The organism is Deltaproteobacteria bacterium, assembly GCA_016178705.1.
GTDB lineage: Bacteria > Desulfobacterota > Binatia > HRBIN30 > JACQVA1 > JACOST01.
Genome location: JACOST010000011.1, coordinates 115344 through 172274, shown reverse-complemented (window position 1 = coordinate 172274; position 56931 = coordinate 115344). Strand labels below are relative to the sequence as shown.

The window sequence follows — 56931 nt, the reverse complement described above, 5'->3', positions numbered from 1 at the left end:
TGTTCAGTGCGGTGTCGAGATAGCCGGCGAAACATTCCGGCCCGCGCCCCTGCACCTCGCCTTCACTGCCGGCAGCCACACTCGCGCCGGACTCGTCGGCGATGCGAATTTCTGCCGGCCAGATCGCACGACCTTCGCTATCGATCCCGCGCGCGAGCGCGTCGTCCGCACCGGTAGTCGTGAGCGTGGGAAATTCAGTCGAACCGTAGACCCGTTTGGTCACACAGTGCGGCAGCCGCTCGCGCGCGCGCCGCATCAGTTCGGGCGAGACGCCGGCGCCGCCGCACGAGAACAGGCGCAGCGAGCTGAGATCGTGTTGCGGCGCGGAATCCGCGTGCGCGAGGAGGTCTTGCAGAAACGTCGGCGCGCCCACCATGTAGGTGACGCGCTCGCGTGCGATCAGCTCGATGGCCCGCGTCGGTTCCCAACGGTCCATCAAGACCGCGCTGGTGCCGAGCAGTGCCGGGGTGAGGATGGCGTGGATGACGCCGGAGATGTGGGTCAGCGGTGATGGCATGAGCGTGCGGTCGGCCGGCGTGAGTTGATGGACCCGTTCGAGCGAGCGCACTTCGGCGATCAGCGATTGGTGCGTGTGCAGCACGCCTTTGGGTTCGGCGGTCGTGCCTGATGTGTACATCAACATGAGAATCGCGCCGGGGTCGGTCGCTCCCGGCGGGGGCATCTCTGGGCGCAGCGCGCGTTCCCACGGAGTGTCGAGAAACTCGCTCAGTGAACGCAAATCGGGTGCGGCGGCGTCACGCGCGACGAACAGGAACTCGAGTTGCGGCAGATTCGAGCGTAGCGCCGTCCACAGTGCTGGGTAATCAACGCCACGGTAGGTGCCGGGAATGATCGCGGCACGGGCGCCTGACTGTCGCAGTGAGAACTCCAACTCGCGTGCGCCGAAGATCGGCAGCAACGGATTGACCGTCGCGCCGAGGCGGGTGGCGGCGAGGAACATCACCACGGCTTCCCACCAATTCGGCAACTGGTACGCGATCACGTCGCCCGCGCCGAGCCCGAGCTGGCGCAGCCCGCGCGCGGCGCGCTGGCTGAGGCGATCCAGTTCGAGGAACGTCAGCTGGCGAGTGCCGTCAATCACTGCGACATCGTTCGCGTGCGCGGCAACGGTTCGATCAACGTGCTGGTGCAGCGGCAACTCGCCCCAGAACGGGCGGTAGTCGGGCGCGTCGGCGGGCGGGCGATGGGTCGGCTGCAGACTCACGGAACCGGCTTAGTCGAAGTCGATGGACGGGGTCAACGCGAACGCGACCCCTCAGCGCGTCCTGCTGACATCAAAACAAGAGCGGACGCACTTCAATCGAGCCATTCCTCGCTGTCGGAATCTTTGCCGCCAGTTCCAGCGCGTGATCGAGATCCGTGCAGTCGAGAATGTAGAAGCCACCGAGTTGTTCCTTGGTCTCAGCAAACGGCCCGTCAGTGCGGAGCGTCTTGCCATGGCGAACCCGGACGGTGGTGGCTGCGGTTGTCGGTTGCAGCTTGCCGCTGTCGCGCAAGATGCCGAGCTTCTCTACCATCTCGGTGAAAGCCGCATACTCGGCCATGAGTTCTTCGAACTCGGGATCGCCGGGCTTCAGTTGCTGGGTTTCCACATCGCAGATCATCATCAGGTATCGCATGGTGGGTCCTCCTTGCTGTGTGATCGGGCGCAGTCCCGGCGCCTCTACTGTGCTGTCGAAGTCGACCGCAGGAAATCGACATCAGGTAAACATCTTTCCGTTCAGTTCTCTTCCCGTGTGTTGTGCCGTCGTATAGCCTCTCGCCCGTCAGAGATCATTAGAGGAGATCGCACAACGCCAGCCCTGGCGCTTCTTCGCCGCCGCGATTTCCGTCGCCTGTACGTCGCCATCGCAATCAGCGAACTCGGCGACGCGTTTCACTACATCGCGCTGATGTGGCTGGCGCTGATCGAAGGTGGGCCACTCGGCGTCATCGCGGTGCGCCTCGCCGATAGTGTTCCCGCGTTGGTGTTCGGCCTTCACGGTGGAATCGCAGCCGACAGGTGGGATCGCAAGCGGACGATGATCAGCGCTGACTTGGCGCGCGGGGCGATCCTCGTTCCGGTCGCGATTGCGGGGCTGGCGCATCGATTGCCGCTGTGGGGATTGGTTGTGGCGGCATTTCTGCTCGAAACGGCGACCTCATACTTCGCCCCCGCTTACAACGCGCTGGTGCCCGCACTTGTTGACCGCGACAACGTGCAGGAGGCGAACGCGCTGGTCGGCGCGACGACCAACGCGCTGTCGATCGGCGGATGGGCCGCGGCCGCCGGACTGCTGGCCATCGCGCCGCTCAGCACGTTCTTCGCGTTGAATGCAGTTTCCTTTTTCCTGTCCGCCGCATGCATCTGGCGCATCGCTCGCTCCGACGGTCGCGGCACCAACGTGAATGCCGAACCGCCGCGGATTCGCGAAGCGCTTACGACGCTGCGCCCACTGCCCACTCTGGCGGCTGGTGTCATCGTGCTCGGTCTGGGCGTAACGATCTCGGCGGGAACGTGGATCACCGGCGTGCCCGCATTGGTGCGCGACGTACTGCATCGGGAAGCCGGCGGCTTCTCGATCGTGATGGTCGGATACGCGATCGGCTCGGTGGCCGTCGGCGCGGTGCTCGCCCGCTACCCGATGAAGAACAAAGCGCGCGCCAGCTTGCTCGCGTGGACCTTGTATCTTCCAGCCTACGGCCTGTTTGCGATCAGCGGTTCGCTCCCGAGCGCCGTTGCCGGCGCAGTGGTCGCGGGAGTTGGGCACAGCGCCGCGCTGATCCTGCTGACTTCGGCGGCGCAGGAGCAGATTGCCGACGACGTGCTGGGTCGCGTGATGGGCGTGATCTCACTGGTCCATCGCGGTGCGCATGCGACCGGCCTGTTGCTGATTTCGCCGCTGTTCGCGATTGTCGCTCCGCGTGCGATCTTTGCCGGTGCGGCGATCGTCATCCCGATGGTCGGAATCGCCGGAGCCCTCCTTGCCTACTCGATCGACAGGCGCAGCCAGGTTGCCTGACCTTCCGAGGAGATTCCTCGACTCGCTTCGACGTATCCTTTTCGTTTTCCCATTCGTCTATAGGATGAAAGCCGACGTAAGGAAGGGAAGGGCACGTGCATGGCGGACATCGAACTCAACGATCAACTGCGACGGGGACTCGTGAGTGCTTGGCATGAATTCCTCGAGGCGCTCGATCCCATTCGGCCGGACCTCTACCGATATTGCCGCCGGCTCACGGGCGACATCTGGGACACCGAGGACCTTGTGCAAGAGACGTTGCTGCGCGCCTTCGGCCATTTGAGTCAGGTCCTCTACAGCATCAAGCATCCGCGCGCTTACATTCTACGGATGGCATCGAATCTGTGGATCGACACCGTGCGGCGTCGCGTCGCCGAAGGTGACGCCCTGGCGCTGCACGCCGCCGATCCGTCCAACGCGACGGCGCCCGCTTCTTCCGTTGCGGAGTCAATCGAGCTGCGCGAGGCCGGCACCCGACTCATGCTGTCGCTGGCACCTCAGGAGCGTGCCGTCGTGGTGCTGAGGGACGTTTTCGACATGAGCATCGAAGAGACCGCGAGCATTCTCGACACCACACCGGGCGCGGTCAAAGCGGCGCTACACCGCGGGCGCAGTCGTCTGCGCAACGCCAACGAAAGAGGGCCGCGGCGCCCGCCGCCGTCGGCGGAGCTACTGGATCGATTTGTCGAACGCTATCGCGCGCGCGATCTTCCCGGGCTGCTGGCGTTGATGAGCGATACGGCGACGATCGAGATGCACGGCTTGGAAACCGAAATCGGTCGCGCGGGCTTCGAGCGCCAGCGCGGTTGGTTCCATCACAACTTCTACAACCCGTTCGATGGATCGCCGTCGACGTTGCGATGGCAGGCGGTGGCCTTTCAGGAGGAACCCATCGTGCTGGTCTTCGATGGGCTGGACGATGCATTGGTCTCGGTCATGCGCATCGAAGAGCAGGACGGTGCCGTGCAGCGGATTCGGGTCTACGCGTTGTGTCCGGACACCGTCGCCGAGGTCGGTGCAGCCTTCGGGTATCCGGTGCGGACGTTGGGCTATCGGTTTCCGTTCAACGTGAGCGCGCAATCGTAAGGTATGCGCCACGCGCCTCCGCGCTCGTGTCTCGCCAGTCTATGTCGCGTTCCGTGTAGGGGCGACGCATGCGTCGCCCGCGAATTGACGAGATCCACTGCGGAGAAGACGGAGGGCGATGCATGCATCGCCCCTACGCTTCAGAGAAGATAGCAAGTCGCGGGCAGGTTCGAGACGCGACTAGACCCAGAGATCACGTCTACTCGCCTGCCAGCAGACCATTCATCCGTTCCATGGCATCGAGGCAGCCCTCCACCATTTCGCGCACGACGTCGCGTGTCGACATGGCCACGTTCATCTGACCGACGACCTGGCCGACGAAATAGGTTACGAGCGGGCGCGCGCTCGAGTCGGCTTTGTGGGCGACACGCTGGATGCGGCGCTGCGCATCGGCCACGAGCATGCTTTGTAGCGGCATCGCCAACGGCGCGGGCGCACCCGGCTCGTCCCAGGCGTCGGTCCACGCGCTGCGCAACATGCGCGCCGGCTTGCCGGTGAGCGAGCGGGAACGGCGCGTGTCGGCGGATGTCGCGGCGAGAAATTTCTCCCTGATCGCTGGCGTCGTCTCCGCCTCGTGTGTGGTGAGCCACACCGATCCGCACCACACGCCCTCGGCGCCGAGCGCCATCGCCGCCGCCATCTGCCGCCCCGACGCGATGCCGCCGGCGGCGAGCACCGGGAGGGGAGCGACCGCATCGACGACCTGCGGGATGAGGACCATCGTCGCAATCTCACCCGTGTGTCCGCCACCTTCGGTCCCCTGGGCGATGACGAAGTCCACGCCGCCTTCCTTGTGCGCGAGCGCATGATCGATCCGCCCGGCCAGTGCAGCTACTGGGATGCCCCGAGCGTGGGCTTTATCAACCAACCATCGCGGCGGGGTTCCCAGCGCTGACGCGATGAGAGCGACCTTGTGATCGAATGCAACCTCAATCAGCGGACCCATGCTCTTCGGATCGATGCGCAAGCCGGCCATGCCGCGTTGGTCGCGCTCGTTCTCCGTCGACGGCGGAAGCGGGGGAACGCTGTAGCGTTCGAGCACCGCCTCGATCCATTCGCGATGCGCGTCGGGCACCATCGATCTCAGACTGGCGGGATCGAATCCGCCGGCCTCGGCGCCGACATACTTGCTGGGGATGAGCAGATCGACGCCGAACGGCCGCCCTTTGGTCTGCTCCGCGATCCATTTGAGGTCGATGTCGAGCTGCCCGGGAGTGTGGGCCACCGCGCCGAGCACGCCCAACCCGCCCGCGTTGGTCACCGCCGCCGCCACGTCGCGACAATGGGTGAAAGCGAGGATCGGGAAATCGATCCCCAACATCTTGGTGACTCTGGTGTGCATGGAATCTCTCTAACAGCCGTGACCTCAGCGCGCTACTAATGAAGCCGGCGAGCCTCTATCTTGCACGCGGCGAATGTGCGAATCCAGCCCGCAGCGATGACTCTGCCGAACTTTCTTGTCCTCGGCGCCGCGAAGGCGGGAACCAGCGCGCTGCACCAATACCTGCTCCAACACCCGGCGATTTTCTTGCACCCGACCTGGAAGGAACCGCGGTTCTTCGCCTACGAGGGTCAGCCACCGACCTATTGCGGGCCGGGTGATGAAACATTCAATCGGCGAACGATCACCACTCTGGATGCCTACGCGGCGTACTTCGAAAACGTCCGGCATGAAACGGCGATCGGAGAAGTGTCGCCGGTCTACCTCTACAGCGAGCGCGCGCCGGCATGCATTCAACACTACATTCCGCAGGCGAAGTTCATTGTCGTGCTGCGCCATCCGGTGGATCGAGCGTATTCGCACTTTCTGCAGCTCGTGCGCGATCAGCGAGAACCCCTGCGCGATTTCGCCCAGGCTCTGGCTGCAGAGGATGCGCGCGTGCGCGCCAACTGGGAATGGTCCCGGTACTTCCGCCGCGTCGGGCGCTACCACGAGCAACTGACGCGCTACTTCGATCATTTCGATCGGCGCCAGTTTCAAATCCATCTGTATGAAGACTTCGAGGCTGACCCGGTTGGAATGTGCCGAGACATCTTTCGCTTCCTGGGGGTTGATGACGCATTCACTCCCGATACCTCGCGGCGGCACAATCAATCCACGCTTCCCACCAGTGTGGCGTTCCAGCGAGCGCTGCATGCGGTCGCACGAATGCTACTCCCAGCAAAGTCGCTGCTGCCGACAACATGGTGGCGACGTGGCGGAATGATATGGCGACGGTTGTACGAGTCGAATCAATTTAGGCCCGCGCTCGATCCTGAACTCCGCCGGCAGTTGACGGCGAGTTTTCGCGACGAGATTCGACGGCTGGAAGCATTGATCGAGCGCGATCTGTCGCGTTGGTTGGAGTAGCGGCACAGTCAGCACCACGACTCGCCTCGTTGGAAAGCCCGACGCGTCTGAGCAGATTGACGAGACGACGTGCACCGTGCGAAGCAGTAAGTACCGCAATGCCAACAGCCACACCCACTCCACTCCGTGTCTTCCTGAGCTACAGTTGGGATTCGCCCGAGCACAAACAGCGCGTCCTTGAACTGGCGCAACGCCTTCGCGCCGACGGCGTAGACGCGCGGATGGACCGCTTCACTACCTTCCCCGAGGAAGGCTGGCCCCGTTGGATGGAGAACGAGATCGAGCATGCAGCGTTTGTCGTTGTGGTTGCAACGCCGAAATACGCGGAGCGCTTCGCCGGCCACGCGCCTGCGGGTATGGGGCTCGGCGCGACCTGGGAAGGTGCCATCGTCACGCAGGACCTCTACGAGAGCGGGGTGCGCAACAGGAAGTTCTTGCCGGTCATCTTCTCGGATGCGGACGGCGCAAACATTCCCAAGCCACTTCGCTCCTTCATGCGCTATCGCGTTGACAGCGAGGAAGGTTACCTGGCGCTGTACCGGCAGATCACTGGACAGCCTGAGATCGTTCCCGTCGCGCTCGGCGCAATGCGCGATCTGCCGAGCGGTACTGGTGTCGGTGCTCTGCCACCGCTGGCTCCTGTCCAGATTCACGACCACGCTGCCGCACGCTCGAATCTGCCTCGCTTGCCGTATGGTTTCTTCGGGCGTGAGGAAGAGTTGCAGACGATTGCCAGCGCACTCGAGCCGCAAGCCCGCACCTGGGGCGCGCTCATTGACGGCCCGGGCGGCATGGGCAAGACGGCTCTTGCCATTCGCGCCGCGGAGCAAACTCCACCAGGCCAGTTCCAGCGCATCATCTTCCTCTCCGCCAAATCCAGCGAGCTGACTCCGGACGGCCAGCGGGCTTTGTCGAACTTTGTGACGCCGGCGTATCGAGAGATGCTGACCGAGCTTGCCCGCGAGATCGATGTGTGGGACGAGGCCAAGACGAAGGACGAGAAGGAGCGCCCCGCGCTACTACAGCGGGCTCTGCAGAACGAGCGCGCTCTGCTGATCTTCGACAACCTGGAGAGCCTGCCGGCGGACGACCGCGACCGGCTGTTCGATTTTCTGAGCCGACTGCCACGCGCTTGCAAAGCCATCGTAACCAGCCGGCGGCGCTCGGATGTGGATGCGCGCGTCCTGCGGTTGGACAAGCTCGGCCGAGGTGCCGCGCTTCAGTTCATCGCCGAGTTGGCGCGCGACCGCAAACCGCTGCGCCTCGCCACGGAAGGCGAACGCGCTGCCCTTTATGAAAACACCGGCGGCAACCCACTTCTCATCCGCTGGATCGCCGGGCAACTCGGTCGCGGCCAATGCCGCACGGTGGCGACAGCGCTCGACTTGCTCCGCAACGCTCCGGCCGACAACGATCCGCTGGAGTTCATCTTCGGCGATCTCGCCGATACCTTCACCGAAAGCGAGACTCAAGTGCTCGCGGCGCTCTGCCACTTCACGTTACCGGTTGAAGTGAGGTTCATCGCCGAGCTCAGTGGCCTGCAGGCGGTGGCGGCGCAGACGGCGTCGGAGAATTTGACCGACCGCGCTCTGGTCATCAGTGATTCCGAAGCCCGCCGCTTCGTCCTGATGCCGCTAGTGGCAGCCTTTCTTCGCCGTGCTCGTCCAGAGGCGGTGCGGGCTGCGGGGGACCGCCTCACGGGTCGCGCCTACGCGCTGGCAGTGGAAGACGGCTATGCTAAGCACGACCACTTTCCCGTGTTGGAGGCCGCCTGGCCCACCGTCGCCGCCGCACTACCGCTTTTCCTGCAAGGGTCGAATGACCCCCTTCAGACGGTCTGCTACGCGCTTGGGACGTTCCTCGATTTCTCCGGCCACTGGGACGAGCGTCTCTCCTTGAGCCTTCAGGCGGAAGGAAGGGCCGTGGCCGCAAAGGACTTCGACAATGCCGGCTGGCGGGCCTATGACGCCGGCTGGATACACTACCTGCGCGGTCAGTCCGAGGAAGTACTCGCCTGCGCTGAGCGCGCCTCCGCCTACTGGCGGGAGGCCAAGGCGGGCGCGCGGGAGCGGGCATATGCCCTCCGTCTGCGCGGTACTGGGTACCAACTCGCGAAGGACTATCCCGCCGCGATCACTGCCTACGATGAGGCCGTCGAACTCTGGCGCAGCCTGTCGCGGGAAAGCGAAGATGTTGCGATGGGCCTGAACGATCGAGCCGATGTTGAGTATCTGGCGGGGGATTTGGCCGGCGCTGAGCGCGACCACCGTGAGGCTCTGCGTATCGCGAAGGCGCTCGGAGACTCGGAAGGAGTCGCAGCTTTCACCGGCAACCTGGCGCAATTGGCGCTGAACCGCAAAGACTGGGCCGCTGCCGAGGCGCTGGCGAGCGAGGCTTTGGCCTTGGCTGAAAAGCTCGGTCGCAAGGATCTGGTCGCAGAGGAGTGTGCCAACTTGGCACAAGCACTGGCTCACCAGAACCGGAAGCCGGAAGCATTGCCCTACGCCCAGCGCTCCGTGGACCTCTACACACAACTCCGCTCGCGGAGTTCGGACGGGGCTCGCAGAATCCTCGATGAGTGTCAGTCGTAGTTTGCCCTCGACAAACTGTAGAGACTGTCGACACGGCCGCGTCATCTCGTGTCGCGGTCTTTGTGCATGGTGCAGATGACATTGCCCTCGGTGCCGTGAAACTGGATGAGCCAGCCGACGCCAGGGATGACGAACTTCAGTATCACCACCTCGGCCGATGAAGTCTCGATCGTGGCTGAGGTGTCGTCAACGAGGTCGTCCATCGAGAAGCGGATGGCCGTGCTGTTGTACCTGAGACTTGTCACCTGGAATCTGCACGGGCCCCCGTTCGCGCCGCGGCGACGCGCTCGAATGGGCGCCGCCGCGATGGAGATTGCGCGGCGGGCGCCGGATCTCGCCTTGCTCCAGGAAGTCTGGTTTCCCGGCGACGCTGCCTACTTGGTCGATCAGCTTCGCAGTGACTACGACTCGATCGATGTTCCGGCCGGCGCGCTGCTTGGCCGCAAGGGGGGGTTGCTCGCGTTTCTGCGGAGGTCGAGTCCGTGGTCAACGGAACGGCGCGTCGCTCGCTTCGAGGAATTCGGCGCGGCGGCGAGTCGACTCATCTTCTGGCAAGGCGACGGCCTTGGCGCCAAAGGTATTCAGATCATCGAACTGCGCCATCGTGATTCCAGCCAACGGCTGTTCGTCCTCCACACGCACCTGCAAGCGCAGTACGGTGAGTACCGCTATGAGGAGATCCGACACGCGCAGATTGCCCAGTTGTCAGAGGTGGCAGCGGGATTGGACTCGGCGGTGCCGGTGCTCGCGGCCGGCGATCTCAACACGATGCCGGAAGAGACGGTGCTGTACGCGCAGATCACTGGTCCATGGGGAGACCTCACGCAGAAGCTGCGTCAGCGGTGCGGCCGCGGCACCGTCCTTCACAACGAAGCTGTGAAGGAGAACGAATGGCTCGACTACGTTCTGGCGCACCACAGTCCGGCTTGGCGTTTCACCGCTGAAGTCGAAGCGATCCGCAACACCGGCGTCGACGATCCCTTCTCCGACCACGATGGCTTGGATGCCGCGATCGCCATCCGCACTGCAGTGAGCCCAGCCCTTGACTAACGGTCGTTAGTTAGGCACCGAGTGCGGGCGAATGACAATCCCTGAGGCCATGAACGGCCGCGCGGTCTCGCCGCGACGCGAACGGCGGCACGGTGAGAGTGAAATGCTGTTGACACAAACGAATTGCGCGACCTATAACCCGGCGGCCTTCGCGCGAGTGACGTTGAGTTCCGGGTGTTGAATCGATTCCATATCCATCTCGGTGTGCAGTCTCGACGCGTCCTGCGCGTGCTGCTGGCGGTAGGTCTGGCCGCGCTGGCGCCCCGGCTGGCCGCGGCGGCGCCACCGCCGAGCGAACGGATCACCGACAATCTCTACGGTACGAGATTCCTGAACGATGACGACGCGTGGGTGGTCGGCGCGTTCGGCACCATCTATCGGACGCACGATCGCGGCAAGACGTGGCAGTCGCAAGCGTCGCACACGCAAGAACCGCTGTTCGCCGTGGATTTCACCGATACCAATGAAGGCTGGGCGGTCGGCCGCTCCGGTGTGATCGTGCACACCAACAACGGCGGCGATTCGTGGAGCGCGCAACCCAGCCAGACCGATCATCACCTCTTCGATGTCGACTTCGTCGATGATGAGGTCGGGTGCGTCGTCGGAGACTGGGGTACGATTCTGATCACGAAAAATGGCGGCGAGACATGGGAGCCTCACTCGTTCTCACGCGACGTCATCTTGAATAGTGTCTCGATGGTCGATCGTAAGCACGCCTGGATCGCCGGCGAAGCCGGCACCGTGCTGGTAACCGAAGACGGCGGGCTGACGTGGAGCGAGCAGCACACCGGGGCCGACAAGACGCTCTTCGCCATTCACTTCGCCGATCGCCAGCGCGGTTGGGCCGTCGGCATGGACGCCTTGATTCTGCACACACAAGACGGTGGCGCCACCTGGGAGTTGCAAAACGGCTCGGGGCAAACCGGCGGCTTGGAGCAAGTCGGTGCCGGGCAAACGTTCGACAACCCCACCCTGTACGCCGTAACCGTGGTTGGGCCGAACGGCTACGCAGTGGGCGAGATCGGCGCAATTTTCACCAGCAGCGACAGCGGCAGAACCTGGACCCGGGAGCCGGTGCCGCAATCGTGGGGGGTTAGCTGGCTGCGGGACGTGGCGATCGTTCCCGGTGCCAACGGAATGATGGTCGGCGCCGGCGGACGGCGCGTAGCGATAGCGGACGGTCGGGTCGATCTCCCTCGCGAGAGTACACATGCTGCCGAAACGCCTCATTGAGAAGTATCTTCACTTTCTGCTCCGATACCGCGTGCCGGTGTCGATCGCGATCGGCATCAGCACGCTCTTCTTGCTGTGGTTCTGCATCTTCCGCTTGACGATCTACACCAATTTCATCGACCTCTACCCGCCCGGCCATCCGTACATTCAGACCTACTTCAAGTACCGCAGCATGTTCGGCACCTCGAACGTGCTGGTCATGACGCTCGAAGTCCAGAAGGGTGACCTCTTCAGCGACCCGGAGATCATCCACAAGGTCGATCGCATCACCCTCGACCTCCTGCACAACGTGCCGGGCGTGAACGGCGAGCAAGTGATTTCGATCACCCACCCGAAGTTGAAGACAACCCTCACGTCGGGCTCGGGCATCAAAGTGGTGCCGCTGGTCTATCCGAAGCTGCCCGATGATCAGGAGGAACTCGATTTCTTGCGGCAGAAGATTTACACCACCGAAGGCGTGCGCGGCCTGTTCGTCTCGAAGGACGACAAGGCGACGTTGATCACCGCCGGCTTCTGGGAAGAGTACATCGACCTCGCCACCATGTGGCAGAAGGTGCAAGAGATCGTGAAGCGCGAGGAAGCCGATGGCAAGGTGAAGATCTACGTCGCTGGCCCGCCGATTCTGTTCGCGTACTTCCAACAGGCCCTGGGCAGCATGGGCTACGTGCTGGCCGCCACCGGCATCGCGATGATCCTCCTGCTGTGGTTCTACTTCCGCACCGTGCAGGGGGTGGTGATCCCGACCTTCTCGGGTCTGATGAGTGCGGTCTGGGGTCTGGGCTTCGCGGGCTTGGCCGGACTGACACTCGACCCGCTGGTGCTGGTGGTCTTCGTCCTGATCACGGCACGCGCGCTCAGTCACTCCGTGCAGTCGATGGAGCGCTACCACGAGGAATACTTCCGCTTGAAGGACAAGCGCGCCGCCATCGTCAGCTCGTACGTCAGTCTCTACAGCCCGGCGATGGTGTCGATCGCCTCTGACACCGCGGCGACGTTGACTATCGCGGTGGCCAGCATTCCGCTGATGCAGAAGCTCGCGTTCGTCGCCGCGTTCTGGATTCTGTCGATCTTCCTTAGCGTGGTGACACTGCACCCGATCATCCTGTCGTTCGTGCGGCCGCCGAAGCACGAGCCCAAGGCCGGGCAGCTCTCCGATCGCTTTTACAACGCCATCACCCGCTGGCTGATCGCGCTGGGCAGCGGCACCTGGCGCTGGGCCGTGGTCGCGACGTTCGCGCTGATGATGGTGATCGGCGTTTACTTCGGCCATCATCTCAAGACCGGCGACACCGAGCCGGGCCATGCGCTGCTCTATAAGGATCATCCGTACAACGTCGCTTTCAGCAAGGTGAACGAGAAATTCGCCGGTGCCAGCCAACTCGTCATCATCGCCGAGGGCAAGCGGCCCGAGGCGATCAAGGACGCGCACACACTCAATCAGCTCGACCTCTTTCAGCGCTACATGGAACAAGGCGAAGGGGCGGACGGCTCGCTGACCGCCACCACACTGCTGAAGAAAATCTTCCGTACCTTCCACGAAGGCGATCCGAAGTGGGAAATGCTGCCGACGCGCAACGACCACGTTGGGCAGCTGTTCTTCCTCCTCACCTCCGGTACCAGCCGCGGTGAGATGGACCGCTTCTTCAGTCCTGACTACAACAATGCCACGGTCACGATCTTCTACAAGAACTACACCAACGAAGTCATTCACGGCGCCCTCGATCGCGCCAAGGCCTACATTGCCCAGAACTCGCAGCCCAATGACAGCGTACGCTACTTACTCGCGGGCGGACTGCTCGGCCTTCTCGCCGCCACCAACGAAGAGGTCGACTGGTCGTATCGAGTGAACGTGCCGCTGATCTTCTTCGTCGTGTTTCTGTTGAGCTTCGCGACCTACCGCTCGGTGGTCGGCGCGCTGATCGTGATGATTCCCTCGTTGGTGGCGCAACCTCTGTCCGAAGCAGTGATGTATTTTGTCGGCATCGACTTCAACATCAACTCGCTACCGGTAGCCGCCATCGGCATCGGTATCGGCATCGATTACGGCTACTACGTGCTCAGCCGCATCGTCGAAGAGTACGAAGTGGTGCAGGACTTCGACGAAGCCAATCGCCGCGCGATCGCCACCACCGGCAAGGCGATCATTTTCACCGGCACGACGCTGGTGGTCAGCGTCATGTTTTGGCTATTCCATCCGCTGAAGTTTGAAGCCGAGATGGCGTTCTTGCTGATGATGTTGATGATCTTCCACGCGATCGGCGCTCTGGTGTTCATCCCGGCGCTAGTGTCGTTGCTGAAGCCGCGCTTTGCCATCGAGCGGGCGGCGCAGCGCGTTGAGCTCGCGGCACGAACCGGCACAGTCGGCTGACGCCGCGGCCAGAAGGGGGCAGACGATGCGCAAGTCGTTGTGGTTCGTCTTGATACTGGCAGTCGGGTGGTTCGTTGTTCATGGGGCCTCTGCCGCGCCCCAGCCTGACGCCGAGATGGCGGCCAAGCAAGCCAAGGAAGCCGGCGTGAAGCCCGGCGAGGTGCTGGGCAAGGACAACTGGGAGCAGGCCAAAGATCTCCTGCCCCCCGAGATCCTCAGGCACTACAAAGACGGCGAGTACGTCAACACGATCATCGATTGGCCGCTCGGCGTCTATCATTGGGACCCACAGTTCAAAGCCGCCAGCGAGACGAACGCCGGCCGTTACACGGTCACTCCGGTTGGCACCGTGGTCGACAAGACGAGCGGCCAGCAACCGCCGTTCATCTACGGGCTGCCGTTCCCGACCATCGATCCCGCCGATCCCAACGCCGCGATCAAGATCGAATGGAATTTCCAGTACGAGTACTGGAACGAAGGCAACAGCCACAACATGGTGCTGCTCAACTGGGTGAACCCGTCGCACGTCGACCGCGAAGCAGTGCAAGACGTCCACTTCCTCTATTATGACGGCCAAGGCGAGCGCTATCGCATCGCCAATCCGAACAATCTCTCCGGCCAGTTCATTGCCATCGCCACCAGCCCCGCCGACTTGAACGGCACTGCCGCGCTCACCTGGCGCTATCGCGAAGCGACCAAGCGCGACTCGAACTGGGTGTACGTGCCGGCGCTGCGTCGCGTGCGTGCGGTCAGTCCCTCCAATCGCTCCGACGGCTTTCTCGGCTCCGACATGAGCCAAGACGACGGGCCGTTCTTCGACGGCAAGCCGGAAGACTTCACGTGGAAGCTGGTCGGTGAAACCGAAGTGCTGCGCTTGGTCGATGCCGCCAGCTTCGCGGGTCGCCCGACTCAAGTGTGGCTGCCCTCCGGTGGTTGGCGCTCGGTGTGGCCGGCGGGCGTGCCGACCGTCGGCTTCCAGGATCCGAGTTGGAAGGGTGTCGGGTGGGCGCCGGTCCGCGCCGCCCTAGCGCGCCGCCCGAGTTGGATCATCGAGGCCGTGCCCAAGGACAAGTACTACCTGTACGGCAAGATCCAACTCTACGTCGACAAGGAAACCTATCAGGGGGCGTGGAACCGCAAGTATGGCTGGACCGGCGAACTGCTCAACACGCTGCAGGTGCTCGCGTATCAGAAGGAAGAGCTGAAGCGCCCCGACGGCACCAGCGAGTGGCTGTGGGCATCGTCGATGGCCTATCAGTGCGCCGAGAACATCAAGATGAATCGCGCGACGTTGGGCGGACTGCTCCCGCCGGGCAAGGACGTGCCGAACGACCGCCGCGTTCCCTACGACCCCAGCTTCTTCGACTACAACACGTTGCAACGCTTCGGGAAGTGAGTGGTGAATGGTGAGCCGTGACTCGTGAGTCGTGACCGACGGAACAAGTTGAAAATCTCCACCCAATCCCCGACTCACCACTCACGACTAACGACTCACGATTCCCGACTCGCGATCCATGGACTTCCGACCGACCACCGCCGAGGCACGCTTCCGCCACGACGTACGCGAATGGCTGCACACGCATCTGCCCGTCGGTTGGGGTACGCCCGCGTTTCGCCAGCCGACCACCGCGGCGGAGAAGGTCGCCTTCGTCAAGTTGTGGCAGGCCACGCTCTTCGACGGCCGCTGGGCCGGCATCGCGTGGCCGCGGGAGTATGGCGGTCGTGGCGCCAGCATCGTCGAGCAACTCATCTTCAACGAAGAGTACGCTCTGGCGCGCGCGCCCGACATGATCAACCTCGCGGTCGGCATGGGCTTGGTCGGGCCGACGCTGATCGCGTCGGGTGCGGCGTGGCAGAAGGAGCGCTTCCTTCCGAAAATTCTGCGCGGCGACGAGATCTGGTGCCAGGGCTTCTCCGAACCGAACGCCGGTTCTGACCTCGCCGCGCTTAAGACCCGCGCCGAGCTGCGTGGCGACGAGCTGATCGTTACCGGCCAGAAGATCTGGTGCAGCTACGCGCACTATGCCGACTGGTGCATCTTGGTCGTGCGCACCGATCCGTCCGTGCCGAAGCACAAGGGGTTGACGTTCCTCCTCGTCGACATGAAGAGCCCGGGCATCACCATCCGCCCGCTGCGCGAGATCACCGGCGAAGCCTGGTTCAACGAAGTGTTCTTCGACGAGCTGCGCGTCCCACGCGCCAACATCGTGGGCGAGATCAACCGCGGGTGGGACGTGGTGATGACCACGCTGGCGCATGAGCGCGGCGGCGCCGCGCCGCACACGCGGTTGCAGATCGAGCGCCAGCTACTCGGCGAGTTGGCGCGCCGTACCGGGTGCAACGGAACGGCGGCTGCCGATGACCCGATTGTCCGCCAGCGCATCGCGCAGTTTGCGATCGAGGTCGAGATCCTTCGCCTCACCGCCTATCGCAACGTGTCGGTGATCCTGCGCGACGGCAAGCCGGGACCGGAAGGTTCGATTCTGAAGTTGTTCTGGAGCGAGCTCGATCAGCGCATGAAGGACACGGCCATCGAGATACTGGGCCCTTCGGGCTTGCTGCTGGAAGAGTCGGCGCGTGCGGTTGACGACGGCTTCTGGTCGCACGAATTGCTTTGGTCGCGCGCCGCGACGATCTACGCCGGCACCTCGGAGGTGCAACGCAACATCATCGCCCAGCGTGTGCTTGGATTGCCGAGAGGATAGGGTGTTTGGGAAGGACTTGAGGAACGAATCATGAGTGAATCAATCGGTATCATCGACGTGTGGACGCAGTATCTCTCTCCGACGCCGCCGGAGAAGCGCAGCGCGCAGGCGGAGAACGTCTTCAAGCGCTACGGCAAGCTCGATTGGTACCACAACGGCACCAACGTCGCGCAGATGCTCGAGGACATGGACCGGTCCGGGGTCGCCATCGCGTGCATCTCCGGCGAACCGCATCACGTGCGCGAAGCGGTGCGCGCGCATCCGACGCGCTTCATCGGCGAGTATCATGCCGATCCGACCGACATCATGGCAGCGGTGCGTGGTCTGCAAGAGCATGTCGAGAAATACGGCTTCAAAGTCCTGCGCATCGAGCCGTTCCTGTGGCGCAAGCCGCCGACCGATGCCGCGTACTACCCGCTCTACGCGAAGTGCATCGAACTCGACGTCGCGTTTCAGACCCAGGTCGGCAACACCGGCCCGCTGTTTCCGTCGGAGACTGGGCGCCCGACGTACATCGATCAGGTCGCGCTCGACTTCCCCGAGCTGCGCATCATCTGCGGCCACATCGGCTGGCCGTGGACCGAAGAGATGATCGCGATCGCGTGGAAGCACGCCAACGTCGTCATCGACACCTCGGCGCATGCGCCGCGCCATTACCCGCCGGCGTTCGTCAATTTTCTGAAGACCTTCGGCCAAGACAAAGTCTGCTTCGCGACCGACTATCCGCTGCTCGGCTTCGACCGCGTAGCCAAGGAGATCGACGAACACCTCGGGTTGACGCCGGAAGTAAAGCGGAAGTTCCTGCGCGAAAACGCACGGCGGATTTTGAAACTGCAGTGACGCAACAGTTTCCCTCTCCCGGAGAGAGGCAGTCGATTGTCTCTGAGCGTAGGGGCGACGCATGCATCGCCCTCCGGTTTCTCCGCAGCGGACATGTCACTTCCGGGCGACGCATGCGTCGCCCCTACAGGGAGAGGAAAATCTGCTAGGAAACAGCGCGACGGCCGCGCTCATTGACAGTCTCCCTCCGGGCGAGGGAGCGGAAGGAGAAGAACATGCCCGACTTCAAAGCCATTCAGTTCACGCTCGAAAACCAAGTCGCCTGGGTCACCATGAATCGGCCCGACGCACGCAACGCGGTCAACGCCGAGATGCGCGAGGAACTCATCGCGGTACTCAGCGACGCGCGCAGCAACGGCGACATTCGCGCGCTGGTGCTCACCGGGTCCGGCAAAGGATTTTGCACCGGCGCCGATCTCAGCGGCCCGCGCGGCCAAGGGCCGAGCGGCCCCGGCGCCGGGCGCGAGGTGATGAAGCAGAGTTCGCAGCGCCTGATTCGCGCGCTGTGGGAGTTGGAGAAGCCGGTGATCGCCGCGGTCAACGGCGTCGCCGCCGGACTCGGTTCCCACCTCGCCTTCGCCAGCGATCTGGTGATCGCGGCGCAGGACGCGCGCTTCATCGAAATCTTCGTCCGCCGCGGCATCGCCATCGACGCCGCGGGCGCATTTCTGCTGCCGCGGCTGATCGGCCTGTCGAAGGCGAAGGAGCTGGTGTTCTTCGGCGAGGACCTCAGTGCCGACGCCGCGCTGGGTCTCGGCCTTGTCAACAAAGTCGTCCCGGGCGATCAACTCGCGGCGGCCGCGCGCGAGTGGGCGGAGAAGCTCGCCCAAGGCCCGACGTTCGCGATCGGTATGTCGAAGCGCTTGCTCAATCGCTCGCTCGAATCGTCACTCGAAACCGCACTCGAAGAGGAAGCGCTGGTGCAATCGCTAGTCACGCAGTCGGAAGACACCCGCGAAGGCATGACCGCTTTCATGGAACGCCGCACGCCGCAGTTCAAAGGGAAGTGAGCCCGGACATTGAGACCGCCGATGCACGTGCCGGCCGGCACCCCGTGCGGGTTAGCGGCGGTCCGTGCGCTGCCGCCAGTAGTCGGGACGGCGGTGTTGGTGGGCGACCGCAACGAGATACACGTAATCCTGCCAGATCCGATAGATGATGCTGTACGGAAACCCAGGAACGATCCGCTTGCGAAAACCACCGGCAAGCGGCGCGCCCGACTCGGGAGCTGAAGAGATGCGCTCGGTAGTGTGCTCGACCGCCGCGAGGAAGCGAAGACCGAGTCCATCGAGACGGGCCTCATAGAAATCCACCGACTCGTTGGCTTCCGCCCGCGCCTCCGGGTGGAAGACGGCCTCCTTCACGGCCGCAGCTTGGCGCGGAGTTGCGCGAAGACTTCGCCAGCCGGTATCCCCTCGACCACTCCGTCGCGCAGCTCCCGAAAGCGCCGCTCCGCCTCGGCAAGCCAGAGCTTCTCGATCTCCTCTGGCGACTCCACATCCCCTTCCAGGCTGGCCAATAGCTGCACTGCGAGCCGTGCGCGGTCCTCGGGCGGCAATCGGAGCGCGTCGTCCTCGATCTCAGCTAGTGAGTGCGCCATCTTGTTCTCCACTTCGCTGTTGAGCGTAGCACGGTAGCCGCTAATGCCGCCAACGTTTGACTTGAGCGGCCTGCCCAAGGCCCGACCTTCGCCATCGGCATGTCGAAGCGGTTGCTCAATCGCTCGCTCGAATCGTCCCTCGAAACCGCGCTCGAGGAGGAAGCGCTGGTGCAATCGCTGGTCACGTAGTCGGAGGACACCCGCGAAGGCATGACCGCTTTCATGGAACGCCGCACACCGCAGTTCAAAGGGAAGTGATCGCGGACATTGCAACCGCCGATGCACGCCGATCAACGCCGATGGTTGATTCGGTTGGTGACGGGTATTCGTCGGTGTGAGTCACCCAGTTCGAGATCAGTCCGCTTCCCCGAGTAGCGTGCCGAGCGACCCGACGTGGATCAACCATCATAGATCATTCCGTGTTCATGGAGAGTCAAGTTGGGCAGAGCCGACCCGCTAACGCTACCGATAGATGACGGAGCCATCTCGGAGACCTCCGTCGCGGAGTCGGGATACGGTTGCCCAGATGAGGGAATCGATCACTTTTTCGTCTGTGAAATGGACGGGCTTGAACCTAGCCCGAAAGGCGGCCATCGACTTTCTCAGCAGCCCGTTCGCGAGAATCCGTGCGTACTCACGGCTCAGGAACGCATGAAAGTTCACGAGCCGCTCCACTCGCTGCGCAAGGTCGAGGCCGCGGTCAGGTTGGCGGAAGAAGTAAAAGGCCGCGATTTGAGAGTCGTAGATCGGGGAGTGATGATCATGCATATGGACGAGCTTTGTAACGAAGGAAAACTGAAGACTCTGCCGGCCTTTGGACTGGGTAGGCACGTTGAACAGGTCTGTGGCGAGGCTGGCTAACGCCGGCTGGCGTCTACCCGCAGCCGCGAGCCGGCGGAAATACTCTGCGCAGTATGCCGGGCTGAGGCGCGCCGCGTTCATCGCCCAGAAGGCCCGGTACTTCGACTGATACGCGGAGTCTCCAGCCCGACCGATATTCTCGACGAGCCAGTCGTAGTTCGGGACATGAGTAGGAAGGATGGATGCAACCAAGGTCTCGGAGTGGGCCTCAATCAGCTGGAACACTTCGTAACGCTCTCCTGCGCCACTCCCGAGCCGTCACAGCGGTTTGCTGCTGCCCAACTTTGAATTAGGCGTATCAACGACCCAGCGACCCGCGCAAGGCTTCGCGGGTCAATACGGGTGCACGCATGCGCGCCTCATACACCCGGATGCATCACGGATTCAAGGAACTGCGGGGCATCCTCTCATGCGACATCGAACCGTGTTGACCCGCCGCGCCCGGCGGGTCAACACCATGATCATGGTCGCGCGACTTCGCGCTTACGATTGATCGCCGTAGGATCGCACCCATGTGCGGAGTCGCTCACGTGCTTCGGGCGCGAGCGGGATCATTTCGATCCGCGCCAGCAGTGTGGGTGCGTGGACGAGCCGATGCCCGAGCGCTTCGCGGGCGAAGGCGAAGTCCTTCTCTCGTCCGGCGGCCAGTTTCGACACCACCAAGTCGTGTACTTCGAGGCACCAGCCGGTTGCGCCGCGCGTGCTCTCGTTGCGAACGGGGATCAAGCGCTCGCGCCACCCGTCGGGTAGCACGGCGGTCGACTCGGCGACCCCGTGGGCGTAGTAACCGTACGTGGCGTGAAACGGCGAAAGCTCACCGATCGATCCGTCGATCAGGTCCGCGCGTTCCGGATGATTGCGCGGGAAGACGTCGGCTTCACAGGAGACGCGCAAGGCGGCAGGGGCCGCCGGAAACTGACCAAGGAGGGCCTGGCTCCCCAGCACCACGATCTCATCATCGTCGGCGATGTCGGCGGCGGCACGGATGAGGTGTTCGAGCGCTTCACGTGTCATCGGTCTGTTCAATCAGGCTGCGCACCTCACGCCACAACCGCCAGCGTTCCTGAGCGGACAAACAGCCGGCGAACGGCGACGACTGACGCAGCTCGCGACCTCGCTCGCTCGAATCGATCAGCGAGCCCGCGATGGTTCCCATGTCCTGAGCAAGAATTTCGCTCCACGCGCGTGCGTACTCCGGTATGGGGTGACCGCCCTCCAGCCAGCTCTGAACGCGTGCGCGCGCAATCTCAAGCAACGACCCATCAAGAAGCAGGCGCTGGGCGATCACTCGGTGGTAGGCGATGCTGCGCTCCTCAGCAATGCGGTGAAGGTCAAGCCTTCGTGACGACTGTGGCACGCGACGGAGTCTAGTCGCGGCGGTGAACGAACTCAACGGATCGCGGTGTTTCGCGCGTTTCGACGTTTCGGGTGAGCGGTGTTCCGATTGCACCGCGTCGCGGGTTTGATCTATGCACCACCAGACCGTGAGTCCCACTCGTTGACGTGAACACCACACCATGGAACGCGAAGTCATCATCACCGGTATCGGCGGGCAGGGGATTCAGCTCATGGCGAAGATTCTCGCGCAGGCTGCGATGCAGGCTGGCAAGCAGGTCATGCTGTTCGGGGTTTACGGCGGCATGATGCGCGGGGGGCCGAGCGACTCGACGGTGGTGATCGGTGACGACGCGATTCAAGCGCCACCGATCATCCCGCTCACCTGGAGCGTGCTGGCGATGCACGCGACGGGGCTGGCGGAGCAGAGCAAGAAACTGCGCCCGGGCGGCGTGCTGTGCCTCAACTCGACGTTGGTTCCGGCGCCGGCGCGCGATGACGTCACGCTGCTGAGCGTCCCGGCGACGAAGATGGCGGAGGAAGCGAAGAACATCATGGGCGCCGGCATGATCGCCCTCGGCGCGTTCGTTGCCGCGACCGCATTGGTCCCGCACGAAGCGCTCATCGCCGCGATGCGCGAGTCGCTGCCGCCTCATCGCCAACATCTCGCGGAGAAGAACGTCGCGCTGCTCAATCTCGGCGCCGATTTCGTTACGCGAGGGATGTAGGCGACCGCGGTCAATGGATGTTGATCGGAAACAAATCTTCACCACGAAGAACACGAAGGACGCGAGCAGAGAAGCAGAAGGAAGGTTCCGGTGCCGGCCTTCGTGGTCTTCGTGCCTTCGTGGTGAACTCCTTATTTTCGCATCAGGTTCAAGTTGCATCACGTCCGATCCGCAACCCGCGCGGCGTCGCCCAGCGTTCGACTTGTCCGAGTGCGGCGTCGACCACCAGCGCCAGTGCCGCCGCCGGCAGCGCGCCGGAGAGCACCAAGTTGGTGTCGCTCACGGTCAAGCCGGTGACGATCGGGTCGCCGAGGCCGCCGGCACCGATGAAGGCCGCCAGCGTCGCGGTGCCGATGTTGATCACCGACGATGTCCGCACACCGGCGAGGATCACCGGCGCCGCCAGCGGCAGCTCGACTTGCCACAATAGCTGGCGCGGACGCATGCCGAGGCCGAGGCCGACTTCGATCAGCTTCGCATCGACGCTGCGCAATCCCGTCACCGTGTTGCGGATGATCGGCAACAGCCCGTAGAGAAACAGCGCCACGATCGCCGGGCGCGCGCCGATACCAAAGAACGGCAGCATGAAGGCGAGCAGCGCGATCGATGGGATCGTCTGCAGCACGCCGGCAATCCCGAGCACAGTCGATGCAAGGCGTGGCTTTCGACTGGCGGCGATGCCGAGGGGGATGGCGACCATGCACGCGAGCGCTTCCGCAATTCCGGTGAGCAGCAGGTGCCAGCTCGCCAGATTCAACGTGATGAAGCGGCGTTGCCACAACAGCGCGAGCAGCGAGCGTGACCGCACCTCGCCGGTGGCGTGCTCAACGCCGATGCCCACCTCGCGTAGAAACGACGCCGCGACGTCAGCCGGTTCGCGCCGTTCGAACTCGACCCGATGATTGAGCCGCCGCATCGCCGCTTCGTCGAGTCGGCCGGCGAGCAACGCGAGCGCCTCGGCGGCGCGCGGAACGCGCGTCAACAGATCGCGGCGCACCAACGGCGCGGCTTCGTATGGCGGAAAGAAGTTCCGATCGTCACGCAACGCGACGAGATTGCCGGCGACGATTTTCGCGTCGGTGGAGTAGCCGTCGGAGACTTCGATCGCGCCATCGGCGAGCGCTTGATACGCGAGGTCGTGCTCCATGCCGACGAGCGACGCGGTCTGCAAGCCGTAGACGCGGAGCAATCCCGGCATGCCGTCTTCGCGCTGCAAGAACTCGTGCGACATGCCGTAGCGCAGCGGATGCGCGGCCGCGTCGCTCACCGACGCGAGTTGCAACTCGCGCGCGTGCGCGGCGCGCATGATCAGCACGTAGGTGTTGTTGAACCCAAACGGCGCCAGCCAGACCAAATCGTACTGCTCGCTGAAGGCGCGGCTGACGCGCGCGAAGGCGTCGCTGGCGCCGGCCACCGCGCTGGCATCGCCGACGATCTCGCGCAGCCCGGTGCCGGTGTACTCGGCATACGCGTCGATGGCGCCGTGTTGCAACGCGTCGAACGCCACTTTCGTTCCGGCGAGATTGAAGCGCCGCTCCACGCGCACACCGGCGTGTTGCTCCAGCGTTTGCGCCATGATCTCGCCGAGGATGGTGCCTTCGGTGAAGTTCTTGGCGCCGACCACGATGGTCGGCTCGGTGGCGGCCAACGTCGGCACTGCCAACAGCAGCGCGAGTAGCAGCGCTCCCGGTGAGAGTGCCCCTCGATACACCGGGCCAAGAGGACGGGCCGGCACTCGGGGTGAACGGGTCGGGGGAACCGAACAGGATGGACAGAGGTAAATCCGTTCACCCCGAGTAGGCCCCATCTGTCCAGGGGCCGTATCGAGGGGCGGCGCGCATGCCCGCGAGGGGCCGCGTATCGAGGGGCGTTGTCCCAGCAGACTCACTGACTTCACAGATCACCCAACAAACCCAGAAAGCTCGCCACGAACTCCGACGCCGGCGCTCGGCGAATCTCTTCGGGCGTGCCGACCTGCGCGAGCACGCCGTCGGCGAGCACGGCGACGCGATCGGCCAATAGAAACGCTTCCTCCACGTCATGCGTGACCAGCACGACGGTCTTGCGCAGGCGGGCGTTGATTGCCTTGAACTCGAGTTGCAGGCGCCGGCGGGTGAGCGGATCGAGCGCGCCGAACGGTTCGTCCATCAACACGATCGGCGGATCGGCGGCGATGGCGCGCGCGAGCCCGACGCGCTGTCGTTGGCCCCCGCTCAGCTCGGCCGGGTAGCGCGGACCGTGCAGCGCGAGATCGAGCCCGAGCAGCGCGAACAGTTCCTTGGCGCGCTCGCTACGCCGCGCTTCTGGCCAATCGAGTAGATGCGGGACGATCTCGACGTTCTGCTGCGCGGTCAGATGCGGAAACAGCCCGGCCTCCTGCACGACGTAGCCGATGCTGCGCCGCAGTTCGACCGCGTCGCTGCGTTGTATGTCGCTGTCGTTCACCCGCACCTCGCCCGACGTTGGTGAGACGAGGCGATTAATCAGCTTCAGGGTTGTTGTCTTGCCGCACCCCGATGGCCCGAGTAGCGCCACGGTTGCGCCGTGCTCGATGTGTAGCGACACCTCGCGGAGCGCGACGTGGCCGTCCGGGTAGATCTTGGTGACGGCGCGCAGATCGATCATGCGTCCCGAGCGCAGCGGAAGCCGGCGAAGACGGCGCGAGTAGCGGGTGCGTACCAGTTGCGGAAGGTGTTGCGTACGATTGATCCTCGGCTTGCCCACGAGCCGCCGCGCAACACCAAGTGCTGGCCGTCGAAGTAGGGTTGCGAGTAGCCGTCGTACGGATACGCTGCGAAGTCTGGAAACGGTGCGAACGGGGTGGCCGTCCATTCCCACACGTTACCGTTCATGTCGCAGCAGCCGCTCGGGCTGCGCGCGTCGAAGCGTCCGACCGCCGTGGTCGTCCCGAACGCACGCTCGCTATTGCAATGCGACGAGTCGGGCGGTTCCTCGCCCCAGGCGTACGATCGCGCCGCGCCGCTGCGCGGGTTCCACGCCGCGGCCTTCTCCCACTCGGCTTCGGTCGGCAAGCGCTTGCCGGCCCAGCGCGCGTAGGCGTCGGCCTCGTACCAACTGATGCACATCAGCGGATGGTCCGGTCGCAACACCCCATCGCTGAAGAATCCCGCCGTGCACCAGCCGGCGTCGTCGCGTTGCCAGTAGCGCGGCGCGTGGATCGTGTGAGCACAGCGCCAGGTCCAGCCATCAGCGCTCCACCATGTCGGCGAGTCGTAGCCGCCCGCCGCGATGAAACTCAGGAACTGCGCGTTGGTTACCGGCGTGATGTCGATCAGGAAGTCGGCAACATTGACGCGATGCGCAGGGACCTCGTTGTCATACCAATCGTCGAGCTTGTCGCGCCCCATGACGAAGGCGCCGCCAGGTACTCGCACCATCGGTGTGTCACCCGCTTCACCCGGTACGAGCAGCGCCGGTTGCGCAGCCGATTTGCGATCACACATCTGCAACACCAGCGTGATGGTCTCGCTGTGTTGGTACTCGTGCTGTAGGACGGTGCGAAAGACACGGCCGTCACGCAGCAGATGGTGATTCGAGTCGAGAGTAACTGCATCGAGGTACCGCAGCACGCGCTGCCGCACGGCGGCGAGCCACGCCATGATGGTTGGACGTGGCGGCAACTGGCGGCGTTGCGACTTCGGCGTTTCGAGCGGCGAGAAGAGTTGACGGTACTCGGGTGGAAGGCTCGCGTTGCCCTGGCACTGTTCGAGTAACCAGTAGGCTTCGAAGGTTGCGATGTGTCCGACGTGCCAGCCGATGGGGCTGAAGTCGGGATCGGGCTGCGCGGTGAACGCGTCGTCGTCGACGAGTTCGAGCAACCGCAGCGTACCGGCGCGCGCAGCGTCGAACCGCGCGCGCAGCGTCTCGCTCAATCGAGGTCCAGCGAGCTGCATGTGATCCGGAGACTCGTGTCGACGCTCAGCATCGTGCCAGCCTCTACCTCTTCCCACTGTCCGTTGGCGAACAGTGGCTCGGACGCGACGACCACCGCCTTCGGGAAAAACGGGTCGGCGCGAGCGACGTACAGCGAGGGCGCGTAGTCGGTCGTCGAGTAGCGGCAGGTGACGATCGCTTCGCCGTCGGTGATAGCCAAGTTCAAGAGTGCGTCGAGGTGCAGTTCGCGCGTCCAGTCGTGCAGCAGCCCGAGTGTGCGGCTGAGCGCGTCACTCATCGCCGCGGCACCGTGCGTGTCGGGCGGCAATTGTTCAAGCAGCAGCGCGAAGAGGTGTTCCGAATCGCTGCCGCCCTTGATCGCGGTGTAGTACTCGTCGCGCAAGCGCTCGCGCAGCCGCCGCATGATGCGTTCGCGGAAGCCGGTGATGTAGCCGTTGTGCATGAACAGATAGCGCCCGTACGCAAACGGCTGCGTATGCGCTTGGCCGTACGGCATGCCGGGCGTGGCGCTGCGCACCGCCGCGAAGACGCAGCTCGATTGAATCTTGCGGCCGAGCTGCGGCAGGTTGGCGTCGCTCCAGATCGGCATCTCGCTGGTGAACACACCGGGCGTGTCCTCGACCTCGGGTTGATACCAGCCGACGCCGAAGCCGTCGGCGTTGACCACGCCGGAGCGCATCTCGCGCGGCCGATAACTTTGCACGACGAGCGAGTGCTCCGGTTCTTCGATCAGACGACGAAGGGGAATTCTCTGCCCGATGTATTCCACTAGCCTGCACATTGGTCTATCTAATCTTTGCCCACGCTCGAAATTGCTGCAAGCGGGCCGCTAGATTCACTCCAACCGCAGGAGGGGACGACGAACGCGACGAAGCCAGCCACAGCGTATCACCCGACGCGTCCTCACCCGCCGCTGGAGCCGCACGCGCCGCTGCGCGCGGGTGAGCGCGAGCCGGGCTTGCAGATCGAGGTCCACCTCGAACCCACGCAACGGGCGACGCTTGCGGTCGATGTACGCCGTGGTCTCACTGCGGCGCAGAAAAGCGTGCCGCCGAAGTATTTCTACGATGACCACGGTGCGCGGCTGTTCGATGCCATCTGCGATCTGCCCGAGTACTATCTGACCCGTACCGAGCAAGCGTTGCTGGAACGGGTCGCCGCCGAGATCATCGTCCTGGCGCGGCCGACCGATCTGGTCGAGTTCGGCAGTGGCGCGTCGCGCAAGACCCGTGTCTTGCTCGACGCCCTCACTCGCGTCACGCGTGACCCGCGCTACATCCCGATGGACGTGAGCGAGGGCATGCTGCGTCGCAGTGCCCACGCATTGCTCGCGGAGTATCCGTCGCTGGCGATTCACGCCGTCGTTGGTGACTACGAGCGCCATCTCGCGCGCTTGCCGCGCGGCGAGCGCCGGCTGGTCGCGTTCCTCGGCAGCACGATCGGTAACTTCACACCCATCGAGGCGGATGAATTTCTTGGCCGGGTAGCCGCGCAGCTCGTTCCCGGCGAGCACTTCTTGCTCGGTGTCGATCTGGCGAAGGACCACGCGGTGTTGCACGCCGCCTACAACGACGCCGCCGGTGTCACCGCCGAGTTCAATCGCAACATGCTGCGGGTGATCAATCGCACGTTGGGCGCCGACTTCGACCCCGCCGCCTTCGATCACGTCGCGTTCTTCAACCCCGAGGCGTCGCAGGTCGAAATGCACTTGCGGGCGCAACGCGCGCACGCCGTGCGCATCGCCGCGCTCGACCTCGAGGTGTCGTTCCGCAGCGGTGAGACGATTCATACCGAGATCAGTCGCAAATTCTCCCGTGCCGCAACCGAGGCGATGCTGTGTCGCGCCGGCTTCGAACCGCTGCGTTGGTTCGAGCCCACGAACCGCTACTTCGGGCTCGTGCTCGGGCGGCGGTGATTGGACCGATCGGACCGATCCGACGGATCTCCGGAGATACGATGGAGAATGCACTGAAGAACCGCGTCGCCATCGTCGGTGCCGGGTGCACCAAGTTCGGCGAGCTGTACGAGATGAGCGCCGAGCAACTGATCTGCGACGCGGCGTTCGAAGCGCTCGCCGATGCGCGGATCGAACCGCAGCGGATTGAGGCGGCCTGGGTGGGGACCCAGATGTCGCCGTTTGCCGGCGACGGTCTCGGCGATGCGCTGCAACTGCACGACATCCCGATCACGCGCGTGCAGAACTACTGCGCGTCCGGAATGGACGCCTTCCGCAACGCCTGCCTCGCGGTGGCCGCCGGCATGTACGACGTTGTGCTGGCACTGGGTTTCGAGAAGATGCGCGACGGCGGCCATCACCGGCCGGCGCGCGTGCATCCGGTGATCGATCAGGGCGAACGCGCGCCGCACATCTTCGCGCTGGCCGCCAATCGCTACTTCAAACGCTACGGGGCTTCGAAGACGACGCTGGCGAAAGTGGCGCAGAAGAATCATCACCACGGCACGCTCAGCCCCAAGGCCCATCTGCGCATGGAGGTGAGCGAGGAAACCGTGCTCAAGGCGCCGCTGATCTACAGCCCGCTCGGTCTGTTCGACTGTTGCCCCACCACCGATGGCGCGGCTGCGGTCGTTGTCTGTCGTGCCGACATGGCGAAACAATTTCGAGCCGATCCGGTGTACGTCAAGGGCGTCGGTCTGGCGGTAGTATCGGGCCAGCCGTACTACAAGCCGAGCTTCGACTACTTGAGCTTTCCCGCCACCCGGCGCGCCGCAGCGAGCGCCTACGAACAAGCCGGCGTGACGCCGGCGGACATCGACTTCGCGGAAGTCCACGATTGCTTCACCATCACCGAGATCATCAACTACGAAGACCTTGGTTTCTGCGGACGCGGCGAAGGTGGGCGCTTTGTCGAAGAGGGCCGGGCGACACTCGGCGGCGAGTTGCCGGTGAATCCCAGCGGTGGATTGAAGTCCTTCGGTCATCCCATCGGCGCCACCGGCGTGCGGATGCTCTACGAGCTGACCCACCAACTGCAAGGCCGCGCCGGTGCGCGCCAGGTAAAGGGCGCCGAGCTTGGCCTGGCTCACAACCTCGGCGGTCCCGCGGCCGTGTCGTGCGTGAGCATTCTCGGTAACAGCTTGTGAACTAGGCGCGGCGCGCGGGCAGGGCGGCGACGAGCTTCTCGCGCAACCCGCCGAAGCCGCCGTTCGACATCAACACGATCACGTCGCCGGGCCGCACGTTGCGGACGAGGGCGGCAACGATGACGTCGATCTCGCCGAACGCCCGCGCTTCGACGCCGCGGGCGTTGAGATCGCGGGCGAGCTGCTCGGGCGAAAAGAGTTCCTCGGCACCGACCGCATCGGTTTGCTTCTGGAACACGCCGCCGATGATCACGCGATCGGCGGCAGTGAAGGCCTCGACATACTCGCGCTGGAACATTTTACGGCGGCTGGTGTTGGAGCGCGGCTCGAACACCGCCCACAGTCGGCGGCCGGGATAGTGCTGGCGAAGCGCCGCCAGCGTGCCGGCGACCGCGGTCGGATGATGCGCGAAGTCGTCGATGAGTGTCGCGCCGCCAAACTCTCCAACCACTTCTTGCCGCCGCGCAACTCCGGCGAAGGTTCGCAACCCGGGAAGGATCTCGTCGCTGCGCAAGCCGAGCCGGCGCGCCAGCACGTACACGCCCAGCGCGTTGCGCGCGTTGATGGCGCCCGGCACACGCAGCGTGGCGGTGCACTCGATCGCCCCGTCGTGCGTGATGTCGAAGACCGATTCGCCGTTGGCCGCGTGTAGGTTGGTCACGCGCCACTGCGCGGAATCGCCGACGCCGAACGTCTCCGGCTGAAATCCGTCGCGTTGCGCCACTTCGATCGCGTGCGGGAAATCGGCCGCCACAATCAGCGGAGCGCCGGCGGGCAAGATGTCGATTAGCTTGCGAAACGCCGACTTCACATGATCGAGATCGCGATAGATGTCGGCGTGATCGAACTCGACCGCGGTCAGGATCAGCGCCTGCGGCGCGTAGTGGAGAAATTTTGGACCCTTGTCGAAGAACGCGGTGTCGTATTCATCGCCTTCGATCACGAAGTCGGCGCCGCCGCCGAGTTTGAAATTGCCGGCGAAGTTTTTCGCCTCGCCGCCGACCATCATGCTGGGATCGCGTCCCGCCGCTTCGAGCACCCAGGCCAGCATCGCCGTGGAGGTGGTCTTGCCGTGCGTGCCTGCGATCACACTCGGGCGCTTGCCGGCGAGAAAGAAATCGTGCAGCGCCTGCGGCAGGGACAAGTAGGGAATCGCGCTGGCAAGCAGCGCCTGCACCTCCGGGTTGTCGCGCGAGACCTTGTTGCCGACGACGACGGCATCCGGTCGATCGGCCAAGTTCTCCGCGCGGAAACCGGCGCGAATCGGAATCCCCCAGCGTTGGAGTAACGTGCTCATCGGTGGATAGACATTCTCGTCCGAGCCGGTCACCGCATAGCCGCGTTGCCTCAGCATGCCGGCCAACGCCGCCATCGCGACGCCGCAGATCGCGATGAGATGGACGTGACGGATATCGCCAATGGCGATCGTTCCGCTGTCTCGCTGAGTCATCGTCCCGTCCTTCATTGCAAGGCTTTCACTATCAGATCATGGATGAGCGGCCGAAACTGCCGGATGGCATCGTTGTCGCGGCTGGGATGAACGCGGTTGGTGAGCAGGATGATGTGGCGGTCGCGGTCGAGGTCGATCCACACCGACGTGCCGGTGAAACCGAGGTGGCCGACCGCATGGCGATTGAACAGCGCGCCCGCGCTGGAGTCGCGTGCGCTCGGCGTGTCCCAACCGAGTGCCCACGTCGACTCGGGGACGCTCGCATCGCGCGTCCAAAACTCGCGCAGCAGATCACGCGGGAGCCATTCATTCGTGCCGTGGTAACCCTGGCGCAGGCGGCAGACCAGCGTATCGAGATCGCGCGCCGAGCCGAACAAGCCGGCGTGGCCGGCGACGCCGCCCATCGCATACGAGTTGTCGTCGTGCACCTCGCCGCAGAGAACCTTCTTGCGCCACGGGCAGCGCTCGGTCGGCGCGATCATTTCGGCGATTGGCTCCAACTTGCGCGAACGCAACAGCCAGAGATCGACGAAGGCAAGGGAGCGCAATCCGAGCGGGCGGTAGATACGTTGGTGGCAGAAGCGATCGAGGCTCATGCCGCTGATCTCTTCAATCACTTCGCCCAGCAGTATGAAGCCGAGATCGCTGTAGACCGCCCGCGTGCCGGGTGGTGCGGCGAGCCGCTCGCGATGAATCGATTGATAGACGTACGCCTTGGCGCCCGGGCTGCTGATGAAATTGATCTTGCCGCCCTTGCGCTCGGTTTGAATGATCTCCTTGTAGTAGGGCTGCCAGGCCGGCAGCCCCGAGCTGTGGTTGAGCAGGTGACGGAAGGTGATGTGGGTCTTTCCGTAGACGCCGAAGTTGTGGAAGAAGCGCGACACCCGGTCGTCAAGGCGCAGCTTGCCTTCCGCGATCAGCATCTGGATTGCGATGGTCGTGGCGAACGGTTTGGTCAGTGACGAGAGATCGAAGACGGTGTCTGCTGCCATCGGCGCGACCTCGGGGTCGAGGCTGCGGTTGCCGAAGGCACGGTGATAGACCTGTTCGCCCTCACGCACTAACAGAACCGCGCCGGGAAACACGCGCTGCCCGACGGCGTCGTCGAGGGCGCGTTCCGCCAGGTCGAAGGTCATGCGGGGAGTCGGCTCACTCCGACAACGGTGATTCGAGCAGCGTGAGTCGCTCGCCCGCCAGCCGCGCTCGGACACCGAGGGGCAGCGTGACCGAGCCCGTGCCGTGGCCGCTGGGGAGCCCGAAGGCGACGGGATAGATCGCGCCCGCGAACGCTTCCGCGATCACGTCACGGACAGTGACTGCTTCATCCGGCCCGGCGCTGCACGCGTGCATGTCCGCGAAGACAACGCCGGCGACCTGATCGAGTTTACCCGCCTGACGCAACTGCGTGAGCATGCGGTCGATGCGAAACGGTTTCTCGTTGGTGTCTTCGAGAAACAGCAAGCACCGATCGGTCTCGATTGCGTACGGAGTGCCCAACGTGGCGACCAACACCGAGAGGCAGCCGCCGACGATCCGCCCTTCGGCGGTGCCGGGTTGAATGACGTCACTCGCGCGCAAATTCCAATCGTGCCGTTCTCCACCTAACAGCGCCGCCAGGCGCGTCGCCGCTTCGGCGTTGCGGCCGACGTGAACGACGTCGGGACCGTGGAAGGCGACCAAGCCCGAACGCTGCACCAAATCGCTGAGCACAAACGTCAGGTCGCTGAAGCCGACGACGATTTTAGGGTGTGCGCGGGCGACCGCCGGGTCGAGCAACGGGAGCAACCGTCCCGACCCGTAGCCACCCCGCGCGCCGATGATCGCTTTGACCTCCGGGTTGTGAAACATCGCGATCAGATCGGCGAGGCGCTCCTGATCGCTGCCCGCGAGATAGCCGTCGCGATGGAACACCGCCGGCCCCACGTGGACCTGGAACCCGAGTTGTTCGAGCGCATGGATGCCAGCGGCGAGCGCGGCCGAGTCGACCGCCGCCGCAGGCGCGACCACCCCGATCACGTCGCCGCGCCGCAGCGGGGCGGGCTTCCGCATTGCTCGCTTGCCTGTGGGTCGTTGCGAGGCGATTACGCCTTCTCCAAGCTTTCCATCGCGATGCAGCTGTGCGCCCACGAGCCGCCGGCGCGCAGCGCCATCGCCACGAATACCGATTCGGCGATCTCCGTATCGCTTGCCCCGGCCTTCTTGGCGCGCTGCACGTGCGCGTCGATGCAATATGGGCATTGCGTGATGTGCGCCGCCGCGACCGCAATCAATTCCTTGGTCTTCACCGGTAACGCGCTTTCTTCGAAAACCTTGGTGTCGAACTCGACAAACGCTTTGAACAAGTCGGGTTTGAGTTCGCGCAGCTTGCGCAGTTTCTTGATGCTATCGGCCTGATAGAAGTCACTCATGATGTCCTCCTCGCTGGTTGCGGTTGTATACACCATCACTGCGTCGCGAGCGACTTCCTGGGGTGACGGCCGCGGCGTTGCGTCAGTTGCGAATCGGTCCCTATAATCCCGCGTGATTCACTTGTGCCTCGAATCGATCCGCAACCATTGTGCGGGTCGGGAGTTCCCGATTGCGAAACGAAAGGAAGGTTTCATGACGGCATACGCGCGTATGAGTGTGTGGACGGCAACAGCGCTGGCGCTCGCTGCAACCAGCGCGACAGCGCAGAACTGTGGCGACATTCGCGCGCTGCTGCAGCAAGGCAACAGCGCGCAGGCCGTCGCGCAGGCGACAGGCTTGAGCACGGCCGATATCGAGAGCTGCCGCACTGCGGACCTCGAGCATCGCTTCTTCTCGCCGCAAGGTCCCGCCCCCCATGGCGCACCAGGCCCTGCGCCGCATGGGGCGCCTGGACCGGCGCCGCACGGCGCGGTTGGCCCAGCCCCGCACGGTGCCGCCGGCCCGGCCCCGTTCGGCGAGCGCTAGGCGCCTGAGTCAGCATGCCGAAGCGGTGGGGCAAGCTGAAGAGCTGGAGATGCCTCGCGTTCGCGCTGGCGTTCGGCTTCGGCTGTTCGCGTGATGGCGAGAGCGTGCCCGTGGTGGCGCCCTTCAACGCCGAGTCGAAGATCGGCGAGGTCACAGCCGTCTGGCAGAACACGAGTGAGGAGCGCGCCTTTGCTGACGGGACGCGCTTGCCGGAGCCGCAGGTGCGCTTCCAGTATCGCGCCGAAGTCCACAATCGGTTGCACGACAAGGTGTTCGTGCGGCTGACGAACTTTCAACTCACCGATACGCAGGGGCTGGCACTCGCCACGTCACCCGCGACCGTCGCCTGCGCGTTGGCGGGAGATGCGACCGTTGCGGTGCTTGCCGGCGAGCTGTGGGTGCCGAAGAACGGTGTCGATGCGGTGCGACGCTTCAGCGTGAGTCCGTTCGTCGTGCCCCTCAGCGAACGCGGCCGCGCGCTCTATCGCGAATGGCTGTTGCAGGGGCGGACCGACAAGGCCGCCGCGGTCGACGCGGAGATCGCGGGCTATGCCGCGGCTCCCGCGTGCGTACCGCAGTGAGCCGGCGTTAGTTGCAGCAAAGAGCGGAGGGGGGGAGATTCGAACTCCCGGACCCTTGCGGGTCGCCGATTTTCAAGACCGGTGGTTTCAACCGCTCACCCACCCCTCCAAGGATATTTCAGTGGCCGAATTGGTGTGGCCGCGGGTCAACTCCTGTGTGCAGAGGTAGCCGCTCGAACGCCGAGTTGCAAATCGTCGGCAAACATTTCAGCGCTTACTCGCCTCGCGGCGTGGGTGCCAGCGCGGTGCGGCGCCGGTGCGTTGTCCGGCGCGGCGGGTTTCTGGTATCAGACTCGCACACTCTGGTTCACCACACACCGACTAGAATGACCCCCACCCCGCGCCCGACTGACCGCCTCGCTCGCTATTTCGAATTGGTGTGGGTGTTGGCGCGCCGCGACTTCGAGGCGCGCTATCGCGGCAACGTCCTGGGGTGGGTGACCGGACTGGTTATCCCGCTCGCCTTCTTGGTCGTCTACAGCTTCGTATTTTCCAGCATTGCGCCGATCCGTGTGCGGCCGGGCGCCGATCGTGCGGACTACGCGCTCTTTCTCTTCTCGGGGCTGCTGCCGTGGACGATCTTCGCCGATTGCGCGACCCGCGCGCCGCGTCTGATTCGCGGCAATGCCCACCTAGTTCGTAAAGTCGCGGTACCCCTCAGCGCGTTGCCGTTGTCGATCGTCCTGGCGTCGTATCTCCAGTTTCTCCTCGGCTGCAGCGCGTTGTTCGTCGTCACCTGGCTGGTGCGCGGCGCGCCGCCCTGGCTGATGCCGCTGGCGCCGCTGGCGTTGGTCGGGCACCTGGCATTCTGCGCCGGCGCGGTGTGGTTTCTCGCGGCCGTCGGCGCCTTCATCCGCGACCTCGGCGATGCGGTCGGGCCGTTGCTGACGATGTGGTTGTTTGTGACGCCAGTGCTGTACCCGGCGAGTAACCTCGAAGCGCTCGGCTGGTTGCGCTTTCTCAATCCGCTGACGCCGCACATTGCGGTCGCGCGTGACCTGCTCTTCGACGGCCGGCTGCCGTCGCTCGACGCCGCGGCGGTCTCGCTCGTCGTCGGCGGCGTGTGCGCGGTCGGTGGCTGGTTGGTGTTCCGCACCGCGCGGCCCGCGTTCGCGGATGTCGTGTGAGCCCGGCGATGGCGGACACGGCCATTGAGGTTGTTGACGCGGTCAAGGTGTACCGCGTCTATCGTCATCCACTTGATCGCGTCTGGCAGCGCATCACCGGTACCCCACGCGGCACCGAGGTGCATGCGTTGCGTGGCGTCAGCCTCACTGTCCCGCGCGGCGTGACCTACGGCGTCATCGGCCGCAACGGGTCAGGGAAGTCGACGTTGCTGCAGGTGCTCGCGGGTACCGTGACGTTGACCTCCGGACGCGCCGCAGCGCACGGGCGGGTGAGCGCGGTGCTCGAACTCGGCGCCGGCTTCAGTCCCGAGTTCAGCGGCATCGAGAACGCCTACATCGGCGGATTGCTCGGTGGTGTGTCGCGCCGCGAGATGACGCAGCGGATGCCGGCGCTGCGTGCCTTCGCCGACATCGGCGCCGCCTTCGATCGGCCGATGAAAACCTACTCGAGCGGCATGATTGCTCGGCTCGCCTTCGCCACCGCGATCAGCGTCGAGCCCGAGGTGCTGCTGATCGACGAAGTGCTCGCCGTCGGCGACGCGTTCTTTCAGCAACGCTGCATGCGCCGCATCCGCGAGCTGCAAGCGTCGGGTGTCACCGTGGTGTTGGTGACGCACGACTACAACGCCGTCACCAACCTGTGTGCGCGCGCGGCCTGGCTCGACGAGGGGCGCCTGATGGCGGAAGGCGAACCGGATCGCGTGGTGCGCGAATACCTCGGCTCACGCACCGCCGGGGAAACCGGGGCCGGCGACGTATGGCTCCCGGCAACGCCGGCGCAGCCACTGCCGGCGGGTGATGTGCCGCCCGTGTTCGAAATCCCGCATGTCGATCATCGCCACGGTAACGGCGATGGGCAGATCCTCGGCATCGGCCTCGATGTGGACGGCGCCGTGCGACCCGGCCGCCGCTGTCGTGTGCGCGTCACCGCGCGCGCGCAACGCGCGGTGCGTTCGCCGATCCTCGGCTTCACCATGCGCAACCGGCTCGGCGACATCGTGACCGCGACCAACACGATGTACGAAGGCATCATCGTCCCCTCGCTGATGCCGGGCGACACGCTGACGACCGGGTTCGAGTTCGCCTGGCCGACGTTGGCGGCCGGTCCCTACTCGTTCTCGCCGGCGCTCGCGGATGGCGATCTCGAACAGCACCAATTCTGCGACTGGATCGACAACGCCTTGGTGATTGAGACCGTGGATCCCGGCGGCCGTTACGGCTGGATGCGGTTGCCTAGGGTGCGTGTGCAGGTTGCGTTGACGCACGGCGAGACCGCACCGGCGGCTCAATCACGCGCCTGACGTCGCTGTGGCGCGCCGCGTGATCACCTGCGGCAGCACGCGCTCGATGATCTGACGGTGCGCCTGCTCGCTGAAGCAGGCGTCGAAGCGAAAGCGGACAGTATCGCGCGCGTTGCGCGCCAATCGGGCGGTGTGCTCTGGATGTTGTCGCAGGTGGCGCAACGCCGCCGCGAGCGCATCGCGATCGCCTGTCGGCACGAGCTGTGCCGAGATGTTGTCGTGGACCGCTTCGCGATGCGCTGCCGATGCGGAGGCCACGATTGGCCGCTCGAAGGCCATGGCCTGCAACAATGCGATCGACAGCCGCTCGTCCGCGGCAATGTCCACGAACGTGTCGCAGGCGTGAAGGAGCGCAAACGTGGCCTCGTCAGGGCAGAAGCCGAGATGGATGCCGGCGGGAAGTCCCCCGCCATCCGCGCCGCGCAGCGAGTGGATTAGGGTCTCGTCGATTCCCGCAATGACGAGGTGCAGCGACAGCTTCGGCTCGGTAGCGAGCAGCTGCGCGGCGGCGGCGATGAGATCGCGCGTGCTCGCCACGGAGCAGGGATGCCCAACCATGGCGATCAGCCAGGCATCGTTGGCAACACCGAATTGCGCGCGCGCTTGGTGCCGATTGGTTGCCGCTTGATACGCGGCGATTGCCTGCACGTCGACGCCCGGGTAGACCACGGCAAGGTGTACCGCCCGCGGCACCTGCAACTGGAGGCGGACCGCATGACTGCCACAGACGACGCTGGTCGTGCAGACGAGTGCGTTGTGCACGCTCTCAGCGATCGGGTCGGCGAAGTGCCGCGACCAATCGCGCCCTTCATCGATGTACCAGATCGCCGGCAGACCGGCGGCGTGGGCGGCGTTGACGGCGTCGAACGCATCCAGCCCGCACGCGCCCACGAGATCGAAGGCGCCCGCTCGCAACGTGGCGACGAGATCGCTCACGTGGCCGCGGCGTGCGCCATCAATGCGAACGGTGACGCCCTCGCGTTCGAACATGTCGCGTTGCGGACCATCGCGCGCTGCGAACACGGTCACCTCCGCGCCCAGGCCGCGCAGCACGCGGCTGACCTCGTGCGACATCTGTAGCTCGCCCGTGTTGTCGAGGTGGGGGACCACCAAGGCGGCTCGCGTCGGCTGTGGCCAGCTCAGCGGGCGCGTGCAAACCAACGCGATCTCGAAGCGGCCGTCGAGCAGGGAAAGGTTCGGGTTGTACGTCTCGTAGTCGTCGAGACGGTCGGCCCAACGCTCGCGCATGACGGCTGCCTCATGCGGATCAACGACCCCCTCGCGGCTGCCGTGTTCATAGTGCAACAGCTCGGCGCTGGCGGCGTGCACGCAGCGATAGTCGGCCGCGCCGAGCCGCAGGCAGTAGTCGACATCTTGATAGGCCACGCGCAGGTCGGTTTCGTCGAAGCCGCCGACGTCGAGAAACAGTTGGCGCGGCGTCATCAGGCACGCGCCGGTCACTGCCGGATACTCGCGGGAGAGCATCGCGTAGTTGAGATAGCCCGGCGACCAGTCGGGCAGACCTTGAAACGCTTCGAGCGCGACGCCGCGCCCGACCAGCAACACGCCGGCGTGTTGCACGCGACCGTCGGGGTAGAGCAACCGCGCACCCACCGCGCCGACCTGTGGCAGCTTGGCGAAGCCGAGCAGCACCTCGATCCAGTCGGGTGACAGCACCTCGGTGTCGTTGTTGAGCAGGATCACATAAGGGGAGTCGACCGCCGCGACGGCCTGGTTGAGGAGACGCGAGAAGTTGAACCCCTGACGATCGCCGAAGCGCAGCACGCGATGGCGCGGCGAATCGAGCGTCGCAAAGTACGCCTGCGTACCTGGATCGTCGCTATCGTCGTCGACGATCACGATCTCGTAGTTGGGATAGGTGGTGAGGGTCGCGATGCTGCGCACGCAGCGGCGCAGCATCGCGCGCTGATTGCGGGTGGGGATGATGATGCTGACCCGCTCGCGGCCGTCGTGCTGAAAGTGCAGGCGGTAGAGGGTGTGCCCCGCCGGCTGTGCGAACGCCGGAGCTTGTGCGCGCGCGGCGATTCCGCGCCGGGCCAAGGCATCGTCGAGCGCCCGTTGGCCGGCGGCGATAACGCCGGCCACGTCTCGCGCCTGGGTCGGTGCGCGCTCGTGATGGAGCAGCAGCGCGAGATGGGCGATGCCATCGCTTGCCTCCGTCAGGCGCAAGACCAAGTCGAAGTCGTCCGCGTCGCCGAAGCCTTCGCGCACGCCGCCGATGGCGAGCACGTGGGCGCGGCGCGCGGCGAAGCAGCGACCGAGGTAGTTGTGCGACAGCAGCAACGTCGGATTCCAGTCGGGCTTGAAGCGCGGAGACAATCGCTGCCCGGCGTCGTCGATGAGATCGTCGTCCCAGTACACGACGTCGGTGCCCCGGTGTTCGGCGCAATAGACGGCGAGATAGTACAGCGCATCGGGTTCGAGCGTCGTCTGGTGATCGAGCCACAGGACGAACGTACCGGTGGCATCGGCCACAGCGGCGTTGAGTGCGGCGGCGCGTGTGAGCTGCGGCTGCGTCGCAACGTGCAGACGCGGTTCCCGCTCGGCGAGGCTCCGCAGCCAGTGCGTGAGCGTTGGGTCGGCGCCGTCATCGCTGATCCAGATTTCCCAGTGCGGGTACACTTGTGCGCAGACTGATTCGATGGCGCGTTGCAACCATCGCTGCTCGGCTCGCTCGACGCGTATGACGACGCTGATCCATGGTGGGTCGGACCACGCCGCCACCACCGCACGCTGTAGCGGGGCGTATGCGGCGCGATAGTCGTTGATCGCCCGCCAGCGCGCGTAGCCGAGACGGCTGCGGCGCGCACGCGTCACGGCGGTGCGAATCAACCGGCCGCGTGTGCGCACATGAAACGCCCATTGGGTGAGAATGCGGCGTACGTCGTGCGCACTGCGCGGCAGACGCTGGGCGCGCACGAAGGCCCACAACAGCGTGCCGAACTGCCACAGAGCGGAAGACGAGGGCGTGTCAGTCAGGCCGCCAGCGGCCGTCTCGCCGGCGCGCAGTGACGTCGAGGAACGCGCGACCAGCAGACCCGGGTGCCAGCGCAGGTGCCGCAACACGGTGCGCAGTGCGCGCGTCGCCTCGGCGTCACGCGCGACCACGATGCGGACTACGCTGGTGAGCGTTTGCCGCAGCAACTCCAACCCCCGCGCGAACACGTAGGCGCCGTACTCCGCCGCACTGAAGTGAATCGAGGCGTAGCGGTGGAGTGCTTCCCAACGCCGGCGATCGTCGAGAGTGCCGCCGCGCTCGCTGGAGCCGCCGCCGACGTGGGCCACACTGATGCGTGGTTCGTACACGACCCGCCAGCCGTTGGCTCGCAGCCGACAGCAGAGGTCGGCATCTTCGGCGTACAGAAAGAACGCTTCGTTGAAGCCGTGGACGGCCTGCAGCGCCTCGGTGCGCAGCAACACCGCGGCGCCGTCGACGCACTCGACGTCGCTGAGGCCGGTCGGAATCGGATCGGCGAGCCCGAGCGCGTGGCGCAACGAAGTCCACGCCGACGGCAAGCGGCGGGCGCTGCGTTGCGGCCGCCCATCGATCCCGACCAGTCGACAGCCGGCGGCCGCCGCGGCGGGGTGCGCGTCGAGCGTCTCCGCCAGCGCGGTGATCACATCGTTCGCGAGCCGCGTGTCGGGATTGAGCAGCATCGTGAATTCAGTGTGCACGTCGGCGAGCGCTTGGTTGTTGGCTGCGCCGAAGCCGAGATTGCGATCGTTGCGCCGTATTTGGACGGCGGGGAATTCGCGCGCCACCATGGTCGCGCTGCCGTCGCTCGACGCGTTGTCGACCACCATGACGGCGATGTCGGGCGCGTGCGTGCGCAACGAGATCAAGCACGCGCGCAGTAAGTCGCACGTGTTGTAGTTGACGATGATGATGGTGGCCCGCGGGTTCATCACGAGATGCGGAATGAGCCGGCCAACCGTGGGCGCTGACTCACGGCGTTCCCGACGGTGGTTTCGGCTCTTCTCCAAGGATGCGCTGCAACTCCCGCGTCAACCTGCGGGTGCGGATCGACGAGGTGTAGTCGTAGACGCGACCGAGCGGGAAGGCGACGGCCGTCGCCACCGACACCCACCACAGCACGCCCCAGCCGGTCACGAGTTCGGCCAGCATCGCCGCGGCGATGATCACGGTCATGCCGGTGCCGAGCGGGAGGCGCAAACGATGGGTTGGGCGATCGAATCCGAAGTCGCTCGGCAGATGGTCCGCGCGCGACGTGAGTAAAGGATGGATCAACACCGGGCCATTTCCGGCGCGCACCAACAGTTCTTCGAGCAAGATGGACGCGCGTACACGATAGAGCGTGATCGTGGGCGTACAGAAGATCGCCGCCAGGGCGCCAGCCGCCAGCGGCGCGAGTGCCTGGTACTGCACGGCGGCGCGGAGCCCGAGCGCAAGCACAACTAAGGGCGTGACGAAGTAGTGGCCGGCGACATCGGCGAAGGCGAACGTGACGTCGCTAGTGCCGCTGCCGCGGGCGACTTCGCCGTCGCAACAGTCGAGCACCTCGGCGACATACATCAGCGGCACAAACAGCAGCGAGACGCCGAGGTGCGGGCACGCCAAGCAGGCGGCCGCGAGGATCCCGACGATGATGTTGGCCGCGCTCACGGCTGGCGCCGGCACACCCCAGCGCAGAAGGTACCACGTGAGGTGCTTCGACAACGGCCGGCAGATCCGTTGTGTCAGCCCGGTGCTGATGGGCGGTTGTAACGCTTCGATCTCGGCGAGCGTCAGCGCCGGCCGGTTGCTGGCTTCCGTCACCACGCCTGGCATCAAGCCACTGCGACTTTTGGCCGCTCACCGCGAAAACTTCGCGGCGCCGCGCGCCCGCACACGCGCTCGATGAACGCCCACAGCTTGAGTCCCCGGTCGAGCAAATCGAGCGCGAGGAACGCCGGCAGATCACGGCGATAGTCGCCCAAGCCGCGCCGATACAGAGTGACGACGCGCCATGCGCCGCGCGCTAGGTGAACGAGCAGTGGCAGCAGACACACCAGCGCCAAGGTAAAGGAGTGCGATGCAACGAGCAGCGGGGCGCCCGCGCTGCCGAGCAGCAGCACGCTATTCGCCGCCTGCAGCGCCGCCTCGGGCCACGGCAACAACGCCATCACGCCACGGCGATTGCGTAACATCGACGCGACCAGGCCGCGCAGTGTCTGCGGAAACCCGGTCGTACCTTCGGCCGTGGCAACATAAGCGATGCGCCACCCGCACCGCCGCAACTGCCGCCCGAGGTGAACATCGTCGCCTGCGCCAATGCGGTCGGGGAACAAGTCGCCGAGATCCATGGCGTTGAGCGCGGCGCGGGGGAGCACGATGACGCCGCCGCCGAGGTTGCCGTTGAAGTGGAGATCCTTGACCAGCCGGTAGTGGAGTTCGGAGTAGCGCGCCACCCATGTCGCGTGGCGCGATCGCAGCGCCCCATGAAAAACACTGTGGGGCGTGCGTTCCAGCTCCTTCACAAACTCCGCCAGCGCGGTGGGGGCGAGCTCGGTGTCGGCGTCGATCAGCGCGACGATGTCACCACTCACCCGCGCACAGCCAATCCGCAGTGCCGCGTTCTTATTGCCGGCTTCCAGCGTCACCACTTCACAGCGCCGGAAGCTGCTGCCCGCGGCCGTCGCAATCTCCGCTGTGCGATCGGTGCCGGCGGCGACGACGATGACTTCGAGTGCGTGCGCGCCGATCGACTGCCGCGCCAACGCCCGCAGACAGGAAGCGATCAGCTGCTCCTCGTCGCGCGCCGGGATCACGACGGAGACGTTGGGATTGGTCTTCCCCGCACGGGGCTGCTCATCCGGGGCCATCGCAAAACGTTGATTAGCGTGGACCGCGACGAAAGGGAACCCGTGGTTGCCAGGGCGGCGCAACCGGTGTAGCTCCGTGCCATGCTGCTGGAGCCGTCGCCATCCACGACCGCGCCGGCGTTGGTCGCGGTCTACCGCCGGACCATCGCGGCGTCGCTGGCGCGGATCTGGGAGAACGTGCTCGATTGGGAGCACTTGCCGTGGTTGCACCGCACCTCGTTTCGCGCGATCCGCCTGATCGACGCGAACAGCGATGGCTGGCGCGCGTGGGTGACCTTGCCCCCGGTCGACGCGCCATGGGAAATCGAACTCGACGTGCGGTTGGATCGGCCGCATCGCTGCTACTCCGCGCGCACGGTGAGCGGCCAGGGGATTGGGACCGAGATCATCACGCGCCTCGACCCGATCGGTGCGCACGCGACCAACATCGCGGTCGAGTTCCACGTGCCCGGCGTGCCGCGCGATCACGCGGCCACGGTCGGCGATGCCTACGTGCGGCTCTACACCCAGTTGTGGGACGAAGACCAAGCGATGATGACGCGGCGCCAGGCGCTGCTCGACGGCACGATCGAATCGCAGCGCGCGACCGTTACGCCGCCACCGCTCAGTCTCGGTTCGCTTTCGGCACTACGTGCGCGCTTGCCGTTAGTTGTGGAGACCGGTGGCCGGCGCTTCCGTCTCGTTGAAGTCGCCGGCGAAATCATCGCGCATGCGGTGGTCTGTCCGCATCGCGGCGGACCGCTCGATGAGGCGCCGGTTGACGGCGGCTGCATCACGTGTCCGTGGCATGGCTATCGGTTCGATCTGCGCACCGGGCGCAACGTCGATGGTCGCGAGTGTCACCTCGATCCAGCCCCGCGCGTGCAAACTGATTTTGAGTCGAACGAAGCGCTAATGGTCTGGTCGCCTGAGTAGCGGCCAAAGGAGATTGATCCATGCATGTTGGGATGTCGGCGATCTTTCAGAACCCGTTCAACGAGCGACCGGACTTCGAGGTGTATCGCAACGATGTACACCTGGCGGATCTGGCCGAGCCGCTGGGTTTCGAATCGATCTGGGGGGTCGAGCATCATTTCACGGACTACACCATGTGTCCCGACGTGCTGCAGTTCCTGACCTACATGGCCGGCCGGACGCAGCGCGCGCAGCTCGGCTCGATGGTGGTCGTGCTGCCGTGGCACGACCCGATGCGCGTGGCCGAAGAAGTTTCGATGCTCGACAACCTGTGCGGGGGCCGCTTCATCTTCGGCATCGGCCGCGGCTTGGGCAAAGTCGAGTTCGAAGGCTTTCGGGTGCCGATGGACGAATCGCGCGGCCGCTTTGTCGAGAGCGCGGCGATGATTCTGACCGGCCTCGAGCAGGGCTACTGCGAATCCGAGGGCCAATACGTTAAACAACCGCGGCGCGACATTCGCCCGAAGCCGTTCAAGACCTTCAAAGGCCGCACCTACGCGGCGGCGGTGTCGCCGGAATCCGTGCAGATCATGGCCGAGCTCGGCGTCGGCATTCTCATCGTGCCGCAGAAGCCGTGGGAAGCTGTCGCCGCCGAGTTGCAGGAGTACCGCGTTGCCTATCGAAAACTGAACGGCGGCGAGCCGCTGCCGACCATCGCGGCGGGTTGGACGTTCTGCGACGAAGACGAAGGCCGCGCGCGCGAGATGGCGCTGCGCTACATCGGCGGCTACTGGCAGAGCGTGCTGCGCCACTACGAACTGGCGAGCGATCACCTGGCCAAGACCAAGGGCTACGAATACTACGGCCGCATGTCGGAGATGGTGAACAGTCACGGGGCCGATGCGGTGAGCGAATTCTTCCTTGGCTTGCAAGTGTGGGGCACGCCCGAGCAGTGCTACGACCGCGTGCAGCGGATCCGCGGGCACGTGGGCTGCGACACATACATCGGCGTCTTCAGTTACGCCGGCATGCCGATCGAAGAAGCCGAGCGCAGCATGCGGCTGTTCGCACGGGCCGTGATGCCGGAGTTGAAGAAGGTTTGAGATCGAGAGGGACGCGCGCCATCGGATGGCGTAGAGTCACGCGACACCGAGCACCCGAACCGTTTCGCTGCGGCCGCGCAGGCTGACGGAGTCTCGTAGCGTGACCTCGGCGGTGACGCCGTGCGCGCGCGCCAGCTCGTAGGTGTACTCCGACAGTAGGAGGCGGCAGCCGCGCTCCTTACATACTTGCTGCAAGCGAGCCGCGACGTTCACCGTATCGCCGATCACCGTATACTCGTGCCGATCCTCGGCGCCGATGCGGCCGGCAAGCACTTCGCCGGTGTGCACGCTCACCGCCACGACGAGCGGCGCGTCGCCGGCCGCGGCCCGCGCGGTATTGAGGGCGGCCAGACGGTCTTGCATGCCGAGTGCACACCGCAGGGCGGCCGGCGCGCCGGCATCGCGCGGATCAGGATCGAAGAGACCGAACACCACCAGCAAGGCATCGCCGATGAATTTGTCGACAAAGCCACCGCACTCGCGCACCCACGCGGTCATGGCGGTGAAGAAGGCGTTCAGCGTCGCCACCACCGCGGCGGGCGCTGCCGTCTCGGCGAGGCCGGTAAAGCCGCGCAAATCGCAGAACAGCACCGACGCCTGACGCACTTCGCCACCGAGCCGCAACTCGCCGGCCAGCAACTTGTCGCGCACCGCCGGCTCGACGACGCGTCCGAATGTTTCGAGGATGCGTTCCTTGTCGCGCAACGTGTGGAGCAGGGCGTTCACGCCATCAGCTAAGACACCGACCTCGTCGGCGGACGCGACGGAGACGCCACGCGTCAGATCGCCGCCTTGCACGCGGCCAAGCGTCGCGACCATCTCACCCAACGGGCGCGCCAGCGTGCGCGCCACGACCAGCGTGAGGAAGATGCCGACTACGATGAACAGCGTAAAGGTCACGCCGCTGGCGAGCGAGAGCGTTGCGACGGTATCGCTCACCGGCAGCCCGCCTTGGACGCGGACGACCGCAGCGCGGATGAGTCCGAGCATGGTGAACAACGGCGCGAATGCCACGGCGATCAAGAAGATCAGCAGGCGAGTGCGGACATCCGGCGCGATCGTGCCGCGAATCTCTGCCAAGCGCCCGCCCGGAAACACGCGCGGTACGACCAACACCCGAAAGATCCAGTCGCTGACCAAATACGAAATGGTGGCGGCAAGGAAACCGCTCACGAGCGGAGAGAAGATCTGCTGCGAGGCCAATTCAGGCGCCCAGCGTCCGAAGCGCAGTACCGTCGCGCTGGCGAAGAAGATCGGACTGAAGAGCCAGCCGCTGAAGCCGATCGCCGCGATCACGAACGGCGCGTTGATGACGCGGCGCTGCAGCTTGGCCGACGGAGGTTCCGTCGTGTCGCGTTGCGTGAAGCCAATGATCGGCCACAGGTAGGCGAGGATGACGGTCGTCAGGGTAGAGTAGGTCACGACGCGGTAATATGGCAGGAGCGTGTACTCGAACTCGCGCACGCTGAGCGCGAATGGCGTCACCCCATGCATGAGGTCGACGGTCATGGTGGTGGTCACGCCGGCGAGCAAGTTCGCCCCCAGCGCCGTGAGGATAACGAGGATGAACCAGCGTGGGATCGGTGCGCGTGTGCTCATGTCGAGGCCCAACGGATCGGACAGATTGGACTGATCCGAGCGATCGGTCGGATCAAGCCTTCACCGAAACGCCGGCACCACTTGCTCGGCGAACAGCCGCGCCGGCTCGCGGGTATCGCGGCCGAAGAACTCGATGATGAACATGGTGCAACCGAGCGCGAGGTGCTGCTTGATCTTGGCGATGCACTGCGCGGCGGTGCCGGCGATGCCATGCGGACCGCCGGCACCGAGGTGGCCGCCGTAGATCTGCCGCGCCTTCTCGAGCTTCGCCTCGGCGTCGACGTCGTTCGCGCCGATGACGACGAGACATTGCTGCGAGATCGTGATGCTCGCCGGATCACGATCAATCGCGCGGCAGTGCGCCGTCAGTCGCTCGACCTTCGCGGCGAGGTTGCCTTGATCCACGGCGAGGTTGTTCCAGATGTCGGCGTGTTGCGCGGCCAAACGCAGCAGCACTTTCTCACCGCCGCCGCCAATCAGGATCGGCGGGCGTCGTACAGGCTTCGGTTCGCAGTATACGGATTCGGTCCGAAAATGCTTGCCGGTGAACGTGGGTTGTTCTTCCGTCCACATTCGCTTCATCACCGTCGCCGCTTCGTCGAGTTGCTGCAATCGCGCCCGCAGCGATGGGAACTCGAAGCCGTAGCCGCTGAACTCCATCTGGAACCACCCGCCGCCGATGCCGACGATCACGCGCCCGCTGCTGATCTGGTCGAGCGTCGCCGCCATCTTCGCCAGCAGCGCGGGATTGCGGAAACCGACCGGCGAAACCAACGTCCCGAGCTGCACGCGGTTGGTTACGGCACCAACCGCCGACAACGTGGTCCACGCTTCGAGGATGGGAATCTGCGGACCTGGGATGCCGTAGAGATGATCGTTGAGCCACACCGAATCGAACCCGAGGCGTTCGAACTCGAGCGCGGCGGCGCGCGTCTCCTCCCAGGTCCGTTTGATTTGCGGTAGCGAGACGCCGAAGTGGACGGTGCCCATGAGTCGTTCCTCCTAAGCGATGGCGAGCGAACGCTACCACTGCCGGACGCGCCCGCCAAATCATCCGATCGCGTCATCCGATCGCGCCTTGCTCCTTCAACTCGGCGATGCGTTCCCAGGTGTAGCCGTGCTCCAGGAGCACCTCTTCGGTGTGTTGGCCGACTTCGGGTGCGGCCACTCGTAGCGACGTCTCGGAGCGCGAGAAGCCGATCGGGCTCTTCAATAGCGTCATCGACTCTCCAGCGGCGTCGGTCACTTCGCCCCATGCTTCGAGCGCGGCGGCCTGTGGATCGGCGAGCACTTCGTCGTCGTTCTGCACGCGTGCCCAGAAGAGATGGTGGCGATCGAGAATCTCGGCCCACTCGTCGAACGACTTAGTGCTGAACAACGCATCGAGTCGCGCGATGATCTCGCTGCGTTGCTCAAAGCGCCCACGCATGGTTTGCAGCGCTTCGTCGTCGGCCCAGTCATCACGTCCGATTGCGCGGCTGAAATCGCGCCAGTGGCGATCGCCCTGCATCATGATGAGGTAGAGCCAGCGGCCGTCCGCTGTGCGGTAGAAATTGAACAGCGGATTGACCGCGGCGAAACGGCTCGGGTAACGGCAGAGCGCCGCCGAGCATCGCCGCCTGCAGGTCGACGGCTTTCATCCATAGCCCCATCTGGAACAGCGACGTACGCACGATCTGTCCCTTGCCGGTGCGCGTGCGCTCGAACAGGGCGGCCGCGATGCCGCCGGCGAGACTCAAACCGGTCGGGTGATCGATGAGTGCCGGGCGCGCGCCCGGCGGCGGACTGTTGGGTTCACCGATGCTCGCCATGATGCCGGCGCGCGCCCAGGCCGCGCCATAGTCGAACGCCGCACGATCGCGTTCCGGTCCGACGTGACCGTAGCCGCTGAGCTGCCCGAAGATGAGCCGAGGAAAATGTGCGGTGAGCGTCTCGGGATCGAAGCCGAGGCGCTCAAGCGCGCGTGGTCGCCAGTTGGAGACGAACACGTCGGCTTTGCCGATTAGATCGAGCGCGACGGTTCGGCCGCTCTCGGTGTCCAGGTTGAGCGTCACGCTGCGCTTGTTGCGATTGTTGACCGCGAAGCTCGGTGACACGCGTTGATTGGGATCGGCTTTGCTGCGCACTTGAAAGCCCCGCATGGGATCTCCCGTGCGCGGGTCTTCGATCTTCACCACGTCGGCGCCCCAATCGCCCAACACCGCGCAGCACGCGGGCCCCGCGGCCCACATGCCCAGCTCGACGACGCGAATTCCGCTCAACGCTCCTGGGTCACTCATCTCGGCGCTCCTGTGCGATTTGATCAATCACTGAACCGGTGCGTTGTCACGCAGGCGAGAGGCCCTCGATATGATCACTTCGCGATCTACTCGGGCAAACGGGTACTGGATTTTCGGAGAAGAAAACACCGCTTTCCCGAGTAGCGGCACTGAGTAGAAGCCGCAGGCTTCGTATCGAAGGGCTGCGTATCGAGGGGCCGCTTGACCGGCGCCGTCCGATTCGGGCAAACGAGCCGCGATGGTCAAACTCATCTTCCTCTGCCGCCGCCGGCCCGACATCACACACGAGCGGTATGCGGAGCTGCTGCTCGGCGGCCACGTGCCGATTGCGCTGCAGCACCATCCGACTCTGCGAGCGTACGTCGTCAACATCGTCGAGCAGTCGCCTGACGGCTGGGAGCCGCTCGATAGCGTGGGCGAGTTGTCGTTCGACACCCTCGCGGACTTTCGCGAGCGCCTCTACGACTCGCCGGCGGGACAAGCGATCGTCGAGCGCGACGTGCAAGGCTTCACGAGCGGCGCGCACGCGTATGCCACCACCGAGCACGTGCAGAAGCCGCGCTGGCCCGACGCGCCGCTTGGCGTGCGATCGCCAGGCATCAAGCTGGTGTGCCCGCTGGTGCGACGGACCGGCATCAGCCATGCGGAGTTTGTCGCGCATTGGCTCACCCGTCATGTGCCACTCGCCCTCGTGCATCATGCCGGCTTGTCGAAGTACGTCACCAACGTTGTCGACGAACGCCTGTCGTCCGGCGGCGACGAACTGGACGGCATCGCCGAGTTGCATTTTCCCAGCTTGGAGACACTCAAGACAGGAATGTTCGACTCGGCCGAAGGTGAGCGTATCATTCGCGACGACATCACCCGCTTCATCGGCCGCACGGCGGCGTACCGCGTGGCCGAGTACGTGGAGAAGGTTTCGGTATAACGTAGCTTATGGTTCGCGGTCGGTTGGTGGCACGGCGGAAAAGTCCGGGCTGCGTTTTGCAAAGAAGGCCGCCACCGCTTCGAGATTCTCCGGCGAGCCGACGCGATGCGTGAACGCCTCGTCTTCGCGTTGGCGCGCCGCCGCCACTTGATCCTGGCGCGCGGCGAGTACGAGTCGTTTCGTCCAGCGCAAAGACCCGAGCGGCTTCGCCGCCAGGCGGCGCGCGCGCTCGAGTGCGGCGGCGAGCAGCGCGTCAGGTTCGCAGAGTTGCGTGGCGATCCCGATCTCGACCGCTCGATCGGCGGAGATGAAGTCCGACTCGAACAGCAAGTCGATCGCTTTGCGGTAGCCGACCAGCGCCGGCAGGAGGTAGCTGCTGGCCGCTTCGGGCACCACGCCGAGGGTGATGAACGGCGCGCGCAGACGGGCGTCGCGCGCGATGTAGACATACTCACAGTGCAGCAGCAGCGTGAGGCCAATCCCGACGCCGACGCCGTTCACGGCGGCGATCAACGGCTTGTCGAAGGCACACAGCCGATCCATGAATGTGCCGAACGGATGCGCGTCACCCGACTCGGCTTCGCCGCCACTCATCATTTCACTGAGATCTTGTCCGGCGGAAAACGCGTTGCCGGCGCCGGTGACCACGACAACGCGTACCGCGTCGCTCGCTTGCGCCTCCGCCAGCGCGTCGCGGAAGTCGCCCCACATCCGATGATTGAAAGCGTTCTTCCGCTCCGGCCGATTGAGCGTGATCAGCAGCACCCCTTCCGACAATTCTTCGATCAACGTTGCGCGCGGCGGCATGAGCGGACTCCTTTTCGGCCGCGCGACTATATCGAGCGTTGCAGGTGAGAACTAGGCGCTCGTTGAAAGACCCGCATGCTTCGAGACGCGCCTGTCGGCGCTCCTCAGCACGAGCGGTTCCTCTTTTGTGCCGCAACACTTTTCCGTTCGCCCTGAGGAGGCGCGCAGCGCCGTCTCGAAGGGCGCCGCACCTTTCAACGGGCTGCTAGGTTAGCCGCCGCCGCTCGTGAAATTCAATGTCGATGGAACAAGACTCTTTTTTGTCGTCGGCGTGTACGCCGCTTGGCGGTCGATCATGGCGGCGAAGCTGCGCAGGAGGCCGTCAAGGCCGCGCGTATGCGGCTCGATGATTCGCAACGCGCAAACGATCGCTTCCAACGTGGCGACGTAGTGCGGCTTGGGTTCGCGGCGAATGCGGTACCGGCTGGGTTCGCTCGGCGTCAGGCTGACGTGCGGGAGATCTCGCAACCATTGATAGGCGTCGTAGATCTTCTTGGCGTGAAACCATGTGCCGTCGAGAACAACCAAATTCTGCGGCCGCTCGACCACCGGCATCGCCGCCAACTCCTGGGCTCCGTTTGTCGGATAGAGCAACGCGGTGCGCGCGGGAAACGGCACCGACATCGCCGAGTCGCGTGCGCGCGGTGCGCGGGACTCGACGCGGACTTTCACTAACCCCAGCCGCGCGATGCGCGCCGTGCCGACGGCGTGGAAGCGCTCGCGCGGGTGCTGCAGGATGATGATGCCGGTGCGGTTCGCGACCGGCTCGATCGAAGCGCAGACGCACGCCACTTGCGGCTTGAAGCAGTCGTAGCACACCAAGCGATGACGGATCGCGCTCGCTGTACGCGGTTGTGTCGACGAAGGCATCGGGTGTTGTCTAGCACGATGCCGGCGCATCGCGAATGTGCGAACGGACGCGCTTGATGATACTGCTTACACCTGAAATGGATCGTCGCCACTTCTTGAAGCTCGCGCTGGCAGCGCTGGCCGGTGCGTCCGGGTGCACTCACTCAGAGGATTACACGGATGACGATGCGGTCCGTCTCGCCGCGCAGATGCGCGATGAAGCGGCGCGCTCCGGCACGGGTCCGTATGGCCCGCTGCGCTTCAGCGGCTATCGCGGGCTGGCCGACCTACCGTGGTTCGAACTCGATGCGCACGGCGTGCTGCGTACGAAGGCGGAGCTGCCGGCGGTATTCGACTTCCACGCGCACCTCGGTTGGGCGCACCTCTTCGCGCCGCCGGTCGACCTGCTCCAGCGCACGCCGCGAATCCAGTATTTGCTCGATTGCGATCGCACCGACCCGCCGTGCACGCTCGATCTCGACGTCTACATCAATGCAAATTTCACCGAGGCCATGCACGACGATCTGTCGCGCGAGGTGCGCGACAGTCTGCTGTTCGGCAGTCAGGCCGCAGCCACGCACACCATTCCGAACTTGTTGGCGGAGATGGACGCGGTGGGCGTGGCTAAGATCGCGATACTGCCCATCGCCACCGGGCTGCCGTTTGGTGAAGACCCGACCGCGCACGTGCTCGACGCCATCGCCAACTCTGACGCCGGCGAACGATTGATCCCCTTTGCCTCCGTTCACCCGCGCGATGTCGGTTGGCGCACGCAACTGCGCGGCTATGCGCAGCGCGGTGTCCGTGGGGTGAAGGTCCATCCCGAGATGCAACGCCTCTTTCCCGACGAGCCGGCTGCGATGGAGCTGTATGAGGAGTGCGGTCGCTTGAATCTGCCGGTGATCTTTCACGGCGGCCGCTCCGGCATCGAGCCGGCGTTCATGCGCCCGTACGCGCTGATCCGTCGCTACGTGGCCGCCATCACGTCGTTCCCGCAAGTCCGCTTCGTCCTCGGCCACGCCGGCGCACGCGACGTCGCCGATGCGATCCCCGTCGCGCAGCAGCACGCGAACGTCTGGCTGGAAATTTCGGGACAAGGGGTGACCCAATTGCACGAGCTGATCCACACGCTCGGTTACGAGAAGTTGCTCTTCGGCACCGACTGGCCCTTCTACCCGTTGGCCGCAACACTGGCGAAGGTGCTCATCGTCACCAAGGAACACGACCCGGCCCGTGCCGCGATCTTGCACACCAACGCGGAACGCGTACTCGGGACGCGGACGTAGACGTTCGATGGCTTCACCGCCAAGGCGCTAAGAGCACCACCGCCGCAGTGGCCGAGTCGGTGAACCCCTCTGCGACCAGCCGCGCCACCTGCGGACGCTTCACCGGCCGATTGACGCAGCCGCCAGGCAGACGGGTGGCATCGCCTTCATCAATACGCTCGACGGTTGCCTCGATCCGGCCTGGCGCGCCGTGTTGATCGAGCACATCCGCGCCGGCGAAGCGAAGGTTTTCGAAAGCCGCGACGCAGTGCACAACCTGGAAGCATTTCTGGCTCGCGCGCTGACCGCGGGCACCGTGCCTCACCCATGACGCGCGAAGGTCTTGCGGAGCGCATCATCGAGGATGCGACTCTGGTCGCGGAGTGAGATGACTTCGAAACCCTTCCGCTCATACTCACGCCGTCGGTCGTCATCGCGGACCACAGCCTCGCACAGGTCGGCCACGCGCTCGTACTCGGCCAGGGCGACCGCCTCGCGCATGTCATCCTCGATCTCAGTGTCGGGACCGCATTCGGAAACCACCGCTTTGGAATTCGCGAGCACGTACGATACGCGGACGATTTCGAAGACGCGCGTCTTGTGGAGGTGCAGGTTGAGCACCACCCGTGCGCGCGCGATGAACGTGTCGCGAGTTGCGCCGTAGACGCCTTGCGCCACCTCGACTCGTAGGCCCCGCCGTCGCAGCTCCTCGAGGATGCGGCCGCGATGGTCGTCGACCAGGCCGTAGAACAGCACATCGATATCGAGGCGCGGCGCCGGCGCAATGCGACGCAGCACGGGGGCGTAGCCGATCGGCACGTAGATGGCCCGCGCCACGCCGAGCTGTTGCAGCCGGGCACCGTTGCGCTTGTTGTAGTCCCACAGCGCGAAGCGCGAGCCGATCGCATGGTAGGAGGGCTTCAGAGGGCCCTCCGGGATCTGCTCGAGGTTGTAGAAGATGGTGTCGGGAGGAAGTTTGGCCAGGCGATCGGCGGCAAGGAGCTGGACACCGAACAAGATGTTGACGCGATCGCGCTCGATCCGGTGCGTCGAGAGCCGGGCGTCGTGGCCAAGCCGCTGCAGGCCGTCGCGCACGCTCTCGGCCACTTCGCGGTACGCCTCGAAATACGGGATCGGCCCCGGCCACCGCGCCACGCAGACGTTGAACCGCATGCCGGCGTCTACTGCCATGGGCGCGAGGTCGGCGCGCCGCAATCGCAGCCGAGCTTCTTGCCGGCCGAGCGGTCGCTCTCGCAGTTCAAGCAACTCATGGCACCTGCGGCGTGCGGCTCCTCGGTGTTCCCGATCGCTTAGTCGCGCACTACTTGTGCGCTGCTTGCGCTCGGCCTCGCCGCTGGATCGCACCAGCGCCTAGCTGGCTCCCTCCAGCAGCGCCGCCGCGTTCAGCGCAGGCGGCGCCGCGCGAGGCCGAGCAGGCCGAGGACCGCGGCCGAGAGGCCGGACCAGCCCAACACCGGCACCGCCGCCGGCGTCACCTTCAGGCCGGGCCCGCCTTGGTCCACGATGCGGTGGTCGTTGCCCGTGTCGTCGCCGACCACGTTGTCACTCAGCGTGAAGGCGGCGAACGCCACCGCCGGGTCGAAGCCCAGATTGGCGCTGCCCATCACCAGCATGTGCGGCGCGCCCGCCGACAGCGTGTAGGTCACGTCGTTCGCCGCCCCCGGTGGGTTCGGGCCCTGCTTCACATATTGGAACGGCGGCGACGCCAAGCTGTCGCGGCCATGGTAGTAGATCGTCACGCGCGTGCTCTCGCAGCCCGGTAGCTCGAAGCTCAACGCGCCGAAGGGCAAGCTCCACCCCGCCGGGTTGAGCGCCTGTGCCGCCAGATTCTCGATCGGACACGCCGCGTCGGTGACGAGGGTCTGGTAGGTGCCGTCGGTGGCGCCGGGGAGCGAGCCGACGTTCGGCTGCGTGCTGTCGGGCATGCCGTCGCCGTTGGCGTCGCCGCCGTTGGGGCCGGCGTTCTCGACCGCATTGGTCACTCCGTCGGCGTCGGCGTCACCGCCCGGCGTCTGGCAGAGCGTGTTGCAGCCGTCGGCGTTGTTCGTGTTGCCGTCGTCGCACTCCTCGCCCGCATCCACGCCGCCGTTCCCGCAGCCGGAGTTCTCGAAGTAGAACGTGTTGCCCTCGCGGTCCCCGATGAAGGCGTCGAGGTCGCCGTCGCCGTCGAGGTCGGCGAAGGTGGGGCTGCTGTCGTATCCCACATCGGCGAGGCCGAAGGGGTTGGCGGACGCGGCGGCGAACGCCGGCGCCGCGCTGCTGCCCGTGTTGGCGAAGTAGATCGTGTTGCCGTTGACTTCCCCGACGAAGGCGTCGAGGTCGCCGTCGCCGTCGAGGTCGGCGAAGGCGGGGCTGCTGCGGGATCCCACATCGGCGAGGCCGAAGGGGTTGGCGGACGAGGCGGCGAAGGCTGGCGCCGTGCTGCTGCCCGTGTTCTGGAAGTAGATCGTGTTGCCGAAGAGCTCCCCGATGAAGGCGTCGAGGTCGCCGTCGCCGTCGAGGTCGGCGAAGCTGGGGTTGCTGTTGTATCCCACATCGGCGAGGCCGAAGGGGTTGGCGGACGCGGCGGCGAACGCCGGCGCCGCGCTGCTGCCGGTGTTCGTTTCCCCGATGAAGGCGTCGAGGTCGCCGTCGCCGTCGAGGTCGGCGAAGGTGGGGCTGCTGTCGGAGCCCACATCGGCGAGGCCGAAGGGGTTGGCGGACGAGGCGGCGAAGGCCGGCGCCGCGCTGCTGCCCGTGTTCGCGAAGTAGATCGTGTTGCCGTAGCCTTCCCCGATGAAGGCGTCGAGGTCGCCGTCGCCGTCGAGGTCGGCGAAGCTGGGGCTGCTGTTGTATCCCACATCGGCGAGGCCGAAGGGATTGGCGGCGGAGGCGGCGAAGGCCGGCGCCGCGCTGCTGCCCGTGTTCGCGAAGTAGATCGTGTTGCCGTTGCGTTCCCCGATGAAGGCGTCGAGGTCGCCGTCGCCGTCGAGGTCGGCGAAGCTGGGGCTGCTGAAGGTTCCCACAGCGGCGAGGCCGAAGGGGTTGGCGGCGGAGGCGGCGAACGCCGGCGCCGCGCTGCTGCCCGTGTTCTCGAAGTAGAACGTGTTGCCCTCGCGTTCCCCGATGAAGGCGTCGAGGTCGCCGTCGCCGTCGGGGTCCCCACACCGGCGAGGCCGAAGGGGTTGGCGGACGAGGCGGCGAAGGCCGGCGCCGCGCTGCTGCCCGTGTTCGCAAAGTAGATCGTGTTGCCGGCGAGGTTTCCGATGAAGGCGTCGAGGTCGCCGTCGCCGTCGAGGTCGGCGAAGGTGGGGCTGCTGAAGGCTCCCACATCGGCGAGGCCGAAGGGGTTGGCGGAGGACGCGGCGAAGGCCGGCGCCGCGCTGCTGCCGGTGTTCGCGAAGTAGATCGTGTCACCGTCGCCATTCCCGATGAAGGCGTCGAGGTCGCCGTCGCCGTCGAGGTCGGCGAAGCTGGGGCTGCTGGCGCCTCCTCCCACACCGGCGAGGCCGAAGGGGTTGGCGGACGAGGCGGCGAAGGCCGGCGCCGCGCTGCTGCCCGTGTTCGCAAAGTAGATCGTGTTGCCGGCGAGGCTTCCGATGAAGGCGTCGAGGTCGCCGTCGCCGTCGAGGTCGGCGAAGCTGGGGCTGCTGAAGGCTCCCACGTTGCCGAGGCCGAAGGGAAACGGGCTCAGAAAGTTCGGCGTAGCCGCGTGCGCCGGGGCCAGCGAGGCCCCCGCCACCAGACCCGCGGCCGCCAGCATCACCGCCGCCGCCCGCGCCATCCGCCGCCGCGTCGTGGCCGACGCGCCGCGCACCCGCTGCAACCGCACCAGCGTCTGGCTGGCTTCCTCCAGCACCGCCGCCGCGCTCAACCGCTCGCCTGCTCCTGTGCTCATCAGCCCGCCACCTTTCTCACGACATCGAAACTATTGCCGCAACGGAATAGCGAACTAGCCGCGTCGAAGTCAATCAGCGCTGAGGGGCCGGGCGGGTCATCAGGGCGGGAGTCATCGGACTGGATTCCGGCGTCCGCCGGAATGACGGCGGGAGACGGGGGCCTCGATGTCGAATTCGTGCGGTCGCCCTTTCGTGTTTTCGCGATGAGAACTTTGCTCCTCATCAGCCGCGCCGGTTGCATGTCCTCCCCGTTTCGTGATGGGTTCGCGGCCGCTCATGGAGATCACCGTTTCCCGGCACTTCCTGTCCTGGCTGCATGACGCCGCCATCAGCCTGGCGTTTACCACCTACCAGACCAATCGCCTGTTCCTGATCGGGCTCAAGCCCGATGGGGCGCTGTCGACCTTCGAACGGCACTTCGACCGGCCGATGGGCTTGCACGCGACATCGGAACGACTCCACATGACCACCCGCTGGCAGCTGTGGGAATTGACCAACGCCTTGCCGCCGGGCGAGCAGCACGACGGCTACGACCGCGTCTACGTGCCGCGGCGCAGCCACACGACGGGCGATGTCGACGCCCACGATGTGGCGCTGGACCGCGCCGGGCGCATCGTGTTCGTCAACACGCTCTACAGTTGTCTGGCTGCGGTCAGCGAGCGCTACAGCTTCGCGCCGCTGTGGCAGCCGCCATTCATCTCGCGCTTGGCGCCGGAAGATCGCTGTCATTTGAACGGGCTGGCCATGATCGACGGGCAGCCGGCGTACATGACCGCGGTGAGCCGATCCGACGTGGCGGCGGGATGGCGCGAGCGCCGGCACGCCGGTGGCTGTGTGATCGAGGTCGAAGACAACGAGATTGTGCTCGACAGTTTGTCGATGCCGCATTCGCCGCGGGTCTACCGCGATCGCTTGTGGGTGCTGAATTCGGGCGCTGGGGAACTCGGGTGGGTCGATCACCGCGCCGGCCGCTTCGAGCCGGTGGCGTTCTGCCCAGGCTACATGCGGGGCATGGCCGTGCATGGCGACTACGCGATCGTCGGGCTCTCCAAGCCGCGCCAGGAGCGCGCGTTCTCGGGCTTGGCGCTGGACGACCGCCTGCGGGAGAAGGACAGCGACGCGCGCTGCGGGTTGTGGGTCATCGATCTGCGCAGCGGCACGGTGGCGCATTGGCTGCAGATGGAGGGCGTCGTCATCGAGCTCTACGATGTCGCGGTGCTCCCGGGCGTCCGGCGGCCGATGGCGCTGGGGTTCCAGACCGACGAGATCCAGCGGCTGCTGACG

The 56931-nt window shown here is 65.2% G+C and carries 53 protein-coding genes and 1 tRNA gene (2 of these 54 running past the window's edge); 24 read left to right on the top strand and 30 right to left on the bottom strand.

The genetic code is table 11. From position 1 onward, the window contains the following. Together HYR72_06555 and HYR72_06550 are read right to left on the bottom strand one after the other, a co-directional pair. Positions 1–1225, bottom strand: partial view of an AMP-binding protein gene (locus tag HYR72_06555; protein ID MBI1814619.1) — the 5' portion only. 383 nt of this gene lie to the left of the window's left edge; 1225 of the gene's 1608 nt are visible here — the first part of the coding sequence; its start codon is at positions 1223–1225; its stop codon lies off the left edge, out of view. 70 nt (positions 1226–1295) lie between these two features. Further along, positions 1296–1640: a YciI family protein gene (locus HYR72_06550; protein ID MBI1814618.1), complete on the bottom strand. Its 345-nt coding sequence runs from the start codon at positions 1638–1640 to the stop codon at positions 1296–1298. 117 nt (positions 1641–1757) lie between these two features. Between HYR72_06550 and HYR72_06545 the strand changes: the two genes are divergently transcribed. Next, positions 1758–3023 (top strand): MFS transporter, encoded by a 1266-nt coding sequence (locus tag HYR72_06545; GenBank protein ID MBI1814617.1) that lies wholly within the window; start codon positions 1758–1760, stop codon positions 3021–3023. A gap of 99 nt (positions 3024–3122) precedes the next feature. After that, positions 3123–4109, top strand: a complete 987-nt coding sequence (locus tag HYR72_06540) for an RNA polymerase sigma factor (GenBank protein ID MBI1814616.1) — start codon at positions 3123–3125, stop codon at positions 4107–4109. Between the two features lie 199 nt (positions 4110–4308). On the opposite strand, the gene HYR72_06535 is transcribed toward HYR72_06540, so the two are convergent. Beyond that, the gene (locus tag HYR72_06535) at positions 4309–5451 is read right to left on the bottom strand and encodes a nitronate monooxygenase (protein MBI1814615.1); all 1143 of its coding nucleotides are present in this window, start codon (positions 5449–5451) and stop codon (positions 4309–4311) included. A gap of 96 nt (positions 5452–5547) precedes the next feature. Here HYR72_06535 and HYR72_06530 point away from each other — a divergent pair, with 96 nt between their 5' ends. Both HYR72_06530 and HYR72_06525 read left to right on the top strand, forming a co-directional pair. After that, complete coding sequence (locus HYR72_06530; protein MBI1814614.1) at positions 5548–6459, top strand: sulfotransferase; 912 nt, start codon at positions 5548–5550, stop codon at positions 6457–6459. A 29-nt stretch (positions 6460–6488) separates the two neighbouring features. Beyond that, positions 6489–9050, top strand: coding sequence for a toll/interleukin-1 receptor domain-containing protein (locus HYR72_06525; protein ID MBI1814613.1), 2562 nt, complete (start codon positions 6489–6491; stop codon positions 9048–9050). 41 nt (positions 9051–9091) lie between these two features. On the opposite strand, the gene HYR72_06520 is transcribed toward HYR72_06525, so the two are convergent. Continuing rightward, the gene (locus HYR72_06520) at positions 9092–9295 is read right to left on the bottom strand and encodes a hypothetical protein (GenBank protein ID MBI1814612.1); all 204 of its coding nucleotides are present in this window, start codon (positions 9293–9295) and stop codon (positions 9092–9094) included. Here HYR72_06520 and HYR72_06515 point away from each other — a divergent pair. The 7 genes from HYR72_06515 (at position 9264) to HYR72_06485 (ending at position 18256) form a co-directional block, all read left to right on the top strand. After that, positions 9264–10100 carry an endonuclease/exonuclease/phosphatase family protein gene (locus tag HYR72_06515; protein MBI1814611.1) on the top strand — a complete coding sequence of 279 codons (837 nt, stop codon included), beginning with the start codon at positions 9264–9266 and terminating at the stop codon, positions 10098–10100. The two genes, HYR72_06520 and HYR72_06515, sit on opposite strands and share 32 nt — an antisense overlap. A 174-nt stretch (positions 10101–10274) precedes the next feature. Next, positions 10275–11333 carry a hypothetical protein gene (locus tag HYR72_06510; GenBank protein MBI1814610.1) on the top strand — a complete coding sequence of 353 codons (1059 nt, stop codon included), beginning with the start codon at positions 10275–10277 and terminating at the stop codon, positions 11331–11333. Continuing rightward, complete coding sequence (locus HYR72_06505; GenBank protein MBI1814609.1) at positions 11311–13701, top strand: MMPL family transporter; 2391 nt, start codon at positions 11311–11313, stop codon at positions 13699–13701. The genes HYR72_06510 and HYR72_06505 overlap by 23 nt, the downstream gene beginning before the upstream one ends. Positions 13702–13726: 25 nt before the next feature. Next, entirely contained in the window at positions 13727–15097 is a 1371-nt protein-coding gene (locus tag HYR72_06500; GenBank protein ID MBI1814608.1) for an outer membrane lipoprotein-sorting protein, read from the top strand. A gap of 118 nt (positions 15098–15215) precedes the next feature. Continuing rightward, positions 15216–16406 (top strand): acyl-CoA dehydrogenase, encoded by a 1191-nt coding sequence (locus HYR72_06495; GenBank protein ID MBI1814607.1) that lies wholly within the window; start codon positions 15216–15218, stop codon positions 16404–16406. A 30-nt stretch (positions 16407–16436) separates the two neighbouring features. Next, the gene (locus tag HYR72_06490) at positions 16437–17246 is read left to right on the top strand and encodes an amidohydrolase (protein ID MBI1814606.1); all 810 of its coding nucleotides are present in this window, start codon (positions 16437–16439) and stop codon (positions 17244–17246) included. Positions 17247–17461: 215 nt separating this feature from the next. Next, positions 17462–18256 (top strand): enoyl-CoA hydratase/isomerase family protein, encoded by a 795-nt coding sequence (locus tag HYR72_06485; protein MBI1814605.1) that lies wholly within the window; start codon positions 17462–17464, stop codon positions 18254–18256. 51 nt (positions 18257–18307) lie between these two features. Here the strand turns inward: HYR72_06485 and HYR72_06480 are convergent, their stop codons facing one another. The 5 genes from HYR72_06480 to HYR72_06460 form a co-directional block, all read right to left on the bottom strand. Next, complete coding sequence (locus HYR72_06480) at positions 18308–18610, bottom strand: type II toxin-antitoxin system RelE/ParE family toxin (GenBank protein ID MBI1814604.1); 303 nt, start codon at positions 18608–18610, stop codon at positions 18308–18310. Further along, entirely contained in the window at positions 18607–18846 is a 240-nt protein-coding gene (locus HYR72_06475) for an addiction module protein (GenBank protein ID MBI1814603.1), read from the bottom strand. Before HYR72_06475 ends, HYR72_06480 begins: the two co-directional genes overlap by 4 nt. A 462-nt stretch (positions 18847–19308) precedes the next feature. After that, the gene (locus HYR72_06470; protein ID MBI1814602.1) at positions 19309–19932 is read right to left on the bottom strand and encodes a hypothetical protein; all 624 of its coding nucleotides are present in this window, start codon (positions 19930–19932) and stop codon (positions 19309–19311) included. 258 nt (positions 19933–20190) lie between these two features. Next, complete coding sequence (locus HYR72_06465) at positions 20191–20721, bottom strand: hypothetical protein (GenBank protein MBI1814601.1); 531 nt, start codon at positions 20719–20721, stop codon at positions 20191–20193. Next, a complete protein-coding gene (locus HYR72_06460; GenBank protein ID MBI1814600.1) occupies positions 20711–20995 on the bottom strand; it encodes a hypothetical protein in 285 nt (94 codons plus the stop codon). Before HYR72_06460 ends, HYR72_06465 begins: the two co-directional genes overlap by 11 nt. Positions 20996–21224: 229 nt before the next feature. Between HYR72_06460 and HYR72_06455 the strand changes: the two genes are divergently transcribed. After that, on the top strand, positions 21225–21770 hold the full coding sequence (locus HYR72_06455; protein ID MBI1814599.1) for a 2-oxoacid:acceptor oxidoreductase family protein: 546 nt from the start codon (positions 21225–21227) through the stop codon (positions 21768–21770). Between the two features lie 148 nt (positions 21771–21918). Here HYR72_06455 and HYR72_06450 read toward each other — a convergent pair whose 3' ends face one another. From HYR72_06450 to egtC, 4 genes are all read right to left on the bottom strand, one after another. After that, positions 21919–23577 carry an ABC transporter permease subunit gene (locus HYR72_06450; GenBank protein MBI1814598.1) on the bottom strand — a complete coding sequence of 553 codons (1659 nt, stop codon included), beginning with the start codon at positions 23575–23577 and terminating at the stop codon, positions 21919–21921. 86 nt (positions 23578–23663) lie between these two features. Further along, positions 23664–24395 (bottom strand): ATP-binding cassette domain-containing protein, encoded by a 732-nt coding sequence (locus tag HYR72_06445; GenBank protein ID MBI1814597.1) that lies wholly within the window; start codon positions 24393–24395, stop codon positions 23664–23666. Continuing rightward, on the bottom strand, positions 24392–25684 hold the full coding sequence (egtB, locus tag HYR72_06440) for an ergothioneine biosynthesis protein EgtB (protein MBI1814596.1): 1293 nt from the start codon (positions 25682–25684) through the stop codon (positions 24392–24394). The genes HYR72_06445 and egtB overlap by 4 nt, the downstream gene beginning before the upstream one ends. After that, positions 25660–26454 carry an ergothioneine biosynthesis protein EgtC gene (egtC, locus tag HYR72_06435; protein ID MBI1814595.1) on the bottom strand — a complete coding sequence of 265 codons (795 nt, stop codon included), beginning with the start codon at positions 26452–26454 and terminating at the stop codon, positions 25660–25662. Before egtC ends, egtB begins: the two co-directional genes overlap by 25 nt. Before the next feature lie 189 nt (positions 26455–26643). On the opposite strand from egtC, the gene egtD reads away from it, so the two are divergent. Both egtD and HYR72_06425 read left to right on the top strand, forming a co-directional pair. Continuing rightward, positions 26644–27600, top strand: a complete 957-nt coding sequence (gene egtD, locus HYR72_06430; GenBank protein ID MBI1814594.1) for an L-histidine N(alpha)-methyltransferase — start codon at positions 26644–26646, stop codon at positions 27598–27600. 41 nt (positions 27601–27641) lie between these two features. Next, positions 27642–28787 (top strand): acetyl-CoA acetyltransferase, encoded by a 1146-nt coding sequence (locus HYR72_06425; protein MBI1814593.1) that lies wholly within the window; start codon positions 27642–27644, stop codon positions 28785–28787. 1 nt (position 28788) lies between these two features. Here HYR72_06425 and HYR72_06420 read toward each other — a convergent pair whose 3' ends face one another. Genes HYR72_06420 through HYR72_06405 form a run of 4 tightly spaced genes read right to left on the bottom strand, consistent with a single transcriptional unit; the run spans position 28789 to position 32645 of the window. Next, complete coding sequence (locus HYR72_06420) at positions 28789–30237, bottom strand: UDP-N-acetylmuramate:L-alanyl-gamma-D-glutamyl-meso-diaminopimelate ligase (protein MBI1814592.1); 1449 nt, start codon at positions 30235–30237, stop codon at positions 28789–28791. 11 nt (positions 30238–30248) lie between these two features. Next, a complete protein-coding gene (locus HYR72_06415) occupies positions 30249–31373 on the bottom strand; it encodes a serine hydrolase (GenBank protein MBI1814591.1) in 1125 nt (374 codons plus the stop codon). Between the two features lie 13 nt (positions 31374–31386). Beyond that, positions 31387–32286: an LD-carboxypeptidase gene (locus HYR72_06410; GenBank protein MBI1814590.1), complete on the bottom strand. Its 900-nt coding sequence runs from the start codon at positions 32284–32286 to the stop codon at positions 31387–31389. 32 nt (positions 32287–32318) lie between these two features. Next, a complete protein-coding gene (locus HYR72_06405) occupies positions 32319–32645 on the bottom strand; it encodes a carboxymuconolactone decarboxylase family protein (GenBank protein ID MBI1814589.1) in 327 nt (108 codons plus the stop codon). Positions 32646–32838: 193 nt separating this feature from the next. Here HYR72_06405 and HYR72_06400 point away from each other — a divergent pair, with 193 nt between their 5' ends. Both HYR72_06400 and HYR72_06395 read left to right on the top strand, forming a co-directional pair. Continuing rightward, on the top strand, positions 32839–33171 hold the full coding sequence (locus HYR72_06400) for a hypothetical protein (GenBank protein MBI1814588.1): 333 nt from the start codon (positions 32839–32841) through the stop codon (positions 33169–33171). Positions 33172–33185: 14 nt separating this feature from the next. Next, complete coding sequence (locus HYR72_06395) at positions 33186–33752, top strand: hypothetical protein (GenBank protein MBI1814587.1); 567 nt, start codon at positions 33186–33188, stop codon at positions 33750–33752. 24 nt (positions 33753–33776) lie between these two features. Here HYR72_06395 and HYR72_06390 read toward each other — a convergent pair. Further along, positions 33777–33861 (bottom strand) — tRNA-Ser (locus tag HYR72_06390). A 217-nt stretch (positions 33862–34078) separates the two neighbouring features. On the opposite strand from HYR72_06390, the gene HYR72_06385 reads away from it, so the two are divergent. Both HYR72_06385 and HYR72_06380 read left to right on the top strand, forming a co-directional pair. Then, the gene (locus tag HYR72_06385; protein ID MBI1814586.1) at positions 34079–34879 is read left to right on the top strand and encodes an ABC transporter permease; all 801 of its coding nucleotides are present in this window, start codon (positions 34079–34081) and stop codon (positions 34877–34879) included. Between the two features lie 8 nt (positions 34880–34887). Next, the gene (locus HYR72_06380) at positions 34888–36180 is read left to right on the top strand and encodes an ABC transporter ATP-binding protein (protein MBI1814585.1); all 1293 of its coding nucleotides are present in this window, start codon (positions 34888–34890) and stop codon (positions 36178–36180) included. Here the strand turns inward: HYR72_06380 and HYR72_06375 are convergent. From HYR72_06375 to HYR72_06365, 3 genes are read right to left on the bottom strand one after another with little or no spacing between them, the layout of a single operon-like run. After that, entirely contained in the window at positions 36169–40107 is a 3939-nt protein-coding gene (locus HYR72_06375; GenBank protein MBI1814584.1) for a glycosyltransferase, read from the bottom strand. The two genes, HYR72_06380 and HYR72_06375, sit on opposite strands and share 12 nt — an antisense overlap. A 40-nt stretch (positions 40108–40147) precedes the next feature. Beyond that, entirely contained in the window at positions 40148–40990 is an 843-nt protein-coding gene (locus tag HYR72_06370) for a hypothetical protein (protein ID MBI1814583.1), read from the bottom strand. Next, positions 40990–42024 carry a glycosyltransferase family 2 protein gene (locus HYR72_06365; GenBank protein ID MBI1814582.1) on the bottom strand — a complete coding sequence of 345 codons (1035 nt, stop codon included), beginning with the start codon at positions 42022–42024 and terminating at the stop codon, positions 40990–40992. Before HYR72_06365 ends, HYR72_06370 begins: the two co-directional genes overlap by 1 nt. A 534-nt stretch (positions 42025–42558) precedes the next feature. Between HYR72_06365 and HYR72_06360 the strand changes: the two genes are divergently transcribed. Together HYR72_06360 and HYR72_06355 are read left to right on the top strand one after the other, a co-directional pair. Then, on the top strand, positions 42559–42939 hold the full coding sequence (locus HYR72_06360; protein MBI1814581.1) for a Rieske (2Fe-2S) protein: 381 nt from the start codon (positions 42559–42561) through the stop codon (positions 42937–42939). Between the two features lie 20 nt (positions 42940–42959). After that, positions 42960–44021, top strand: coding sequence for an LLM class flavin-dependent oxidoreductase (locus HYR72_06355; protein ID MBI1814580.1), 1062 nt, complete (start codon positions 42960–42962; stop codon positions 44019–44021). A gap of 36 nt (positions 44022–44057) precedes the next feature. Here the strand turns inward: HYR72_06355 and HYR72_06350 are convergent, their stop codons facing one another. The 4 genes from HYR72_06350 to HYR72_06335 form a co-directional block, all read right to left on the bottom strand. After that, complete coding sequence (locus HYR72_06350) at positions 44058–45620, bottom strand: adenylate/guanylate cyclase domain-containing protein (protein MBI1814579.1); 1563 nt, start codon at positions 45618–45620, stop codon at positions 44058–44060. Positions 45621–45680: 60 nt separating this feature from the next. Further along, the gene (locus tag HYR72_06345) at positions 45681–46610 is read right to left on the bottom strand and encodes a TIGR03560 family F420-dependent LLM class oxidoreductase (protein MBI1814578.1); all 930 of its coding nucleotides are present in this window, start codon (positions 46608–46610) and stop codon (positions 45681–45683) included. 73 nt (positions 46611–46683) lie between these two features. Further along, the gene (locus HYR72_06340) at positions 46684–47181 is read right to left on the bottom strand and encodes a CoA transferase (GenBank protein ID MBI1814577.1); all 498 of its coding nucleotides are present in this window, start codon (positions 47179–47181) and stop codon (positions 46684–46686) included. Beyond that, positions 47081–47899, bottom strand: coding sequence for a CoA transferase (locus HYR72_06335; protein ID MBI1814576.1), 819 nt, complete (start codon positions 47897–47899; stop codon positions 47081–47083). The genes HYR72_06340 and HYR72_06335 overlap by 101 nt, the downstream gene beginning before the upstream one ends. A 238-nt stretch (positions 47900–48137) precedes the next feature. Here HYR72_06335 and HYR72_06330 point away from each other — a divergent pair, with 238 nt between their 5' ends. Next, positions 48138–48827, top strand: a complete 690-nt coding sequence (locus HYR72_06330) for an EthD family reductase (protein ID MBI1814575.1) — start codon at positions 48138–48140, stop codon at positions 48825–48827. A 6-nt stretch (positions 48828–48833) separates the two neighbouring features. Here HYR72_06330 and HYR72_06325 read toward each other — a convergent pair whose 3' ends face one another. After that, a complete protein-coding gene (locus tag HYR72_06325; protein MBI1814574.1) occupies positions 48834–49634 on the bottom strand; it encodes an enoyl-CoA hydratase/isomerase family protein in 801 nt (266 codons plus the stop codon). A 210-nt stretch (positions 49635–49844) separates the two neighbouring features. Beyond that, positions 49845–50504, bottom strand: coding sequence for a DTW domain-containing protein (locus tag HYR72_06320; protein ID MBI1814573.1), 660 nt, complete (start codon positions 50502–50504; stop codon positions 49845–49847). Between the two features lie 56 nt (positions 50505–50560). On the opposite strand from HYR72_06320, the gene HYR72_06315 reads away from it, so the two are divergent. Next, positions 50561–51769: an amidohydrolase family protein gene (locus HYR72_06315; protein ID MBI1814572.1), complete on the top strand. Its 1209-nt coding sequence runs from the start codon at positions 50561–50563 to the stop codon at positions 51767–51769. A gap of 13 nt (positions 51770–51782) precedes the next feature. On the opposite strand, the gene HYR72_06310 is transcribed toward HYR72_06315, so the two are convergent. From HYR72_06310 to HYR72_06300, 3 genes are all read right to left on the bottom strand, one after another. Then, positions 51783–52022, bottom strand: a complete 240-nt coding sequence (locus HYR72_06310) for a hypothetical protein (GenBank protein ID MBI1814571.1) — start codon at positions 52020–52022, stop codon at positions 51783–51785. A 47-nt stretch (positions 52023–52069) separates the two neighbouring features. Beyond that, a complete protein-coding gene (locus HYR72_06305; protein MBI1814570.1) occupies positions 52070–52939 on the bottom strand; it encodes a hypothetical protein in 870 nt (289 codons plus the stop codon). 212 nt (positions 52940–53151) lie between these two features. Beyond that, positions 53152–54774: a VCBS repeat-containing protein gene (locus tag HYR72_06300; protein ID MBI1814569.1), complete on the bottom strand. Its 1623-nt coding sequence runs from the start codon at positions 54772–54774 to the stop codon at positions 53152–53154. A gap of 240 nt (positions 54775–55014) precedes the next feature. Here HYR72_06300 and HYR72_06295 point away from each other — a divergent pair, with 240 nt between their 5' ends. Both HYR72_06295 and HYR72_06290 read left to right on the top strand, forming a co-directional pair. Further along, the gene (locus HYR72_06295; GenBank protein MBI1814568.1) at positions 55015–55155 is read left to right on the top strand and encodes a hypothetical protein; all 141 of its coding nucleotides are present in this window, start codon (positions 55015–55017) and stop codon (positions 55153–55155) included. Positions 55156–55905: 750 nt separating this feature from the next. Further along, positions 55906–56931: the 5' end (the start) of a TIGR03032 family protein gene (locus HYR72_06290; protein MBI1814567.1), read on the top strand. 2091 nt of this gene lie beyond the right edge of the window; 1026 of the gene's 3117 nt are visible here — the first part of the coding sequence; the start codon lies at positions 55906–55908; the stop codon falls past the right edge of the window.

What these genes read in the sequence shown, in the direction of transcription:
- HYR72_06550 (MBI1814618.1), bottom strand. Translation starts at nt 1,640, where the DNA reads ATGCGATACCTGATGATGATCTGCGATGTGGAAACCCAGCAACTGAAG.
- HYR72_06540 (MBI1814616.1), top strand. Translation starts at nt 3,123, where the DNA reads ATGGCGGACATCGAACTCAACGATCAACTGCGACGGGGACTCGTGAGT.
- HYR72_06535 (MBI1814615.1), bottom strand. Translation starts at nt 5,451, where the DNA reads ATGCACACCAGAGTCACCAAGATGTTGGGGATCGATTTCCCGATCCTC.
- HYR72_06530 (MBI1814614.1), top strand. Translation starts at nt 5,548, where the DNA reads ATGACTCTGCCGAACTTTCTTGTCCTCGGCGCCGCGAAGGCGGGAACC.
- HYR72_06515 (MBI1814611.1), top strand. Translation starts at nt 9,264, where the DNA reads ATGGCCGTGCTGTTGTACCTGAGACTTGTCACCTGGAATCTGCACGGG.
- HYR72_06505 (MBI1814609.1), top strand. Translation starts at nt 11,311, where the DNA reads ATGCTGCCGAAACGCCTCATTGAGAAGTATCTTCACTTTCTGCTCCGA.
- HYR72_06500 (MBI1814608.1), top strand. Translation starts at nt 13,727, where the DNA reads ATGCGCAAGTCGTTGTGGTTCGTCTTGATACTGGCAGTCGGGTGGTTC.
- HYR72_06495 (MBI1814607.1), top strand. Translation starts at nt 15,216, where the DNA reads ATGGACTTCCGACCGACCACCGCCGAGGCACGCTTCCGCCACGACGTA.
- HYR72_06490 (MBI1814606.1), top strand. Translation starts at nt 16,437, where the DNA reads ATGAGTGAATCAATCGGTATCATCGACGTGTGGACGCAGTATCTCTCT.
- HYR72_06485 (MBI1814605.1), top strand. Translation starts at nt 17,462, where the DNA reads ATGCCCGACTTCAAAGCCATTCAGTTCACGCTCGAAAACCAAGTCGCC.
- HYR72_06475 (MBI1814603.1), bottom strand. Translation starts at nt 18,846, where the DNA reads ATGGCGCACTCACTAGCTGAGATCGAGGACGACGCGCTCCGATTGCCG.
- HYR72_06465 (MBI1814601.1), bottom strand. Translation starts at nt 20,721, where the DNA reads ATGACACGTGAAGCGCTCGAACACCTCATCCGTGCCGCCGCCGACATC.
- HYR72_06455 (MBI1814599.1), top strand. Translation starts at nt 21,225, where the DNA reads ATGGAACGCGAAGTCATCATCACCGGTATCGGCGGGCAGGGGATTCAG.
- HYR72_06450 (MBI1814598.1), bottom strand. Translation starts at nt 23,577, where the DNA reads ATGGGGCCTACTCGGGGTGAACGGATTTACCTCTGTCCATCCTGTTCG.
- HYR72_06445 (MBI1814597.1), bottom strand. Translation starts at nt 24,395, where the DNA reads ATGATCGATCTGCGCGCCGTCACCAAGATCTACCCGGACGGCCACGTC.
- egtB (MBI1814596.1), bottom strand. Translation starts at nt 25,684, where the DNA reads ATGCAGCTCGCTGGACCTCGATTGAGCGAGACGCTGCGCGCGCGGTTC.
- HYR72_06425 (MBI1814593.1), top strand. Translation starts at nt 27,642, where the DNA reads ATGGAGAATGCACTGAAGAACCGCGTCGCCATCGTCGGTGCCGGGTGC.
- HYR72_06420 (MBI1814592.1), bottom strand. Translation starts at nt 30,237, where the DNA reads ATGACTCAGCGAGACAGCGGAACGATCGCCATTGGCGATATCCGTCAC.
- HYR72_06415 (MBI1814591.1), bottom strand. Translation starts at nt 31,373, where the DNA reads ATGACCTTCGACCTGGCGGAACGCGCCCTCGACGACGCCGTCGGGCAG.
- HYR72_06410 (MBI1814590.1), bottom strand. Translation starts at nt 32,286, where the DNA reads ATGCGGAAGCCCGCCCCGCTGCGGCGCGGCGACGTGATCGGGGTGGTC.
- HYR72_06405 (MBI1814589.1), bottom strand. Translation starts at nt 32,645, where the DNA reads ATGAGTGACTTCTATCAGGCCGATAGCATCAAGAAACTGCGCAAGCTG.
- HYR72_06400 (MBI1814588.1), top strand. Translation starts at nt 32,839, where the DNA reads ATGACGGCATACGCGCGTATGAGTGTGTGGACGGCAACAGCGCTGGCG.
- HYR72_06395 (MBI1814587.1), top strand. Translation starts at nt 33,186, where the DNA reads ATGCCGAAGCGGTGGGGCAAGCTGAAGAGCTGGAGATGCCTCGCGTTC.
- HYR72_06385 (MBI1814586.1), top strand. Translation starts at nt 34,079, where the DNA reads ATGACCCCCACCCCGCGCCCGACTGACCGCCTCGCTCGCTATTTCGAA.
- HYR72_06380 (MBI1814585.1), top strand. Translation starts at nt 34,888, where the DNA reads ATGGCGGACACGGCCATTGAGGTTGTTGACGCGGTCAAGGTGTACCGC.
- HYR72_06375 (MBI1814584.1), bottom strand. Translation starts at nt 40,107, where the DNA reads ATGAACCCGCGGGCCACCATCATCATCGTCAACTACAACACGTGCGAC.
- HYR72_06370 (MBI1814583.1), bottom strand. Translation starts at nt 40,990, where the DNA reads ATGCCAGGCGTGGTGACGGAAGCCAGCAACCGGCCGGCGCTGACGCTC.
- HYR72_06365 (MBI1814582.1), bottom strand. Translation starts at nt 42,024, where the DNA reads ATGGCCCCGGATGAGCAGCCCCGTGCGGGGAAGACCAATCCCAACGTC.
- HYR72_06360 (MBI1814581.1), top strand. Translation starts at nt 42,559, where the DNA reads ATGACGCGGCGCCAGGCGCTGCTCGACGGCACGATCGAATCGCAGCGC.
- HYR72_06355 (MBI1814580.1), top strand. Translation starts at nt 42,960, where the DNA reads ATGCATGTTGGGATGTCGGCGATCTTTCAGAACCCGTTCAACGAGCGA.
- HYR72_06350 (MBI1814579.1), bottom strand. Translation starts at nt 45,620, where the DNA reads ATGAGCACACGCGCACCGATCCCACGCTGGTTCATCCTCGTTATCCTC.
- HYR72_06345 (MBI1814578.1), bottom strand. Translation starts at nt 46,610, where the DNA reads ATGGGCACCGTCCACTTCGGCGTCTCGCTACCGCAAATCAAACGGACC.
- HYR72_06335 (MBI1814576.1), bottom strand. Translation starts at nt 47,899, where the DNA reads ATGAGTGACCCAGGAGCGTTGAGCGGAATTCGCGTCGTCGAGCTGGGC.
- HYR72_06330 (MBI1814575.1), top strand. Translation starts at nt 48,138, where the DNA reads ATGGTCAAACTCATCTTCCTCTGCCGCCGCCGGCCCGACATCACACAC.
- HYR72_06325 (MBI1814574.1), bottom strand. Translation starts at nt 49,634, where the DNA reads ATGCCGCCGCGCGCAACGTTGATCGAAGAATTGTCGGAAGGGGTGCTG.
- HYR72_06320 (MBI1814573.1), bottom strand. Translation starts at nt 50,504, where the DNA reads ATGCCTTCGTCGACACAACCGCGTACAGCGAGCGCGATCCGTCATCGC.
- HYR72_06315 (MBI1814572.1), top strand. Translation starts at nt 50,561, where the DNA reads ATGATACTGCTTACACCTGAAATGGATCGTCGCCACTTCTTGAAGCTC.
- HYR72_06305 (MBI1814570.1), bottom strand. Translation starts at nt 52,939, where the DNA reads ATGGCAGTAGACGCCGGCATGCGGTTCAACGTCTGCGTGGCGCGGTGG.
- HYR72_06295 (MBI1814568.1), top strand. Translation starts at nt 55,015, where the DNA reads ATGAAGGCGTCGAGGTCGCCGTCGCCGTCGAGGTCGGCGAAGGTGGGG.